General features: G+C 58.3%; 45 protein-coding genes, 1 tRNA gene and 1 pseudogene. 25 read left to right on the top strand and 22 right to left on the bottom strand.

Annotated features, from left to right (window positions below; translation table 11 throughout):
• Window positions 1–467: 467 nt before the first annotated feature.
• Entirely contained in the window at window positions 468–3,467 is a 3,000-nt protein-coding gene (locus tag ACQRAJ_RS01805; protein WP_427747556.1) for an AfsR/SARP family transcriptional regulator, read from the top strand.
• A gap of 61 nt (window positions 3,468–3,528) precedes the next feature.
• Here the strand turns inward: ACQRAJ_RS01805 and ACQRAJ_RS01800 are convergent, their stop codons facing one another.
• The 6 genes from ACQRAJ_RS01800 to ACQRAJ_RS01775 all read right to left on the bottom strand — a co-directional run bounded on the left by ACQRAJ_RS01800 (window position 3,529) and on the right by ACQRAJ_RS01775 (window position 10,490).
• Complete coding sequence (locus ACQRAJ_RS01800; RefSeq protein ID WP_117839974.1) at window positions 3,529–3,828, bottom strand: YhbY family RNA-binding protein; 300 nt, start codon at window positions 3,826–3,828, stop codon at window positions 3,529–3,531.
• Window positions 3,829–3,985: 157 nt separating this feature from the next.
• On the bottom strand, window positions 3,986–4,471 hold the full coding sequence (locus ACQRAJ_RS01795) for a hypothetical protein (protein WP_427747555.1): 486 nt from the start codon (window positions 4,469–4,471) through the stop codon (window positions 3,986–3,988).
• A 318-nt stretch (window positions 4,472–4,789) separates the two neighbouring features.
• Complete coding sequence (locus tag ACQRAJ_RS01790) at window positions 4,790–6,154, bottom strand: PFL family protein (RefSeq protein ID WP_427719427.1); 1,365 nt, start codon at window positions 6,152–6,154, stop codon at window positions 4,790–4,792.
• Window positions 6,155–6,261: 107 nt separating this feature from the next.
• A complete protein-coding gene (locus ACQRAJ_RS01785; RefSeq protein WP_427747554.1) occupies window positions 6,262–8,820 on the bottom strand; it encodes a homocysteine S-methyltransferase family protein in 2,559 nt (852 codons plus the stop codon).
• 9 nt (window positions 8,821–8,829) lie between these two features.
• Window positions 8,830–9,618 carry a hypothetical protein gene (locus ACQRAJ_RS01780; RefSeq protein WP_427747553.1) on the bottom strand — a complete coding sequence of 263 codons (789 nt, stop codon included), beginning with the start codon at window positions 9,616–9,618 and terminating at the stop codon, window positions 8,830–8,832.
• Window positions 9,618–10,490 (bottom strand): methylenetetrahydrofolate reductase, encoded by an 873-nt coding sequence (locus ACQRAJ_RS01775; protein WP_427747552.1) that lies wholly within the window; start codon window positions 10,488–10,490, stop codon window positions 9,618–9,620. The genes ACQRAJ_RS01780 and ACQRAJ_RS01775 overlap by 1 nt, the downstream gene beginning before the upstream one ends.
• 494 nt (window positions 10,491–10,984) lie before the next feature.
• On the opposite strand from ACQRAJ_RS01775, the gene ACQRAJ_RS01770 reads away from it, so the two are divergent.
• Window positions 10,985–13,072: a glutamine synthetase III gene (locus ACQRAJ_RS01770; RefSeq protein WP_427747551.1), complete on the top strand. Its 2,088-nt coding sequence runs from the start codon at window positions 10,985–10,987 to the stop codon at window positions 13,070–13,072.
• Between the two features lie 569 nt (window positions 13,073–13,641).
• On the opposite strand, the gene ACQRAJ_RS01765 is transcribed toward ACQRAJ_RS01770, so the two are convergent.
• The 4 genes from ACQRAJ_RS01765 to ACQRAJ_RS01750 form a co-directional block, all read right to left on the bottom strand.
• Window positions 13,642–13,718, bottom strand: a tRNA-Glu gene (locus ACQRAJ_RS01765).
• Between the two features lie 299 nt (window positions 13,719–14,017).
• Entirely contained in the window at window positions 14,018–16,195 is a 2,178-nt protein-coding gene (locus tag ACQRAJ_RS01760; protein ID WP_427747550.1) for a MurT ligase domain-containing protein, read from the bottom strand.
• 45 nt (window positions 16,196–16,240) lie between these two features.
• Entirely contained in the window at window positions 16,241–17,284 is a 1,044-nt protein-coding gene (locus ACQRAJ_RS01755) for a hypothetical protein (RefSeq protein WP_427747549.1), read from the bottom strand.
• Entirely contained in the window at window positions 17,284–18,360 is a 1,077-nt protein-coding gene (locus ACQRAJ_RS01750) for a hypothetical protein (protein ID WP_427747548.1), read from the bottom strand. The genes ACQRAJ_RS01755 and ACQRAJ_RS01750 overlap by 1 nt, the downstream gene beginning before the upstream one ends.
• A gap of 500 nt (window positions 18,361–18,860) precedes the next feature.
• On the opposite strand from ACQRAJ_RS01750, the gene ACQRAJ_RS01745 reads away from it, so the two are divergent.
• The 5 genes from ACQRAJ_RS01745 to ACQRAJ_RS01725 all read left to right on the top strand — a co-directional run bounded on the left by ACQRAJ_RS01745 (window position 18,861) and on the right by ACQRAJ_RS01725 (window position 24,285).
• A complete protein-coding gene (locus ACQRAJ_RS01745; protein ID WP_117794788.1) occupies window positions 18,861–20,075 on the top strand; it encodes an iron-containing alcohol dehydrogenase in 1,215 nt (404 codons plus the stop codon).
• A 151-nt stretch (window positions 20,076–20,226) separates the two neighbouring features.
• Entirely contained in the window at window positions 20,227–21,294 is a 1,068-nt protein-coding gene (locus ACQRAJ_RS01740) for a glycerol dehydrogenase (protein ID WP_427747547.1), read from the top strand.
• Between the two features lie 151 nt (window positions 21,295–21,445).
• The gene (locus tag ACQRAJ_RS01735) at window positions 21,446–22,699 is read left to right on the top strand and encodes a 4Fe-4S binding protein (RefSeq protein WP_427729133.1); all 1,254 of its coding nucleotides are present in this window, start codon (window positions 21,446–21,448) and stop codon (window positions 22,697–22,699) included.
• 114 nt (window positions 22,700–22,813) lie between these two features.
• Complete coding sequence (ychF, locus tag ACQRAJ_RS01730) at window positions 22,814–23,890, top strand: redox-regulated ATPase YchF (protein WP_370450661.1); 1,077 nt, start codon at window positions 22,814–22,816, stop codon at window positions 23,888–23,890.
• Window positions 23,891–23,901: 11 nt separating this feature from the next.
• Window positions 23,902–24,285, top strand: coding sequence for a DUF1648 domain-containing protein (locus ACQRAJ_RS01725; protein ID WP_154517947.1), 384 nt, complete (start codon window positions 23,902–23,904; stop codon window positions 24,283–24,285).
• Between the two features lie 9 nt (window positions 24,286–24,294).
• Here the strand turns inward: ACQRAJ_RS01725 and ACQRAJ_RS01720 are convergent, their stop codons facing one another.
• Window positions 24,295–24,684, bottom strand: a complete 390-nt coding sequence (locus ACQRAJ_RS01720; RefSeq protein WP_195838610.1) for a hypothetical protein — start codon at window positions 24,682–24,684, stop codon at window positions 24,295–24,297.
• A 76-nt stretch (window positions 24,685–24,760) separates the two neighbouring features.
• Here ACQRAJ_RS01720 and ACQRAJ_RS01715 point away from each other — a divergent pair, with 76 nt between their 5' ends.
• The gene (locus ACQRAJ_RS01715; RefSeq protein WP_427719445.1) at window positions 24,761–24,979 is read left to right on the top strand and encodes a helix-turn-helix domain-containing protein; all 219 of its coding nucleotides are present in this window, start codon (window positions 24,761–24,763) and stop codon (window positions 24,977–24,979) included.
• Between the two features lie 317 nt (window positions 24,980–25,296).
• Here ACQRAJ_RS01715 and ACQRAJ_RS01710 read toward each other — a convergent pair whose 3' ends face one another.
• Window positions 25,297–26,310 carry an asparaginase gene (locus tag ACQRAJ_RS01710; RefSeq protein WP_154517941.1) on the bottom strand — a complete coding sequence of 338 codons (1,014 nt, stop codon included), beginning with the start codon at window positions 26,308–26,310 and terminating at the stop codon, window positions 25,297–25,299.
• A 268-nt stretch (window positions 26,311–26,578) separates the two neighbouring features.
• Between ACQRAJ_RS01710 and guaA the strand changes: the two genes are divergently transcribed.
• A complete protein-coding gene (gene guaA, locus ACQRAJ_RS01705; RefSeq protein ID WP_427747546.1) occupies window positions 26,579–28,177 on the top strand; it encodes a glutamine-hydrolyzing GMP synthase in 1,599 nt (532 codons plus the stop codon).
• Between the two features lie 505 nt (window positions 28,178–28,682).
• On the opposite strand, the gene ACQRAJ_RS01700 is transcribed toward guaA, so the two are convergent.
• On the bottom strand, window positions 28,683–29,096 hold the full coding sequence (locus ACQRAJ_RS01700; protein WP_427729137.1) for a helix-turn-helix domain-containing protein: 414 nt from the start codon (window positions 29,094–29,096) through the stop codon (window positions 28,683–28,685).
• A 135-nt stretch (window positions 29,097–29,231) separates the two neighbouring features.
• On the opposite strand from ACQRAJ_RS01700, the gene ACQRAJ_RS01695 reads away from it, so the two are divergent.
• From ACQRAJ_RS01695 to ACQRAJ_RS01680, 4 genes are all read left to right on the top strand, one after another.
• Entirely contained in the window at window positions 29,232–29,438 is a 207-nt protein-coding gene (locus ACQRAJ_RS01695; protein WP_024963414.1) for a hypothetical protein, read from the top strand.
• Window positions 29,419–30,498, top strand: coding sequence for a site-specific integrase (locus ACQRAJ_RS01690; RefSeq protein ID WP_241688558.1), 1,080 nt, complete (start codon window positions 29,419–29,421; stop codon window positions 30,496–30,498). Before ACQRAJ_RS01695 ends, ACQRAJ_RS01690 begins: the two co-directional genes overlap by 20 nt.
• Before the next feature lie 2 nt (window positions 30,499–30,500).
• Entirely contained in the window at window positions 30,501–30,872 is a 372-nt protein-coding gene (locus tag ACQRAJ_RS01685; RefSeq protein WP_058985406.1) for a plasmid mobilization protein, read from the top strand.
• 84 nt (window positions 30,873–30,956) lie between these two features.
• Entirely contained in the window at window positions 30,957–31,466 is a 510-nt protein-coding gene (locus tag ACQRAJ_RS01680) for a hypothetical protein (protein ID WP_427729139.1), read from the top strand.
• Here the strand turns inward: ACQRAJ_RS01680 and ACQRAJ_RS01675 are convergent.
• Window positions 31,448–32,152, bottom strand: coding sequence for a hypothetical protein (locus ACQRAJ_RS01675; protein WP_427729141.1), 705 nt, complete (start codon window positions 32,150–32,152; stop codon window positions 31,448–31,450). The genes ACQRAJ_RS01680 and ACQRAJ_RS01675 overlap by 19 nt on opposite strands.
• Window positions 32,153–32,303: 151 nt before the next feature.
• Between ACQRAJ_RS01675 and ACQRAJ_RS01670 the strand changes: the two genes are divergently transcribed.
• Window positions 32,304–33,275, top strand: a complete 972-nt coding sequence (locus ACQRAJ_RS01670; protein ID WP_373205034.1) for an IS30 family transposase — start codon at window positions 32,304–32,306, stop codon at window positions 33,273–33,275.
• Window positions 33,276–33,331: 56 nt separating this feature from the next.
• Entirely contained in the window at window positions 33,332–33,826 is a 495-nt protein-coding gene (locus ACQRAJ_RS01665; RefSeq protein WP_427747545.1) for a nucleotidyltransferase domain-containing protein, read from the top strand.
• 71 nt (window positions 33,827–33,897) lie between these two features.
• Here ACQRAJ_RS01665 and ACQRAJ_RS01660 read toward each other — a convergent pair whose 3' ends face one another.
• Window positions 33,898–34,980, bottom strand: a complete 1,083-nt coding sequence (locus tag ACQRAJ_RS01660) for an IS1595 family transposase (protein WP_052241584.1) — start codon at window positions 34,978–34,980, stop codon at window positions 33,898–33,900.
• Between the two features lie 314 nt (window positions 34,981–35,294).
• On the opposite strand from ACQRAJ_RS01660, the gene ACQRAJ_RS01655 reads away from it, so the two are divergent.
• Window positions 35,295–37,634, top strand: a complete 2,340-nt coding sequence (locus tag ACQRAJ_RS01655) for a hypothetical protein (protein ID WP_427747544.1) — start codon at window positions 35,295–35,297, stop codon at window positions 37,632–37,634.
• 565 nt (window positions 37,635–38,199) lie between these two features.
• Here the strand turns inward: ACQRAJ_RS01655 and ACQRAJ_RS01650 are convergent.
• From ACQRAJ_RS01650 to ACQRAJ_RS01635, 4 genes are read right to left on the bottom strand one after another with little or no spacing between them, the layout of a single operon-like run.
• Window positions 38,200–38,820: a lipoate--protein ligase family protein gene (locus tag ACQRAJ_RS01650; RefSeq protein ID WP_108726747.1), complete on the bottom strand. Its 621-nt coding sequence runs from the start codon at window positions 38,818–38,820 to the stop codon at window positions 38,200–38,202.
• A complete protein-coding gene (locus ACQRAJ_RS01645; protein ID WP_108726748.1) occupies window positions 38,820–39,023 on the bottom strand; it encodes an acetyl-CoA carboxylase biotin carboxyl carrier protein subunit in 204 nt (67 codons plus the stop codon). Before ACQRAJ_RS01645 ends, ACQRAJ_RS01650 begins: the two co-directional genes overlap by 1 nt.
• A gap of 8 nt (window positions 39,024–39,031) precedes the next feature.
• Window positions 39,032–39,367 carry a thioredoxin family protein gene (locus tag ACQRAJ_RS01640; protein WP_427747543.1) on the bottom strand — a complete coding sequence of 112 codons (336 nt, stop codon included), beginning with the start codon at window positions 39,365–39,367 and terminating at the stop codon, window positions 39,032–39,034.
• 48 nt (window positions 39,368–39,415) lie between these two features.
• Window positions 39,416–40,432 carry a permease gene (locus ACQRAJ_RS01635; protein ID WP_427747542.1) on the bottom strand — a complete coding sequence of 339 codons (1,017 nt, stop codon included), beginning with the start codon at window positions 40,430–40,432 and terminating at the stop codon, window positions 39,416–39,418.
• Window positions 40,433–40,547: 115 nt separating this feature from the next.
• Here ACQRAJ_RS01635 and ACQRAJ_RS01630 point away from each other — a divergent pair, with 115 nt between their 5' ends.
• Both ACQRAJ_RS01630 and tet(W) read left to right on the top strand, forming a co-directional pair.
• Window positions 40,548–40,811 (top strand): ArsR/SmtB family transcription factor, encoded by a 264-nt coding sequence (locus ACQRAJ_RS01630; protein ID WP_167801316.1) that lies wholly within the window; start codon window positions 40,548–40,550, stop codon window positions 40,809–40,811.
• A 974-nt stretch (window positions 40,812–41,785) separates the two neighbouring features.
• Entirely contained in the window at window positions 41,786–43,705 is a 1,920-nt protein-coding gene (gene tet(W), locus ACQRAJ_RS01625; protein ID WP_427747541.1) for a tetracycline resistance ribosomal protection protein Tet(W), read from the top strand.
• A 175-nt stretch (window positions 43,706–43,880) separates the two neighbouring features.
• On the opposite strand, the gene ACQRAJ_RS01620 is transcribed toward tet(W), so the two are convergent.
• Window positions 43,881–45,095 carry an InlB B-repeat-containing protein gene (locus tag ACQRAJ_RS01620; RefSeq protein WP_427747540.1) on the bottom strand — a complete coding sequence of 405 codons (1,215 nt, stop codon included), beginning with the start codon at window positions 45,093–45,095 and terminating at the stop codon, window positions 43,881–43,883.
• Window positions 45,096–45,432: 337 nt separating this feature from the next.
• On the opposite strand from ACQRAJ_RS01620, the gene ACQRAJ_RS01615 reads away from it, so the two are divergent.
• From ACQRAJ_RS01615 to ACQRAJ_RS01605, 3 genes are all read left to right on the top strand, one after another.
• A complete protein-coding gene (locus ACQRAJ_RS01615) occupies window positions 45,433–46,755 on the top strand; it encodes an LPXTG cell wall anchor domain-containing protein (RefSeq protein WP_427747539.1) in 1,323 nt (440 codons plus the stop codon).
• A 104-nt stretch (window positions 46,756–46,859) separates the two neighbouring features.
• Window positions 46,860–47,933, top strand: a complete 1,074-nt coding sequence (locus ACQRAJ_RS01610) for an SDR family NAD(P)-dependent oxidoreductase (RefSeq protein ID WP_427747538.1) — start codon at window positions 46,860–46,862, stop codon at window positions 47,931–47,933.
• A gap of 407 nt (window positions 47,934–48,340) precedes the next feature.
• Window positions 48,341–48,511 (top strand): hypothetical protein, encoded by a 171-nt coding sequence (locus ACQRAJ_RS01605; RefSeq protein WP_427747580.1) that lies wholly within the window; start codon window positions 48,341–48,343, stop codon window positions 48,509–48,511.
• A 306-nt stretch (window positions 48,512–48,817) separates the two neighbouring features.
• Here the strand turns inward: ACQRAJ_RS01605 and ACQRAJ_RS01600 are convergent.
• A pseudogene (locus ACQRAJ_RS01600) lies at window positions 48,818–49,024 on the bottom strand (helix-turn-helix transcriptional regulator); the annotation flags it as partial.
• A 106-nt stretch (window positions 49,025–49,130) separates the two neighbouring features.
• Complete coding sequence (locus tag ACQRAJ_RS01595; RefSeq protein WP_427729220.1) at window positions 49,131–50,936, bottom strand: amidohydrolase; 1,806 nt, start codon at window positions 50,934–50,936, stop codon at window positions 49,131–49,133.
• Window positions 50,937–51,177: 241 nt separating this feature from the next.
• Between ACQRAJ_RS01595 and ACQRAJ_RS01590 the strand changes: the two genes are divergently transcribed.
• The 4 genes from ACQRAJ_RS01590 to ACQRAJ_RS01575 all read left to right on the top strand — a co-directional run bounded on the left by ACQRAJ_RS01590 (window position 51,178) and on the right by ACQRAJ_RS01575 (window position 56,750).
• Window positions 51,178–52,089, top strand: coding sequence for a response regulator transcription factor (locus tag ACQRAJ_RS01590; protein WP_427729222.1), 912 nt, complete (start codon window positions 51,178–51,180; stop codon window positions 52,087–52,089).
• A 382-nt stretch (window positions 52,090–52,471) separates the two neighbouring features.
• Window positions 52,472–53,542 carry a putrescine carbamoyltransferase gene (gene ptcA, locus ACQRAJ_RS01585; RefSeq protein ID WP_427729224.1) on the top strand — a complete coding sequence of 357 codons (1,071 nt, stop codon included), beginning with the start codon at window positions 52,472–52,474 and terminating at the stop codon, window positions 53,540–53,542.
• A gap of 266 nt (window positions 53,543–53,808) precedes the next feature.
• Window positions 53,809–55,239 carry an APC family permease gene (locus tag ACQRAJ_RS01580; RefSeq protein WP_427747537.1) on the top strand — a complete coding sequence of 477 codons (1,431 nt, stop codon included), beginning with the start codon at window positions 53,809–53,811 and terminating at the stop codon, window positions 55,237–55,239.
• A 305-nt stretch (window positions 55,240–55,544) separates the two neighbouring features.
• Window positions 55,545–56,750 (top strand): agmatine deiminase family protein, encoded by a 1,206-nt coding sequence (locus ACQRAJ_RS01575; RefSeq protein WP_427747536.1) that lies wholly within the window; start codon window positions 55,545–55,547, stop codon window positions 56,748–56,750.
• Window positions 56,751–57,485 lie beyond the last annotated feature (735 nt).

Raw genomic sequence — 57,485 nt, 5'->3', positions numbered from 1 at the left:
TATGCGGGATGGCGGCTAGCTTATAGACTCATGGGCCCCTATGCTGCGTCCGTCCGCAATATCTGCCAGCGGAATCAGAATGAGCGCGGGCTTTATGGTGTGCATAACATTAGCTTGCCAAAAGCTTGACGGTGGTGCCTCGTATAGTGTGATGCATTCTCTAGCATATTCTATTCAAATATGCTACTAATGAGTCGCAAACGGTAGCAGTGCGTAGGCGAGTTGCGCAACAAAATATTACAAGCCCCATTGCGTTACACTGCCAAATGAGTGGGACATGCTGGCAAGCGCATTGACCTGCGCAAAGACCGGTTGGTTGGGGGAAAAGTTTCAATCGGCGCTCGCTGAACAAAAACTTGCCAAATGCGAACCGAAAGACAACCTAAAACTCTGCGTCGTTCGATTTACAGGATGGCTTGGGCTGTCTTGCGATTACGGTGTCCATGTGGCCGAGGTAAGGAGCGAGCATGATGAACGGGCTGAACGATACGGACGATCTCGAATTGGCGCCATTGGGCACAGGTTATATGGTCCGACGTGATCGCCTGATGAGCGAGTTGATTGTCAAGGGCCGCAAGGCGGGCATTGTGTTGCTCTATGCACCAGATGGGTTTGGGAAAACATCGATATTGCTTCAGTACACTCAGGAAGTCAAAAGCGACCCGACGCGCGGTCTGGTACGAATCATCGAGGCTGACCGCGCGATTGCCCGCGAGGTGTTTATGCAGCTCGAAGTGGTCACAGATGAACTTGAGGACAAACCGCGATCGTTGATTGCGATTGATAACGTCCCCAACCTCGATCAGCAAGATACCGAGGAGCTTATCGATCGAATACGAGGCCTGCGCACTATGGGGATCGGGGTCTTTGTCACCTGCCGCCCCTCAAATCGCCAGTTGATTCGCGGGTTGGGTGACTCGGTCAAGATCAATGCGCAGATGCTCAAGGTGCATGCCTATGAGTATTCGGCTTGGGCATCGGCGTTCTCGATTAGCACGTCGCTCGATTTTTACCAGCTCACACAGGGTGTTCCCGAGTTGGTTTCGGCTATGCAGACGGGGCTGTACGGAGAGGGCGACGTTGCCAGCTTGCTCGAAAACGAGATTGTCAACGTATACGGTTCGGCACTTGCCGATATGGCATCAATCGATAACGGCGCCCTATTTAACGTGGCATGTGTGATGGCCCTGATGGGCGAGGGCAAGATTGCGGAACTTGAGGCATGCGGTGTCAGGCTCTCCATGATCGATCAGTCCTATCTTGTTCGTGATTATCCGATTTTTGGTGTCGATCCGGTCGACCGAAGCTTTACGTGTATGGGCACCGAGGATAACGCGCGCCTGAGATTACGAAAAATGGTTGCGGAAATACGTCCAGAGCTCGTTATGCGCGCGGCACGCATTCTGCTCAAGGCGGGCCGATGCGATGCTGCGATGGATTTGGCAGATGCCTTTTTGGATCGCGACGCCGTCCTTGAGCTTGCTGGACAGTATGGTGTCGATTTGGCTCTGACTGGGCATGGAGGGGATGTCTGTCGCGCGGTACTGAGGACGACGGATGCCGACAAGCCCGCGTTGGAGCCGACGCCCACCGAGGCACTTGGTGTCTATTTGGCGGCGGTAAGCGTTTCGAATACTAAACTGGCCCGGTATATGGCCTCGATTGTCGAACATGCGAGCGCACAGTCGGTCCGCGAGATTGATTTGGTTTCTTGGAAAGTCGCCCAGGTGCTTACGGTCGTCTGTTATGGAGATTGCGAGCTTGGGCTTCCAGCCAATCCTGCTCTACCAAAAAATGAGGCATCTTGTGCTGCGCTCGATATGCTGTCGGCGCATATCGAGGTTAAGAGCCGGCTGACCGAACAGGCGAAAGACGGCGCAGCGCTTTCGGGACTCAAGGCGAACAAGGTATATGATTGCGAACTCGATATTGCAGAGATTCTCATACGGGCAGATCGGATGTTGGTGGAGCTCTTCGATGGGTCCTTTATGGGAATCGATGAGCGTGACGACGAGATGTCTCGAACACGGGAGGCACTCGATGCTCGTGGGCTTAAGGCACCGGCTGTCTGGGTGCGTATGGTGCTGGCGGCACGGCGTCTGCTTGCAGGCCTGCCAATGACTGACGATACGGCGTTTAATGAGCTCGATCGCTTTGCCGTGCGCGTGCGTGATAATCAAATCCAGCTGTTTGGCCTGCTACTTGAAGGCTGGCAGGCGCTCGCCGAGGGGCGCCCGGTCAACGCGAAGTTCCGCGCGGTCCAGGTACTCAAGCTTGCTGACGAGTCGATCGCATACATGCGCGACAACGCGTTGCTGTTGGAGCGTGCATCAAGCCTTCGCAATACGTCGATGGTGTCGGTACGAGAAGAGGCAGAGCTGCTCGACCTAAGTCGGACACAAGTCGGCGGCGCGGAGGCTTGGGTCGTAGCGCTGCATTTGGCGTCTGCGGGCCGTGACAGCGATCTTGCCGCCTGGATGTCTATGAATCGTTCTGGGATTCTGGAGCCAGCGTATCGGCTGTTTGCACGCCTTGCGATGCATTGCCTGGGCGAGCCTGCTGCCAAGATTCGAAAGAAGCTCCCGGTGCGTGAGCTATCGCGATATTCGCTGCGCGACGATTTGGAGGGAGAGAGCGAGCGGCTGTTCCAGGTCGGCGAGGTCGAACCCGTCGACGCTATCGATCATATCGAGATTCGCATGTTTGGCACGTTTCGTGCCGAGCGCGACGGATTTCCCATCACAGACAAGATGTGGCGTCGTAAGAAAGCGGCAACGCTTGCCGAGCGGCTTGCGTTGGGTATCGATTCGTTTGTCGATCGCGAGACCTTGGCTATGGAACTGTGGCCACATGCCGAGTACAGTAGCGCCCGTAACAACTTGTATTCGACTGTGTCACGCTTACGATCCGCTTTGGGACCCACGCCAGATGGCAAGTCGTGCGTCCTGATTCAAAACGACTGCCTTGGCCTCAACAGGGATTACGTTAAGACCGATGTGAAGCTATTTGAGCAGATAAGCCGCGAGATTTTGGGTAATCGCACAAGAGTGCGTGGGCCTCACCTGGTCGAGCTGTGTCTTAAGATCGAACAGCTCTATACCGGACCGCTGTATATCCCCAACGGTTGCAATCCGACGTACTTTTTGCGCATGCGCCGCATCATGCAGTCGAAGTTTATCGACTGCATGATTGTGGGAGCAAGCGCTGCCTTGGAAGAAAACGACCTGCAGTCGGCAATCTGGCTGGCAGAAGCGGGGCTACGTCAGGAGACCGCACGCGAGGACATGGTGCGATGCGCCATGCGCGTGTACGGAGCGGCGGGGAGACGCCGCGATATCGTCGAGCTCTATAGCGGGCATATCCATCATCTTAAGGAACAGGTCGCAGGCGTTCCCGAGCCCGAGACCAAGCGTCTCTACGAGCGTCTGGTCGAAAGCAGGGTCAACCGACCGTTCATTGAGCGATAAAAAACGGGCGCCCGTATTGTTCGGACGCCCGCAGGCTTGCTCTGTGTGAACCGATTGGCTCTTAGACGAGCTTGATCTTCTCGATATCCTTGCGCGAGGACTCTCGATACAGCGAGAACTTGCGACCGATAACCTGAACGACGTCGGCGTGGCAGCGCTCGGCGAGTTCCTCGGCGGCCTCGCGGGCAGAAAGGCTGGAGCCGTCCAGCACGGAGCACTTAACGAGCTCGTGCTTCTCCAGGTAGGCGACCGTCTGCTCGACGGTACCCTCGTTGACATCGGACTTACCGATGATGATGGCGGGGTTGAGGTGATGGGCCATGCTGCGAAGCTGCTTGACCTGGGCTCCTGTCAGTGCCATGGGATCTCGCTTTCTATGTATGGGGCGCCCCGCGATGGGGCCTTAATCTACGTGAGCTGTCCCACGATAGCGCAGGAACGGCGCGGTGTGGAGCGCGTTTGCCAGTTCGCAAAGAATGCGGATGCCGGGCGGGTAGACGATGCATACTTTAGATGGGCTACGGTCGGGGCGCAGAGACCGGCTCCCAGGCGATAAACGCCCATCGGACCTTGCGGATGTGGTCGAGCATGTAACGTCCCTGCGGCACGCCCTTGGATCCCGGCTCGCCGGCATGGGGGTTCTCGATCATATGTTGGGCGATATAGTCGCGCAGACGATCGATCTTATCCTCGTTGCCATGCTCGAGCATACGGGAGAGGTCTGCCACGGCGGCCTCGAGGCTATCGAAGGTGTCACGACGGGGCGATTCAAAATACGTGACCTGCGGTAGTGCATCCATCTGAATAAGGATGTTAAAGGCGTACACAAAGCCATTGCTACGGGTAACCGAGGCGCCGATGACATTCATCACGTGCAGGTCATAGCGCGGGCTGGAGTTGGCGACCATCGTGACAGCACAACGCCGCCGAGCAGCCTGTAGACGCATCCATTCGCCATTCCAATCCGCAGAAAGAAGCTCAGATTGAATTACACCATCAACCACGGGCCATCCCTCCTCACAACAAAAAAGCGACTCCTCCCAAAAGAAGAGCCGCAACCAGCATATATCAGAAAAAGAACCGTTCCAACGCCAAACCGCCGCACCAGCCAAGTGGTGCAGGAGCGAAGCAACTGCAACCGGGATAGAACCCAACTGAGGTCCCGTTGTGCGGGAGCCCCGGTGAGGGCAAATATATAAGGTCGATCGCGAGTTCCGCACGAGCCGGAGAGCACTTAATGTGCTCTCCGTGCGAGTCAGGACTGTCCGAGCAGGCGACCTTATATATTTGCCCTCACCGGGACTCCCGCCCGAACCCTTCAGCTAGTTCTTGAGCGAGTTCAGCGGCGCCGGGAAGCGTCCACCGCGGTGGGCAAGCACGGTGCCGGCGTTGGGGTTCACTGGCATGATGGGCGCACGGCCAAACAGGCCGCCATACTCGACGCAGTCGCCCACGCCCTTGCCGATGGCGGGGATCACGCGCACGGCCGTGGTCTTATTGTTGATGACGCCGATGGCCATCTCGTCGGCGATAATGCCGGCGATAGTCTCGACCGGGGTGTCGCCGGGAATGGCGATCATGTCCAGGCCAACGGAGCACACACAGGTCATGGCCTCGAGCTTCTCGAGCGAAAGCGCGCCGGCCTCGACGGCGGCAATCATGCCGGCGTCCTCGGACACGGGGATAAAGGCGCCCGAGAGGCCGCCCACGCTGGAGCTGGCCATGACGCCGCCTTTCTTGACGGCATCGTTGAGCATGGCGAGCGCGCAGGTCGTGCCGGGGCCACCGCAGGTGCCCACGCCGATGATCTCGAGGATGCGCGCGACGGAGTCGCCGACGGCAGGCGTAGGCGCCAGCGACAGGTCGACAATGCCTTTCTCGACACCTAGGCGACGGGCGGCCTCGCGACTCATGAGCTCGCCGGCACGGGTGATCTTAAAGGCGGTCTGCTTAATCTTTTCGGCGACTTCCATCATCGATGCGGAATCGGGCAGCTTCTCCAGGGCTGCGGCCATAACGCCGGGGCCCGAGACGCCTACGTTGATGACGGCGTCGGCCTCGCCACCGCCGTGAACGGCGCCCGCCATAAACGGGGAGTCCTCGACCATGTTGGCAAAGCAGACAAACTTGGAAGCACCGACGGAATCCTCATCTGCCGTAAGCTTGGCGGCATCGATGATGGTCTGAGCCGCCATGAGCACGGCGTCCATGTTGATGCCGGCGCGCAGGCTGGCGACGTTGACGCTGGAGCAGACGCGGCTGGTGGTAGCGAGCGCCTGGGGGATGGACTGAATGACGCGGCGGTCGGCGTCGCCGATGCCCTTCTGGACGAGTGCGGAGAAGCCGCCCAGGTAATCGATGCCGAGCGTCTCGGCCGCGCGGTCGAGGGCATGCGCGATGGGGGTGAGGTCCTCATCCTTGCAGCACGCGGCAATCTGCGCCACCGGGGTGACGGAAACGCGCTTGTTGACAATGGGGATACCGTACTCGCGCTCGAGGTTCTCGGCGGTCTCGACCAGATGCTCAGCCGTGTGCGTCACGTGGTCGTAGATCTTCGTGCACATGCGGTCGAGGTTCTCGTCGCCGCAACCCATGAGCGAAACACCCATGGTGATGGTCCTGATGTCGAGGTTCTGCTCCTCAACCATGCCGCGGGTTTCCGCGATTTCTGCGGGCGTGATCGCCATCCTTGCACTCCTATCTGCAAAACGAGCATAGTCTTGTCTATTCTAACGTGCCGCACGTGCCAAGTGGCGCATGCGGCACGTTTTGGTGCTCGGTTGTTTCCGTTGTGTTACTGCCCAAAGACCTCTTCGGCGATACGAGCGCTTTCGGCGGCGTCCTTGGCGTAGTAGTCCGCGCCGATCTGCTTGGCGTATTCGGGGGTGAGTACGGCGCCGCCTACGATGATCTTGACGCCCGGCACCTCGGCATGAAGCAGTTTGATGGTCTCCTCCATAGCGACGACCGTGGTGGTCATAAGCGCCGAGAGGCCGACGAGCTTGATGTCGCGCTCCCGTACGATCTTGAGCACCTCCTGCGGGTCGACGTCGCGGCCTAGGTCAAAGACGGTATAGCCGTAGTTATCGAGCAGCATCTTGACGATGTTCTTACCGATGTCGTGGATGTCGCCTTTGACGGTGGCCACGCAGATTTTGCCCTTGTCGGCAATCTCGCCGGCGGGCATCAGGCGCTTGATGGTGTCAAAACCCACGCGCGCGGCCTCGGCCGAGGCCATGAGCTGCGGCAAGAAGAACTTTCCCTGGTCAAAGAGGACGCCAACCTCGTCGAGGGCGGGGATAAAGTGGTTGTTGATGAGGTCCATGGCGTCGTGGTCAGCCAGCAGACGCTCGGTCTCGGCCGCAATCTCGCCTTTGCGGCCCGAGACGACCATGCGACGAATCGGGTCGTCGTTGCCGTCGCTGCCGTCGGTGCCAGCGGCGGGCACAGTGTCGGTCGATACTGTCTGAGCCGCCGCCGGGTTCGCGGTGATCTTGTACGGATCGGTCCAGCCGGCGTAGCGCTCGATGTATCCGGTCGAGCCCTCGTCCTCAACGCTCAAGACGCGATAGCTGTAGACGGTATCCATAAAGCGCTTGGAGCCCGGGTTCATGATGGGGGCGTCCAGGCCCGCGCCAAAAGCGGCAGCCAAAAAGACCGAGCCCAGCAGCGGGCGGGCGGGCAGACCAAAGCTGATGTTCGACACGCCGAGCGCACATTTGACGCCCAGACGCTCCTTACACAGGGACATGGCGCGCAGGATCTGTTCGGCTTGGCGTTGATTGGTCGAGGCGGTCATGACCAGGCAGTCGATGAGGATGCGGTCCGGTCCGATGCCGTAGCGGGCGGCCTCGGCCACGATGCGCTCGGCGATGGCGAAGCGAGCCTCGGCGGTATCGGGAATGCCGCCTTCGTCGAGCGTGAGGCCGACGACGTTGGTGCCGTAATGGGCGACCAGCGGAAAGATCTCATCCATGATCTGCTGCTTGCCATTGACCGAGTTGATGATGGGCTTGCCGGCGTAGCGGCGCACGGCGGCCTCGACGGCTGCGGGGTCGGTGGAGTCGATCTGCAACGGCAGCAGCGTGGAACCCTGGAGCTGCTCGGTGGCCTGTTGGATGATCTTGACCTCGTCGATCTCGGGCAGGCCCACGTTGACGTCCAGGATGTCGGCGCCTTGCTCCTGCTGGCTGATGCCCTGGCTTACGACGTAGTCCAGGTCGCCGTCGCGCAGGGCCTGCTGCAGGCGCTTTTTTCCGGTGGGGTTGATGCGCTCGCCGATGACGGCGATCTTGTGGCCGTCACAGGGAAGGTCCACCACGGTCTGGGCGCTTGTGACCGACATGCTGGGCTTGCGGTGGCGCGGGCAGGGCGTGTGGTTGTCGATAAGCGTGCGCAGCGCTGCCATGTGCGCCGGCGTGGTTCCGCAGCAACCGCCCACGACGCTTACGCCGTCGGCGATCATGCCGGCGACGGCCTTGGCGTATTCGGGGGCCTGGATGTCAAAGACGGTGTTACCGTCGTCGTCCACGTGGGGGAGTCCCGCGTTGGCCTGCACCATAACGGGCTTGTCGGTAACGGTGAGCATGCGTGCGGCGAGTCCTCGGAGCTCGGCCGGTCCCTGGCTGCAGTTAATGCCCAGGACGTCGGCGCCGATGGCGTCGAGCGTGATGGCGGCAACCTCGGGACTCGTGCCCAGGAAGGTACGGCCGTCCTCCTCAAAGGTCATGGTGGCAAAGACGGGCAGCTCGGAGTTCTCGCGGCAGGCAAGGACCGCCGCCTTGATCTCGGCAAGATCGGTCATGGTCTCGATAATAAAGAGGTCCACACCCGCGTCGACGCCAGCGCGCACTTCCTCGGCAAAGAGGTCATAGGCCTCGTCGAAGCTGAGGGTACCCAAGGGGCGAAGCAGCGCACCGATGGGGCCGATATCGCCGGCGACGTAGCGGGCACCGGACGCGCGGGCGCAGGCGACGGCGGCGGCAAAGACATCTGCCACGGTGGCGGCACCGTCGAGCTTGTGGGCGTTGGCGCCAAAGGTGTTGGCGGTGATCACATCGCAGCCGGCCTCGACATACTGACGCTGAATATCGGTAATGACCCGGGGCTCCTCAAAGTTGAGCAGCTCGGGCAGGGCGCCGGCCTTCATGCCGGCCGCCTGCAGCATGGTGCCCATGCCGCCGTCGAACAGCAGGTGCCCCGTGCCCTCGATGGCGGCGCGCAGGCGATCGTCCTTAATGTAAAGGTCGTCGATCGTGCGCGTCTTGTACGTGGCGCCCTTGCGGCGGGCAGCATCAACGGGCGCCGCCAGCGCGGCGCCGTCCAGATCATGAGTGATAAGCGGGGTGAACATCGGGGGCTCCTAATGGCTGGAATAGCAGGTGGTGTGGGCGGCGCGGAAGCGGCAGTGCTCGCGCATGCGGCAGATATTGCAGGTGGGGCGACTCTGGGCGTCGTGGACCTCGCCGTCAAACAGGCCGATCACCGCGGTCACGCTCTTGGTGGGCATGAGCAGGCTGGTAGGTGTGACGGTAAGCCCAATGAGCCGCGTGGCGTTGAGTGCAGCCACGATTGAACGCTGAGCCGTAAGCGGGCAGTCGCCGTAGCCGGGACTGAAGCGCCAGTTACCGGCGAGTCCGTGTGCGGCGGCCGCAGCCTTGACCTGCTGGTCCATCTGCTCGACGGCAGCTTCCACATAGGCGGAGCACGCGGCATCGAGCACGGCTCCCTCTAGGGGCTGCTGGGTTCCCGTGGTGCGCAGACGACGCTCGGCGTCCATGCCGAGGGTGCATGCCATGAGCGCGGCAAAGCGGGCGTCTTTGAGATGTCGATAGATATCGCGACCGCGCAGCTCAACGTTGGTTCCAACCAGACGGATGTTGGGCTCTCCCTGCTCGTCCACGCCCATGGCATCGACGGCAAATACGCGGCGCACGCCACGGGGCTCAATGTCCAGTTCCAAACGTTCAACGACAAGCTCAATACGCTGCGACAGCTCGGGCTCAATCTGCTGGCCGCCGTAACCCAGATACCGCAGCATCTCGGCACGATCGACGCGGGGATGGTGGGCATCATCGATACGGTAGAGCGCCGGCGACGCAAGGTCGGCCGGCACTTCACCAAAAGCTGTATCGATGTGCGGTTTTTCCATTACCCCAGGCGCTCCATAATGGTTGCGGCGATCGCAGGACGATTCATAGTGTACAGGTGCAGGCCGTCGGCGCCGTGCTCCTTAAGGTCGCAAAGCTGGCGGGCTGCATAATCTACACCGGCTGCCTGCAGGCTCTCGGGGTCATTCTCGTACTTGGCGAGAATCTTGATGACGGGGGAGGGCAGCGACGCGCCGCACATAAAGACCATGCGGCTGATCTGCGACTTGCCCATAAACGGCATGATGCCCGCGGTAATGGGCACAGTGATACCGGCCTTGTCGGCAAGCTCGCGAAAACGGTAGAAGCACTCGTTATCAAAAAAGAGCTGGGTCACAAAGAAGCTCGCGCCGGCGTCCTGCTTTTGCTTGAGATATTCGACCGAGAGGTTGAGATTCTCACAGGCAATGTGGCCTTCGGGGTAGGCTGCGGCGCCCACGCAAAAGCCGGCGTCGACGAGCTCGGGGATGAGGTCGCGGGCGTAGGCGTAGTCCGAGGCGGGCTTGTCATCCTCGCTCGCGCCGGCGGGAAGATCGCCACGCAGGGCCAGCACATTTTCTACGCCGGCGGAGCGGTATTCGTCGATCTTGGCGGCGATATCGGCATGCGTGCGGCCAACGCAGGTGAGGTGCGCCACCGAGGGCGTATCGAATTCGCTCGTAATCATATGCGCGATGGGGGCGGTGGCGGAGCCGTTGCCCGAGCCGCCGGCCGAGCAGGTGACCGAGACAAAGCTCGGCGAAAGCTTGCACAGATTGCCAGCCACCTCGCGAGCCGTGTCGAGGGTAAGCTCGCCCTTGGGCGGGAACATCTCAAACGAAACGGGCGTGGTGCCCTGGGATGCTGCCTGCTTAAAAACCTCGTCGACGCGCATGTCGTGCTCCTTTAGATACATTAGCGTGATGTGTTGTAAGGATTCTACAGCACCGCTGCGCTACGGTGGAGTTTTACTCGCTATTTGGAAATATCAATCGAAGATGTTTCGCTATCGGCATTCCCTATAACAGCGTAGCTAATTTGGAGCTTTTTTACCCCATCACCAGGTACGCAGGGTAGTCTTTTTGGGACGGGGCTTTTTTAGCTACCCAATCCGGCGCCTCCAAAGCTTGAGACCATATTTAAATAGGGCAGCTAAAAAAGCCCCGTCCCAAAAAGACTACCCTTAAACCATGCGGAGAGGTCTGCAATTTATACAGTTGATTGACTGTTGAGGGTGGCAACATCGCCGCGATGCGGTAACCTCATTGATTAGTTTCGCGACGGCAACATAACGGTAATGTCGCGGAAACACGGCGAGTCTAAGCTATGACTCGTTCGTTAGTAATCAACACCGCTTCTCACGCGGTGCCGATACGAAGGGAGTTCCGTATGGCCGAACTTACTGACCGCTTCGGGACCATGGTGTTCTCTGAGGAAGTCATGAAGGACTACCTCCCCAAGGACATTTGGAAACGCCTTGCTGCAACCCTCGAGGACGGTGAGCCGCTCGACCTGGATGTGGCCAACGCCGTTGCCCATGCCATGAAGGTTTGGGCCATCTCCAAGGGCGCGACGCACTACGCGCACTGGTTCCAGCCGCTTTCGGGCATTACTTCCGAGAAGCACGACAGCTTCCTCGAACCCAACCACGACGGCACCGCTATTACCAAGTTTACGGGAAAGAACCTCATCCAGGGCGAGCCGGACGCCTCCAGCTTCCCCAACGGCGGCCTGCGTGCCACCTTCGAGGCCCGCGGCTATACCGCTTGGGATCCCACCAGCCCCGCCTTTATCAAGGACGATGTCCTGTGCATCCCCACGGCTTTCTGCTCCTACACGGGCGAGGCCCTGGACAAGAAGACCCCGCTGCTGCGCTCCATGACCGCGCTCTCGCGTGAGTCCAAGCGCGTTTTGGCGCTGTTTGGTAAGACCCCCAAGAAGGTCGTTCCTTCCGTGGGCGATGAGCAGGAGTACTTCCTGATCAAGAAGGACGCTTACCGCAAGCGCAGGGACCTGGTCATCACCGGCCGCACCCTCTTTGGTGCTGCTCCCTGCAAGGGCCAGGAGCTCGAGGAGCACTACTTTGGCGCTATCCGCCCCACCGTCTCGGCCTATATGAAGGACCTGGACGATGAGCTGTGGGCGCTTGGCATTCCCGCCAAGACCAAACACAACGAGGTCGCTCCCTGCCAGCATGAGCTCGCCCCCGTCTATGGCGAGGTCAACGAGGCCATCGACCAGAATCTGGTCATGATGGAGAAGATGAAGCTCATCGCCTCCCGCCACGATTTGGTCTGCCTGCTGCACGAGAAGCCCTTCGAGGGCATCAACGGTTCGGGCAAGCACAATAACTGGTCGCTTGGCACCGAGTCCGAGAATCTGCTCGATCCGGGCGACACCCCGCTCGACAACCTGCAGTTCATCGTCTTCCTCACCGCGGTGATCGAGGCCGTCGATAACTACCAGGAGCTCCTGCGTGCCTCCGTTGCCTCGGCCGGCAACGACCATCGTCTGGGCGCCAACGAGGCTCCTCCGGCGATTATGTCCATCTTCCTGGGCGACCAGCTTACCGAGGTCGTCGAGAAGATCATCGATGGCAAGGCTTCCGTCCATGCCACGCGCGGCGTGCTCGACCTGGGCGCCGATACCCTGCCCAAGCTGATGCAGGACAACACCGACCGCAACCGCACCTCTCCGTTCGCCTTCACCGGCAACAAGTTCGAGTTCCGTGCCTGCGGCTCCGAGCAGAACGTCTCCGACTCCAACCTGGTGCTCGATGCCGCCGTGGCCAAGTCGCTCAAGTCCTTCGCCGATGCACTCGAGGGTACGCCCGAGGATAAGTTCCAGGACGCCGCGCTCGAGTACTGTAAGAAGGTGCTGACCGATCACCAGCGCATCCTGTTCTCCGGCGACGGTTACTCCGACGAGTGGCCCATCGAGGCCGAGAAGCGCGGCCTTGCCAACAACAAGACCACGGCCGACGCTCTTCCCGCTTTTGTTTCCGATAAGGCTATCGCGCTCTTTGAGGAGACGGGCGTTCTGACCAAGGCCGAGGCACAGTGCCGCTACGACTGCAAGCTCGAGAAGTACAACAAGCTCATGAACATCGAGGCTACCACGATGATTCGCGAGGCACGTCGTACCTATCGTCCGGTCATCACCGCCTATGCCACCAAGGTCGCTAAGGGCCTTGAGACAATTCGTGCCGCCGGTGCTGAGGCCGCCATGCAGTGCGAGCAGAACACGCTCAACAAGCTCTGCAACGGTATCACCGCCATCAACGACTCCATCAAGGCGCTCGACGCCGTGCATCAGAAGGCCGAGGCTCTCAATGGCCAGGAGCAGGCCAATGTGTATGCACACGAGGTCGTTCCCGCTATGGATACGCTGCGTGCCTCCGTGGATGCCATGGAGGAGATCGTGGCCGCCGACTACTGGCCGGTCCCGACCTACGATGACATCCTGTTCTACGTGTAGGGCATAGCCAACATATCGTCACGGTATTAAGCCGGGGTCCGCATCGCGCGGGCCCCGGCTTTTTGATGCGAAGGACGCTTTGGAGTCCGTTTTGCCGCCGATTTGCCGGGGTCCGCACCCTGTCGGGTTCGAATCCCGGCGCTGGGGTAGAAAAAAGCCCGCCACCGCGAGGGTAACGGGCTTCTCGTTTCAAATGGTGCCCCCAGCGGGATATCCGCGTGCGGCTGGCGCCGCCCGCCTTCGCTGCGTCGCTTCGCTCCTTGCGTGCTGCGCTGGAAAACGCTTCGCGTTTCCTCAGCTCCGCACCCTGTCGGGTTCGAATCCCGGCGTTAGGTAGAAAAAAGCCCGTCACCGCGGGGGTAACGGGCTTCTCGTTTCAAATGGTGCCCCCAGCGGGATGTCCGCGTGCGGCTGGCGCCGCCCGCCTTCGCTGCGTCGCTTCGCTCCTTGCGTGCTGCGCTGGAAAACGCTTCGCGTTTCCTCAGCTCCGCACCCTGTCGGGTTCGAATCCCGGCACATGGGTAGAAAAAAGCCCGTCACCGCGGGGGTAACGGGCTTCTCGTTTCAAATGGTGCCCCCAGCGGGATTCGAACCCGCGATATCCACCTTGAAAGGGTGGCGTCCTTGGCCGCTAGACGATGGGGACAGCGGGAAAGAGTATAGCAGACTTTTTTATCCGTTCACATATCGTTGGCAAACTGGAAAACCACCACACAGGAGCTGGCCCTCTCCCCCCGATCTTCAAAAATCTCAATCTATAACATCTGGGCGGGTAAATCGGCCTTATCTGTTACAGATTGAGACAAAATGCAGGCGTCGGGACGAACGTCTCAATCTGTAACAGTAAGACGACCTTTGGTGGTCTAGATGTTACAGATTGAGACAAACCGCTGGGACGGGTCAAAACCACCACAAAGATGCCTGTCCCTTTGTGGTGGCGGGGCGTTAGGGGAGGAGCTTCATGGCGGCGTCGTGGGCGGCGTGCTCGTAGGTGTCGTCGAGGGGCTTGAGCGGCAGCAGGGCGGCGGCCTGTGCATCGCCACGGCGCTCAAGGGCATGGGCGATGAGCCAGTCGGCGAGCTCGGGGTTCTTGGGCAGTGCCGGTCCGTGTAGGTACGTGCCGATGACGCCCTTGTAGATGAGGCCCTCAAAGCCGTCGTCGCCGTTGTTGCCGGTGCCCGTGACGACAGATGTTCCGAGCGGCGTGGCCTCTGCATCGAGCAGGGTGCGGCCGCCGTGGTTCTCGAACCCCACAAAGGGCTCGGGTGCCAGGTCGGTCTTGACAGCGACGTTGCCTATCAGGCGGTCGGAGCCGCGCACGGTCTCGGCGGCGATGACACCTAGGCCCTCGATGCGATTCTCGCCCATATAGTACGAACGACCGAGCAGCTGATAGCTGCCGCAGATAGCGAGCAACGAGCCGCCGTCCTCAACATATGTCGCAACCTTGTCCTTTTGAGCGAGCAGCTCGTGTGCCACAGCCAACTGATCGCGGTCGGCACCGCCGCCCATCATGACGATGTCGGCGTCGGTAAGATCGAGCGTCTCGCCCATGCGGACCTCGTCCACGCGCGCGGGAATGCCGCGCCAGGCGCAGCGGCGCTCGAGGGCGATGACGTTGCCGCCGTCGCCATAGAGGTTGAGGGCATCGGGATACAGATAGACGATACGCAGCGGGCGCGGAAGCTCGACCGGCGCAATATCGGTGGGGACGGCGCTGCCATCGGTGCGTGTTACGGCGCAGGAGGCAACCGAGCTCGCATCGGCGTCTTTAAGTCCGTCGAGCTCTTTGACCAGCGGCGGGAATGCCGTGTAATTGGCGACGGCGTAGAAGGTGTCATCGGCGGCCTCATCTGCCACGGCGCCGATCGCCTGCTCGATATTCGAGATGATGGCGGCGTCGATGCCGGCGTACTTCAGGCGCACCTGCATGTCGTGCGCGCGTGTACCCCCGGCAAAGGCGACAAGCCCTGGGGTATCGGCGATGCGCTCGAAGTCGACGTCGTAGATCCACGAGACATCGTGGCCGTCGGCGTCGTTGTCATTCAGGAAGAAGGCGCAGAGTCTGCCGCCTGCCGTTTTAATGGACTGGATCTGGCGATCGAAGCCCACGGGATTTTTGGCCAGGTTTGCCTCGACGGTACGGCCGGCAATCTCCCAGCGGCCCATGCGTCCGCCGGCGGGGACGTAGGCATCGAGCGTGGGCTGCAGATGCGCTGCGTCCACGCCCAACTCGCGCGCCGCAAAGAAGGCGGCGGCAACGTTGTAGACCATGTACAGGCCGTTGTAGCGTGTGGCGATGTGCGTGGCGGGCGCTTTTGCCTCGGGTCCAAAGGTCAGGTCAAAGCCGTAGCCGTCGCAGCCGAGCTCAACGCCTGTCACGCGACGGACCAGCGCGGGGCGACTCCAACCGCACGAAGGACAATGATAGGCGCCGAGCTGGCCGTACTGCACATAGTCGTACTCCAGCGGCGCGTTGCATTGCGAGCAAAAACGCGAGTCGCTAATGCGATCGGACTCGGTGCCCGTGGCGCCGTCGATGCCAAAGGCGATGCTCATATTGGGGACGCGTGCGGCGATCGAGGCGCAGAGCGGGTCGTCGGCGTTATAGATGAGCGTCGTTGCCGGCGAAAGCTCCAACGCGTGGGCTATGACGTCCTGGGTGTGGTCGATCTCGCCGTAGCGGTCCAGCTGGTCGCGGAACAGGTTGAGCAGCACAAAGTAGGTCGGCTTGAGCTTGGGCAAGACGCGCACCGTGTAGAGCTCGTCGCACTCAAAGACGCCTACGCGCTTGCCGCTGCCGGCACGCTTAAGATCGCTGCGGCCCTCGAGCAGGGCACCCACCACGCCCGGCTCCATGTTGTTGCCGGCGCGGTTGCATACCACGGTGGCGCCGCTGGCGGCAACGGCGTCGGCGATGAGGTTGGAGGTGGTGGTCTTACCGTTGGTGCCGGTGACCACCACGCTGCGGTCGACAAGGCTCGCGAGGTCGCTTAGCAGCTCGGGGTCGATCTTCATGGCGATGCGGCCGGGGAGTACGCCGCCCTGGCGCTTAAGGATGGAGCGCAGCCCCCAGCGGGCGATATCGCTCGAAGTGCAGGCGAGAGATGAGCGGAAGTTCATGAAGCCGTTCCTAACGTGAATGACATGGTCGTGGCGATCGTGCCGTTAAAAGCCATAACGGCGCGCAAATTCCTGGGCAAGCTGCGATACGTCTTCGCAAGCGTTGGCCCAGGGGGCAAAGTCGGGGGTATCCGAGATGATACCGTCGGCCTCCCAAACTGCCTGGTGCGAAAGGTCCCAGGGGTCGTGCGGCTCGGGCCGGCAGGGAAGGTATGGCGTCTGATACATGGGGTTCAGCAAAAAGAACGCGCCGCCCTCGCAGCGGTTGGCAAACTCACGCAGGGCGCGTGTCGCCGGGCGCATCTTGTTTGTTTTGAACAGCAGGATCGTGCGGGCGAGTAGGTACCAGGGGGAGTTCTCGAGGGCATCGGCCCCCATCTGCTCCTCGAGCTGGTGGGCCAGGGCAAAAAAGCCGTCCTCGTCTTCCAGACGAGCGAGGGCGAGTAGCACGGTGCCGGCAGCTCGGGTGGGATAGCCTTCCGCCTTAAGAACACGGCGAGAATAGTTGACGGCAGCACGGTAGCGAGCGCTCGCCATGCACAGCTGCGAGATGGCCTCGAGCGTGTGGAGCCACCCGATAAGCGCCGGCTCGCTCACGGTGAGATCGGCCGCCGTCACGCCGTCTGCCAGCACCTTGTTGGTCCAGTAGTGCGGGGCCTCCATATCGAATCCGGGCACGCTTTGCCGTAAGTAATCGGCTGTGGTCGCCTCGAGCTTCATCAGGTCGCCCAGGCAGGCGTCGACGGGCGTGTCCGCCAAAATGATGGCAAGCAGATGGGCATCGAAGACATACGCATCGACGCGGACGATCTTGAGCAGCTCATCGCGCATATCGTCGAACAGGCGGTTGCGCGTCTGCTCAAACTCCTCATCGCTGCCCATATCCTCGATACGATGGAGCTCGTCGAGCAGGTGGCGGTGAACACCGGCATAGGAAAGCAGTGCCTGGGCATGCTCGGTCTGCGCATACTTATGGGGGTTGACGCCTACGTCGTTATGGACAAGATCGCGTGCTGCATCGGTGAGTTCGGGGTGCGACGCAACGTAGGCGCGCTCCAGGTAGGCGGGGATGTAGACGCTCGGATCCATTAGAGGTCTCCTCCCTTAAACGGCAAGCCCTGCTCGGCCGCCCGCAGGATGCGCTCGTCAATCTGGGAACGCACGATATCGTTGGTGGCGACCCAGGCGGCAAAGCTGGCGTTGTCGGGGGCGCCCAAGCCCTCCTGCAGTACCGGCGTCGCTTCGGACAGCGCAAGGACAAGCTCGTCGGTGGAGCCCACGCCCACGTTGACGCGGGCATAGACGCCATCGGGAAACTCGGTTTGAAAGTAAAGCGCCTCGGCTGCGTGCGGGCACGAGCGCGCAAGGATGCGCAAGTAGTGTTCGGCGCCCTCGTAGTCCAGCTCGCGCCAGGCAGCGCTCATCAGCGCGATGAGCGTCCACGGGTCTAAGTCGCGCTCCGCGTCCTTGGGACGACGGCGCAGCGGCGTGTTGGCAAGATAGGGGACGGAGTGGGCAGAGCGAAAGCGTTTGAGCTCCTCGGCGGGGTATTCGAGTTTTGCCATGGCGAGCATCGCAGTGTGGCGGACACCGGCCGGATCGTTGGGGGCAAAGTCCAGGCTGCGGTTTGCGGTTTCGAGCGACAGGCGGTAACGGCCGCTAATGAGGGCGCGCGACGCAAGGGCGGCAAGCCAGCGCAGGTAGGGGCGGCGTGTAAGGTCGCCTGCGGCCTCGCGCTCGTAGGGGTCCTGCGCCGAGGCGATCTTGAGTGCCAGGTCGTGCTCGACTTCATCGCACTTGGATACCAAGTACTGTACGTACTCCTCGTTGGAGTTAGCGTTGAGGGCGGTCAACATGCGCTGAGCGTCCCAGTTGGTCGGGTCGAGTGCGGCTGCCTCGCGAAGCATGTTTTCGGCAGCGGCCTCTTCTTGCTCTGCCTGGGTATCGTCAGGGATAAAGGGAATGCGGTAGTCGACAGCCTCGACTACCTTGGCAATCAGATGTCCGGCGCGGTCGCGGTCGTGCACGATGAGCGGCGCGGGGTTGCGGGTAAATTGTTCCATCAGACGCTCTACGGCAGGGCCGTCGGTGAGCGGGATATTATCGCGGCGCAAGGCCTCAAGAACGAGGCGATGGCAATCTTCTTGAATGGGATCGAATGCCATGGGGCCTCCTTTGCTGCGGTTAGGGTTCAAATGTCTCTATATAAGGTTCTAGTTTACCCGCATGAGGCACATTGGGAGTGCCGCACTTGGACATGCACCTTTGCACCACGAAGACGGATGTCGCACAAATGTCGGCACCTTGGACGACCGAGTGGTATCACGGTGCCGCAAACGGTCGATTTTTGGCGGCGAACGGTGTGTCTTTTGGAGGGGCACAGTCCTGCCCTGGATATGTGGTCAACCTTGATAAAACGTTTGCCCAGCTTGGGAGTATGAATGCCGCATAAGGGTCTTCAGGGATAGAAAAAACGTTTCATCATTGTCGACTTTCGGTAAATAACTGACCAACCAGAACGGTAAAATACTATTTGTCTGAGCGTTGAGACGTTTAGACATCGCGCATTGTCATCGCCGGCAACGCGCAAAACGGTCCTAACGGAGCCAATCGGGTGCTCCGTTATATACGCAAGTCTAAGAGGGGCTTGTTTAGGAGGCACAGTATGGGACGTTTTACCAATCCTCGCGATCTGTACTTTGGTGAGGGCGCTCGCCACGAGGTGAAGAACCTCAAGGGCAGCAAGGCCATCATCGTGACCGGCGGCGGCTCCATGCGCCGCGGCGGTTTTTTGCAGGACGTCGAGGCCGACCTCAAGGAGGCCGGTTTCGAGGTCAAGCTGTTCGAGGGCGTCGAGTCCGATCCGTCCGTCGAGACGGTCATGAAGGGCGCCGAGGCCATGACCGAGTTCCAGCCCGACTGGATTATCGCCATTGGCGGTGGCTCGCCCATCGATGCCGCTAAGGCTATGTGGCTGTTCTACGAGTATCCCGAGGAGACCTTCGAGGAGGCAGTCGTCCCGTTCTCCTTCCCGGAGCTCCGTCAGAAGGCTCACTTCTGCGCCATCTCCTCTACCTCCGGCACCGCTACCGAGGTCACCGCGTTCTCCGTCATCACCGACTACGCCAAGGGCATCAAGTACCCGCTGGCCGACTTCAACATCACCCCTGATGTCGCCATCGTCGACCCCGAGCTCACCTACACCATGCCCGCCAAGCTGTGCGCTCACACCGGTATGGACGCTCTGACTCACGCCATCGAGGCCTACGTCTCCACCGCTGGTTCCATGTACACCGACGCCAACGCCCTGCATGCTATCCGCGAGATCGTCGAGTGGCTGCCCAAGTCCTATCAGGGCGATCATGAGGCCCGCCAGCACATGCACGACGCCCAGTGCATCGCCGGCATCGCCTTCTCCTCGGGTCTGCTGGGCATTGTCCACTCCATGGCTCACAAGACCGGTGCCGCCTTTGAGGGCGACCACATCATCCACGGTTGCGCCAACGCCATGTACCTGGGCAAGGTCATCCAGTTCAACGCCAAGGACGCTCGCGCCAAGAGCCGCTACGCCTTCATCGCCAAGGAGATCCTGCACCTCGCCGGCGAGACCGAGGACGAGCTGGTCGAGGCTCTGGTCCAGGAGATTCGCGACCTCAACGACAAGCTCGACATCCCGCAGGGCATCAAGAACTACGGTGCCAAGGGCGTGAAGGCCGACGAGTCCATCATCGATTACGATGAGTTCGAGGCTAAGAAGCACGACGTTGCCGCCAACGCCATCCTCGACGCCTGCACGGGCTCCAACCCGCGCCAGCCGTCTCAGGAGGAGATGGAGCAGCTGCTCGAGTGCGTCTACACCGACACCCCGGTCACGTTCTAATCGGCACACATTGTTCTGATAAGGGTCTCGCGCTCTGTGCGCGGGACCCTTTTTCTATGGTGCAATCTAACCTGTCCTCAATGCGCCAAGTTGCCACAAGGGGACAGGTGGCTTTGCACCAATCGTTGTTTGATGAAGGGCGGATTCTCGTATGGCGCTTCCTATGGTTTATGGCGGTCCCGGCCGGTATGTTCAGGGGCCGGGCGAACTTTCGCGTCAGGGCAGATATTTGTCATGGTTGGGCTGCGCTGCCTATGTCTTGTTTGACCAGGGCACCGAGGATCGGCTGTGCAGGCAGATCGTCGATGGATTTCTGGACGAAGATCTAAGCGAGCCGTTCTTTAAGATTTACAACGGCCCGTGTACGGAAGAGGCCGTTGTCGAAATGGCTAAGGAGGCCCAGTCTGAGTATTGCGACATGGTGGTGGGTATTGGCGGCGGCAAGATGCTCGATATCGCCAAGGCCGTTGCGTTTTATGCCGAGTTGCCGTTGTGCGTATGCCCCACGGCGGCTTCGATGGACGGTCCGTGCAGCGCGATTTCGGTGCTGTATCACGAGGATGGGTCGTTCGACCGCTATCTGATGCTCGAAAAGAATCCAGATTTGGTTGTGGTCGATACCGGCGTGGTCGCGGCAGCCCCGCTGCGTATGACGGTCGCTGGCATGGGCGACGCACTGGCAACGTATTTCGAGGCGCGTTCGTGCGCCGCGGCGCACGGCGCCAACGAGCACGGTGGCGCGCCGGGACACTTGGCCTTGGTTGCGGCTCGTGCCTGCTATGACACACTCATGGAGTGCGGCGTCGCTGCCAAGCGCGATCTTAAAAAGAGTCGTATATCGCCGGCGGTTGAGCGCCTGATCGAGTGCAATATTCTGCTCTCGGGTGTTGGCTTTGAGAGCGGTGGCCTAGCGCTTGCCCATGCCATCGCCAACGGCCTGACGATTCTGCCCGAGTGCAAGGCCATGCATGGTGAGGCCGTGGCATTTGGTCTGGTGGTGCAGCTTCGTTTGGAGCGCGCGCCCGAGCTTGATCAGGTGCTCGAGTTTTGCCAGCGCGTGGGTCTGCCGACGACACTCGAGGAGCTGGGCCTTGGTGAGATTTCCGATGATGACCTGCTGAGCGTTGCGGACGCAACTTTTAAGAACGAGCGCAATATGGCTAACGAACAGGCCAAGGTGACCAAACAAAAGCTCGTGCAGCTCATGTGCGAGGCATAGCTTGGCGCTTGATTGACCTTGTGCAATCGAGGCGGCGATAGGCCATAGGCTATTTGTCTCAAAGATGCGCCGCATGTAATTTGCCCGAGGCGTGGGCCGATGGCGTATCATTATCTCTTGCTTGTTTGCACTGCTCAGGGAGGGGCCGCGCATGGCGCAGGAACACGATCTGTTTGATGACATTATCGAGATCAGCAAGGGTTTCGACTTTCTTAAAAACCCACTTGGCGGCGTGACCGATGCGCTCGATCCGTCGGCGCCGCAGTGGAATCCTGCCGACTATAAGGAGCGTCCGCGCGGCAACACCATTCCGTGCCTGACCTGCAAAAACGAAAAGAGTGGCTGCTCCGCGTGCATGGATGTGTGCCCGGTCAACGCCATCGAGGTCGAGGAAGACTCCATCGAGATTCTCGACTCCTGCCGCAAGTGCGGCCTGTGTGCCGCTGCCTGCCCGACCGAGGCGATCATCTCGCCGCGCCTGGCGCCCAAAAACCTGTATGACGACATTGTCTCGGCGGCAACGAGCCACGAGACCGCCTACGTTACCTGCACGCGCGCCCTCAAGCGTATGCCGCGCGAGAACGAGGTCGTCGTTGCCTGCGTGGGCGATATTACGGCCGAGACCTGGTTCTCGGTACTGGCGGACTATCCCAACGTGAGTGTGTACCTGCCCCTGGGCGTGTGCGATAAATGCCGCAACACCGGCGGCGAGGATATCCTGGGCGAGGCGATTGCGAAGGCTGAGGAGTGGTCTGGCACGGGTATGGGCCTGGAGGTCGACCCCAAGAACCTCAAGTGCCATAAGCTCCGCGAGTACGAGCGCAAGGAGTACATGGAAAAGATTGCCCGCACGACGGGTCTGACGGTGACCAAGCTCAACCCGGCGACGGCGGCGCTGGCCTCGGTGACGCAGAAGTTGAAGGCCCATCGCCATCAGATCACCCAGCTGGAGCGCACGCTCAACACCATGTGCGGCACCACGACGGCAAAGCGTCGCCGTTCGCTCACGCATGGGCGGCAGCTGGTGCTTTCGACACTGCAGAACCATCCCGAGCTTGCCCAGAACATGCAGGTGAGTACGCCTGAGTGCGATTTTGACAAGTGCACGTCGTGTGGCGAGTGTGTCAATGTATGCCCCACGTTCGCCTGCGATTTGGTGGGAAGCGGCCGCTTCGCGTTGGAGTCCACGTATTGCTTGGGCTGCGGCGCCTGTGTCAAGGTTTGTCCCGAACATGCGCTCAAGCTGGTCGAACACGATGCGTCCAACTTGGTTGTCGTCGACCCCGAAGCCGAGGAAAAGGCCGCTCAGAAGGCCAAAGCCCACGAAGAGGCCCAAAAGGTAAAAGCCGAGGCGAAGGCCAAGCTCGACAAGATGCTCGACCAGGTGGAGAAGCTCGCGGACTAGCCAGCTACCCCAATCTCTGCTTCATTTGCGCCGCCGCGGTGTCCGGATTCGCCCGGATGCTGCGGCGGCGCTATACTTATGCAGTTTGAAGTACCTGTACCAAAAGGAGCTGTCGTGTCCCTTTCCATCGGTATCGTGGGCCTGCCCAACGTGGGCAAGTCGACGCTGTTCACCGCGCTTACCAAAAAGACCGGCCTTGCCGCCAACTACCCGTTCGCCACGATCGACCCCAACGTGGGTATCGTCGATGTGCCCGATAGCCGCCTGCAAAAGCTTGCTGACATTGTCAACCCTGGCCGCATTGTGCCGGCTACGGTCGAGTTTGTCGACATCGCGGGCCTGGTGAAGGGTGCCAACGAGGGCGAGGGCCTGGGCAACCAGTTCTTGGCAAACATTCGCGAGACCGACGCTATCTGCGAGGTCGTGCGCTACTTTAAGGATCCCAACGTCATGCGTGAGGTGGGTCGCACGGGCGAGTTCGTCGATCCCGCCGGCGATGCCGACACCATCATGACCGAGCTTATCCTGGCCGACATGGGCACGCTCGAGAAGCAGCTGCCTAAGCTCGAGAAGGAGGCCAAGCGCGACAAGGAGCTCATGCCCAAGTTTGAGGTCGCCAAGCGCCTGCTTGCCTGGCTCAACGAGGGCAAGCGCGCCGCGTCCATGGAGATGACCGACGAGGAGCGCGCCGCTGCCAAGGGCCTGTTCCTACTCACCATGAAGCCCATCTTGTATGTGGCCAACGTGGACGAGGACATGCTCAACGAGGAGCTGGCGCCCATCGATGGCGTCAAGCCGCTGCCGATCTGCGCCAAGATCGAGGCCGAGCTTTCCGAGCTCGATCCCGAGGATGCGGCCGACTACCTGGAGAGCCTGGGCCTGGAGCAGCCCGGCCTGGACGTGCTCGCGCAGGCAGCCTACAAGCTGCTCGGTCTGCAGTCGTTCTTTACGGCTGGCGAGATGGAGGTCAAGGCCTGGACGGTGCGTCAGGGCGCGACCGCCCCGCAGGCCGCCGGTGTCATTCATACCGACTTTGAGCGCGGCTTTATTAAGGCCGAGGTCATTGGCTATGACGACTACATCGAGCTCGGTGGCGAGCAAGGTGCCAAGGCTGCAGGCAAGCTGCGCATCGAGGGCAAAGAGTATGTCATGGCCGATGGCGACGTCGTGCACTTCCGCTTTAACGTGTAAGGACGGCGAGCATGTTTAAATATGGAAAAAAAGCTGGCTACATGGGCATCGCGCTGCTGGTGCTTGCAGTGCTTCCGCTGGTGGTCGCAGCGTTTGTAATCCCCAACATTGGTCCCGAGGTGGCAACAAAGTTTAATGCCGCCGGTGAGGTGACGCGCTGGGGCAAGAGCTACGAGCTGCTGGCGCTGCCGGTACTCAACCTGCTGCTGAGCGTGGCGACGTACTTTACGGCGGGACGCCAGGCAAAGAACAATGAGGACTCCGCCGCCATGGCGCGCATCGTGTGCGAGCGCTACCTGCGAAACGGCTGCATCACGGGCGCATTCCTCAACGTAATTAACGTCTACTTTATGTATTCGGCGATTACCGGCACAGGCTTTGGCCTGGGCTTTTAGCTTGCGCCTTTAGGCAACGAGCCTGCAAGCATATTCGATGGCTGCTGCGAGGCCGCCGCTCGATCGTGGTTGAAAGACCACATCGGCGGCGGCCTCGTTTTCGTATCCGGCACCGCGAAGGCAGAGCGCGATACCGGCTTCCAAGAGAAGGGGCAGGCCACACTGGCTGGTTGCGATTACGGCAGCCTGATTGAGTGAGCAGCCGTGCGCTTGGCATTGGATGGCAAGTTCACCTTGCGCCGGGCAAGGGACCAAAACGGCGGCGACGCGACTTGATAGCAATGCAAATGCTGTGCGCTCATCGGGCGAAAGGCATTCTGCTTCAACGACGACGAGCTTGGGCGGTGCGCTGTTTGTGCGAAGCGTGGCTCGGTACATGCGGACCGAAGAACCCGACATAGAAAACTCCTGTATATTGGGCAAAACGTAAACTATAGTTTACGTTTTTGTTTTGCTCCATTTCAAACTCGTCTGCATGAACGAACATGCGAAACAGATTCTTGGCGAGCGAGTCGAGCGGACGCGCAAGGCCCTTGGTATCTCCAAGGTCGATTTTTGCGTGGCGGTTGGAATCAGCCGACCTTATCTCGATCAAATCGAAAGCGGAACGGCAAACAGCACGCTCGAGATTTTATTTAAACTTGCGCCCGCGCTTGGCATGACGGTGTCAGAGCTTCTCGAGGGCATTGAGTAGGCGTTTTTGCCAGATTTGTCGTTTGCTGAACGGGTCCCCCCGACGGCGGCGTGCAAAAACCCGAGTATTCAGCATCCCTCAATAAATTGACAGCAACCGAAGGCGCAAATACGATGCTTGCTGTTTTGGATTATCCACAAAATTCATTATTATGAGGAATAATAGACGCATGGGACGAGCCTATCGAACCGAAAAGCGATTTACAGCTAGCGGTTTTAACGTTTCTGGAAGGGGCGGGTGCTGAAAACTCCGCTTTTTGCACGTTCCGAGAGGTACCACGTGCCCCATAAGGCCCAAAGAGGCGGATTTTGTTTTAGCTACACCATCGGGATGCGGTCATGGTTGACCTGGCTGTAGAACAGGCGCTGAATCTCGGCCGCATCACGTGACTGGCCGAGCGCCCACATGGTCTTGGCCACGAGCGTTTCGGTGGTCATATCGTCGCCGCGCAAAATACCCGGATGGTCGGCGTAGGCACGGCCGACCTCATAAACACCCAGATCGAGGCCCTCTTCGGGGACCTGTGTGGTCATAACGACGGTGCGACCCGAATCGACCCAGCGGAAAATCGCCTCCTGGAATGACTCGCCGGACTCGCCAAACTCGGGAATACCGCCAATGCCAAAGGTCTCCAGAATTACGGCGTCGTAGCTATCGGTCAGGGCGTCCAATATGCCTGGATTCACGCCGGGCGTGAGCTTAAGGACAAACACGCGCGGGTCGATACTGTCGTAGAAACGAACCGGGCTCTCATTCTGGTGAGTGCCGTGGAGCCCGTTGCGCACGATGCGGTCGTTGCGGATGTAGGCAATGGGCGGATAGTTGACGCTGATGAACGCGTTAAAGCTCATGGTGCGCTGCTTGCGGGCGCGCGTGCCGGCGATGGCCACACCGCCAAACACGATTGAGACGTCGTGCGAATGCTCGTCGAGCGCATAGAGCAGGCTCTGGTACAGATTGAGCTTGGCATCGGTAAAGGGGTTGCCCATGGGCTTTTGCGAGCCGGTGAGCACGATGGGCTTGGGGCTGTCCTGAATCAGGTAAGAAAGCGCCGCCGCGGTGTAGCTCATGGTGTCGGTGCCGTGCAGAATCACGAAGCCGTCGTGGTCAGCATAACCCTCGACGATGACGTCGCGGATACGCATCCAGTCACTCGGACGCATATTGGTGCTGTCGATGTTCATGGGCTGCACGACGTCGAGCTCGCAGAGGCCCGAGATCTCGGGGACGCTCTGGGCGAGTTCCTCACCGGTTAGGGCGGGGGAGAGGCCGTTACCGTCCTCGGTCGATGCGATGGTGCCGCCCGTGGCGATGAGAAGGATGCGCTTCATGTTGGTGTTCCTATCGTATTTGCCGCCCCAGAGGCGGAGTCGTTCGGCAGTATTGTGGCACAGGGTGTCCAATGTTCAAACGTATTACATCATCTGTAACGTTTGATAACACTTCAATTGCCGTCAAATAGGGGCCCTGGTCGTGCGTTTGCCGTGCGCTGACGGCTGCGAGGGGCGAGAAACCCCATATAACGTGTACACTATGGAGGTTATTTTCGTTCATTCACGCGGGTGGGCACCGGCTCCCCGCCAAAAAGAGGGGGAAACCATGGATCAAAAGGCTTCCGCAAAGGTCCTCGTACTCGACTTTGGTGCGCAGTACGGTCAGCTCATTGCCCGTCGCGTCCGCGACCTCAACGTGTATTCCGAGATTGTTCCCTGCGACATCTCGGCCGATGAGATTCGCGAGATGAACGCCTCTGCGCTCATCCTTTCCGGCGGCCCGGCCTCCGTGTATGCCGAGGACGCTCCGTCCATCGATCCTGCCATCTTTGACCTGGGCCTTCCCGTCCTGGGCTTCTGCTACGGCCATCAGATCACGGCCGTGACGCTCGGCGGCAAGGTCGGTCACTCCGAGGTGGGCGAGTACGGCCGCGCCACTATTACGCGCACTGCCGGCGCCAAGCTCTTTAACTCCACGCCCATGAAGCAAACCGTGTGGATGAGCCACCGCGACGCCGTGTCCGAGGTGCCCGAGGGCTTTACCGTTACCGCCAGCACCGACGTGTGCCCGGTTGCCGCCATGGAGTGCCCCGAGCGCAAGATTTTCACCACGCAGTTCCACCCCGAGGTCAAGCACTCCGAGTACGGTCAGCAGCTGCTGAGCAACTTCCTGTTTGAGATCTGCGGTCTGGAGCCCAACTGGAGCATGGACAACCTGGTCGAGACCATGACGGCCGAGTTCCGCGAGAAGGTCGGTAACGACCGCGTGATTCTGGCCCTGTCCGGTGGCGTCGACTCCTCCGTCGTGGCTGCGCTGGGCGCTCGCGCCGTGGGCAAGCAGATGACCTGTGTGTTCATCAACCACGGCCTGCTGCGCAAGGGCGAGCCCGAGCAGGTGGAGGAGGTCTTCACCAAGCAGTTCGATGTCGACTTTATCCACGTTCACGCCGAGGACCGTTATGCCGAGCTTCTGGCCGGCGTGACCGAGCCCGAGGAGAAGCGCCGCATCATCGGTACTCAGTTCTGGAAAGAGTTCTTCGCCGTGGCGCAGCAGCTCGAGACCGATGGCAAGCCGGTCAAGTATCTGGCTCAGGGCACCATCTACCCCGACATCATCGAGTCCGGCGCTCGCAAGACGGGCGGCAAGACGGCCACCATCAAGAGCCATCACAACCTGATCCCGTTCCCCGAGGGCGTACACTTCGACCTCATTGAGCCGCTTGATCACTTCTTTAAGGACGAGGTCCGCGCGCTTGGTCTGGCACTGGGCCTGCCGGGTCATATCGTGTTCCGTCAGCCTTTCCCGGGCCCGGGTCTGGCCATCCGCATCATCGGTGCGGTCGACAAGGAGAAGCTCGAGATCCTCAAGAACGCCGACGCTATCGTGCGCGAGGAGCTGGATGCCTACAACCAGCGCCTGTTTGAGCAGACCGGCGAGCGCAACTCCGAGCACAGCTGCTGGCAGTATTTCGCGGTCCTGCCCGACATCAAGTCCGTTGGCGTTATGGGCGACGAGCGCACCTATCAGCGCCCGATCATCCTGCGTGCCGTCGAATCCAGTGATGCCATGACCGCCGACTGGGCCAAGCTGCCCTACGAGGTGCTGGCCCGCATTTCCGGCCGCATCGTGGCCGAGGTTCCCGGCGCCAACCGCGTGTGCTATGACATCACGTCCAAGCCGCCCGCGACCATTGAGTGGGAGTAGTCGAAAGGCTATTTCGAGGCGTCGAATTTCCGTCCGCTGAGTACCGCAGAGTGTCGCAGCGTACGGAAGAAACGCAAAGCCCCCAGCAACTTGGGGGAATAAATTGAGCGAGATACCCCCGATTTCCACTTGAAATCGGGGGTATTTTTTATGCTTTGACCTGCTGTTTTAGGAAGTTTTACTCCTAATTGCCGTACAGGGCGGACATGGCGGCACCCCACGGACGGGGAGTAAAAGGTTTGTTGGGGGAGTAAATTGTCCCAGTCGCCTGTCCCAGTGGGGCAAAACGGACCCCAAAACTCAACTGAAACTCAACGGGGCGAAATATGGTGGCTTTTCAGCAAAACCGCAGGTCAACAATGGGGAGTAAAAAATTACTCCCCCAAGCGATTTTATCGGCTTTAACCCACTTCGAATGGTGGGTTTCGGGCATAAGAAAAGCAGGTGTTTCACTCCCAATTGCGGGGGTAAAGCCACCTGCTCGCGTTTCAGTAAATATTTACTCCTAGAATTTGGCCTTCCAGTCGGCGTATTCCTCCGGCGTGATCTCTCCGGATTCCAGCTCGTTTCGCTTTGCGGCCCAGGCCTTGAGCATCTGGGCCGTCTTGGGCGCCTTCTCGGCAGACGCGTCGATAGAAAGACCAGAGCCATCCTCAGCGGGCACGATGCCGAACTCGTCCTCCAGCTGCAGAAGGAGGCCCAGGAGGTCTCGGGCGTTCTCTACCCCGAAGTCCTTCAGGGCAAGCGGGGAGATGTCGAGGGCTTCGGCAATGGCCTCCACCTGAGGCTGCTTGGGGGTCCTGAAATCCGTCTCGTAGTGGCGGATCGCACCCTCCGAGACGCCGATCCTCTCGCCCAGTTCTCCCTGGTAGAGCCCGCGCAGCTTGCGGTAGTACCTGATCTTCTCGCCAGTCGTCATCTTCCCTCCTGAAAATCTAAACCTCGTAATTCTAGCACCGTACGCAAACGTACGCAATTTCTTGACAGTACGAAAGCGTACGATTATGATTCGCTCATATCAAACGTACGTAATCGTACGATATTAGGAGGACAAATGAACCAGGAAGAAAACAGGCCCACCATGCTCAACGCCGAGCAGGTCGCACAGAGGCTGAACATGTCGAAAGGGTTCGCCTACAAGATCATCCAGGAGATGAACGAGGAGCAGATCAAGAAGGGTCGCGCGGTGGTCAAGGGCCGCGTCCGCTCCGACCACTTCGAGGCAAGATTCTTTGCCGGTGATGAAGATGCCCGTATATAGAAGCGAGAACGGGACGTTCTACTCCCAGTGCTTCTACCGCGACGGCAGGGGCGCGAAGCGGCACAAGGTCAAGAGGGGCTTTGCCACCGAGCTCGAGGCGCTCATGTGGGAGAAGGACTTCCTTGCTGTCCACAACGGCACCATGGACATGCTCTTCGCGGACTTCGTCGACGTGTACGCCACCGAGATCAAGCCTCGAATCAGGGAGCACACCTGGCTGACCAAGGAGTACATGATCAAGGACAAGATCATCCCCTTCTTCGGGAAGATGAGGATGTCCGAGATCAAGCCCATCGACGTCGTCCGCTGGCAGAACCAGCTTATCGACCACAAGGACGCCAACGGGAAGCCGTACTCGGCCACCTACCTCAGAACCATCAACAACCAGCTGAACGCCATCTTCAACCATGCCGAGCGCTACTACGACCTGACGGGCAACCCGTGCAGGAAGGTAACGAAGATGGGCTCGAAGAAAGGCGGAGAGATGAACTTCTGGACGAAGCAGGAGTATCTGAGGTTCTCGGAGGCCATCATGGACAAACCTCTTTCCTTTTACGCTTTCGAGGTCCTCTACTGGACAGGTATCCGCTGTGGAGAGCTCCTCGCCCTCACCCCATCCGATTTCATCTTCGAGACCTCGGAGCTCAGCATCACGAAGTCGTATCAGCGTTTGAAGGGCATCGACACCATCACCGACCCGAAGACTCCGAACTCCGTGCGAAGGATCGCCATGCCCAAGTTCCTCGCCGAGGAGATGAAGGAGTACCTGGAAGACTTCAGAGACGACCTTGGTCCCCATGATCGCATCTTCGACGTGACGAAGTACTACCTGACGCACGAGATGGAGCGCGGATGCAAGGAGTCCGGAGTCAAGAGGATCAGGGTCCATGACCTGAGGCACAGCCATGTCTCCCTGCTCATCGAGATGGGCTTCTCCGCGTTGGCGATCGCTGATCGCGTTGGCCACGAGAGCACCGATATCACCTACCGTTACGCCCACCTCTTCCCGAACAAACAGACCGAGATCGCCAACGCTCTTGAGTGCACCAAGGAGGGCTAGCCATGCCCTGCCCCAACTCTGCACGCAAGAGGTCGAAGACCATGGCTTTCAGGGTGAGCCCGGAGGAATACGAGCGGATCACCAATTTGGCCAAGTTGAGCGGGATGGACAAGCAAGATTTCATCATGGCCAAACTGATGGATCACGAGATAGTCGTAAGACCCTCTACGAGGGTCTACAAGGCCTTGAAAGACGCAATGGCGGAAATATACCAGCAACTGCTCAGAATCCGCGCAGGAGGCGAGCTGGACGCCTCAATGGAGGAAACTATCGGACTGCTGGCGAAGTTCTTTGACGGCCTTGCGCCAGCTGCAGACACCACCAGCAATATCGACCGAGAATACGAAAGTGTTTGGGATCTTGAGAGATACTAGGGTGTCCGTTGGTAGGGACAAGGTGCCATCGTACTCATCGTAAAATTCTTCTGGCATTGATACACAACGACAGGGGTTTGGCATATGAATTTCAATGCGTGCGTAAGGCCCGAAACCATCAGCAGCCCAACTAGCTTGGCGCATCCTTTTGGACGCGCCAAGCTAGTTATCCCCAATCAAAAGAACGATTATGGGAAGAATGAATCCGCCACGCTCGAAGACCTGTATGGGATGGAATTTGTAGCGGCCTACGTCCTTTGTAACGCTTACGCAAACGGTGAAGCGAAACCTCAGGCCGTTTTATTTCGATTTGAGAACTGCGATGTTCTGCTTAAAGTTAATCGGTGTTCAGGTTGTTTAGAGATGCAATTGGAAGCTCTTGATCTTCGAGCAATCCGTTATTCAGTCCCACTCAATCAAGATTGCTATTACTGGCAACTCGACTATAGTTCCTTGCATTTAACTGGGAATACCCTGATTTCTTTCAAGCTCAAACTGGACTCATCAAGCAACGATGCACAACGAGCTGAGTTTAACCTTGGAAATGGGAGGATAATCTTTGAAGCAAATCGCCTTTACATCATCGATACGTAGTAGTAAAGGACTTCGCTTGCCGGCAGTCTTTCCTCGTAAATCTCCAGGCCATTTTGAAGGTTAACCTGACTTGAATCAATTTTAAAATGCAGCCTGCTTGATCGCGTTTCCGACGGAAGGATCAATGCGGAACAAGTATCTAAGCAATACTCCTCACCGGTTTTTGGGTTGATTAAATGAGAAAGCAGCATCGTATACACAAGTTGCTTGTAATCAACATCGTCAACAGAAGAGTAGTACTTGGCATCAAAGATGCACTGCAACCCATCGTCTAAAAGATAGTAATCTGGCTCCATGGTTTGGCCGGGGCTTGCAATATTTAACGCATAGTATGCTTTATTAAAATCGGAAGGTCCCGTTGGCGAGTCCGACAAACAAAGTTGTCCATTACAAACTCCCTGAAAACGAGAACGTAAATACGATAAGGCAGCGCTCTCCCAGATTTTTTCAAACGAGTAATGCTTCAAGTAATATGGGCCGCCTATATTGGTCCCACTAAAAAAGGAAATGAGAGCATCAATCAGATCAATTTTTGTGTCAAGAAACGAGCGATTGCGTTCCTCCAATAACTTCCCGATAACATAGTCCTTATTCTCGAGAAGATTACGATTCGGATAATGAGAAAAGCTTTCACCCTCAAACAAAAAACCAAACCGAGAAAGCGTATACCCAATAACGAAAGACATACACTCCGTAATCAAGGTCTCAACGTTTTTTGTGGCCCTGTATCTTAAAGGCTTGAATCTTCACTCTAAATGCAACGCATCGCAGCGAACAGCGGCCCACGGCCCTCGGTAGAATGGTGTTTGCCTAGAACATCATACGAAAGAGGGGACCATGGGCCACCACATCCATCTTACACTACACGAGCGCGAGGACATCATGATCATGCGCCGGGACGGGAAGGGCGTCTCCGAGATCGCCCGCGCCATAAGGCGCGACAAGTCGACCGTCTCCCGCGAGCTGAGCCGTAACTCGTGCGCCCGGTCCTACCGCGCCTCGACCGCCCAAAGGCGCTACGACGAGCGCAGGAAGGCGTGCCGCCGACGGGCCATCCTCGACGACGGGCATGTGTTCGACCTGGTCAGGGAAAAGTTCCTGGAGCAGCAGTGGTCCCCCGAGCAGATAGAGGGGCGCCTCGCCTTGGAGATGGGCAGGAGCCCCGTGAGCGACACCACGATCTACCGCGGCATACACGCGGGCAGGTTCGACGGCTGCATCGGCGGCCGCAAGGCCAAAAGGAGGCTCAGGCATAGGGGCAAGCGCCGCCGGGGGCCCGATGAGCGCCGCGGCAGGATCCCGATCACGCACGAGATCTCCGAGCGGCCGCAGGCGGCCGAGCTCCGCAGCGAGCCCGGGCATTGGGAGGGGGACACGGTCGCCGGCAAGGCGGGCGGCGCATGCCTGCTGACGCTCGTGGACCGCAGCGACGGCTTCCTCGTGGGCGGCAAATGCCGGCGCAAGACGGCGGAGTGCGTGCGGGCGAGGATGCCGTCGTCGCTCGCGGGCCAGCCCCTGGCGTCGGTGACGCTGGACCGGGGCAAGGAATTCGCCGCCCATGCCCAGGTCACCGACGAGATCGGGGTGGAGTTCTACTTCGCCCTGCCCCACCATCCATGGCAGCGGGGCACCAACGAAAACACCAACGGGCTCCTGCGGGAGTACTTCCCGAAAGGCGAGTCCTTAGACGATGTCAGCGAAAGGCGGGTGCTGGAGGTGTACGATAAGCTCAACCGCAGGCCGCGCAAACGCCTGGGCTACCGAACACCGTACGAGATTCACTACTCCGAGGTGTTGCATTTGATTTGAAGATTCAAGCTATAATCTTTCTTGCTTAAATAGCAGGCGAAAGCGAAGGAGCTCCTATGGTCACCAAGGATGATGCGTGTTGGATAATCGGCCTTTCCGCAGGTGCGGGCATTGGCGTATATCTTGATGGCGGCTGGGGCGTCGATGCGCTTGTCGGGCGTGAGACCAAGGCTCATAACGACATCGACCTGTTCGTTCAGCGCGGGGATTACCAAAGGTTCGTGGATCTAATTGCTGATGAGGGGTTTTCCGAGGTGGCTGCATCTTTCACCACCGAAGATCACACGGTGTGGCAAGACGAGGCGGGGCGCATCGTCGACCTGCATTGCTTCGATTTCGCCGAGAATGGCGATATTCTGTATCAGGGAGATCGTTTTCCCGGGGAGGTCTTTTCGGGGAGGGGGCGCATCGGCGAGGTGGAGGTGTCGTGCATCGACCCCGAAAGCCAGCTGTTGTTTCACTTGGGCTATCAGCATGACGAGCACGACGTCCACGATGTCATGCTCCTATGCCGTGAGTACGGTTTCGACGTTCCCGAAGAATATCGCTAGCTGTTGCTTTTTGCATCGGGTCACGACTTCAGCGCTTGCCGCAGATGCGCTGCGCCAGACCGCCCTGGACATCACGCCACGCCGTATATGGCCCTCCGCGCACGCGAGTCCCATTTCGCCTGCTTGATCCAGTACTCGTAGAACGGATAGGGGGTCACCTTGTACTGGCGCCAGGTCTTCTCGTACGTGCCGCGGGCCGCCTGCCTCACTATGAGCTCGGCGAGCTCGTCCGCGCTCCTGCGGACCTTGAAGCACCACGTCCACTTGAACCAGGCGAGGTAGTTCTCGAGGCGTCTCGTGGAGACGCCCCGGAACCTGCCGATGAAGTGCCTCATCTGGGAGTGGAGGCTGTTCACCCTGTTGATGGCGTGCTCCTCCCTCTTGCTGGCGATGTGCTCGCCGACGCCGAGGGCGGGCAGGACGCGGCGGTACACGTGCGCACGGTCCGTCGAGATTATCGCGCCGACCGCGAGCTTGTCGGCGAGCAGCTCCCTGGCTGCCGCCTCGTCGAGGCCGCCCCTCCCCGCGATCTCGTAGAAGATGTCGCCGGCGTCGTTGATGCCGGTGAGCACGCATATCTTCTCGTGCCCGTCGGTTCCCTGCGACCTTGCGCGGGGCTTCCTGGGCACGCCGGACTCCGACCTGGAGCGGTTTCCCTTGAAGCTCTCCCTGAAGAAGCACTCGTCGAGCTCGGCCCCGCCGCCGGCCTCCACGCGGAAGGCGGGCATGCGCTTGGCCATGGCCTCGAGCAGCCTGTGGCGCATGAAGAACGCCGTCTTGAGGCACACGCCGCACTTTTCCGCCGACTCGCGCAGCGGGAGCATGTCCACGTGGCACTCCGCGAACCTCATCCAGGCCGACCTGTCGAGCTTGGTGGTGGAGAAGATGCGCATGGTGGCGTCGGTGAAGGTCCTGGCGCACCCTCGGCAGAGGAACCGCTGACGGCCGCGCCCGTCTCGCCCCCTCTTCACGTAATGCGGGGAGCCGCACCAGGGGCAGGCTCTGTCGGGATCGTCTTCCGCCCCCTCGCTTGCCGCGAGGTCGAACAACTCCGCGTCTATCAGCGCCTTGAGCGATCTCAGGGCCCTGCTCTTCTCGGCAGCCGTCATCTGCGGGAGGAACTGCCTCGTCAGCTGGGTGAGCACGTCTTCCATTGCAACCTCCATCTTTCCTGATGATGGAATTGTCGCAATTGGGGGTCCTGCTGCGTGTACTGTGCATAGGACACTTATCCAAAGCGGTCTAACACAACGGTCCTAATGGACATGGTGCTTGCAAACGTAAATTTAGAATGTCATCTGTAAGATTCCGTTTAGCAACCAAGCAGCAGTGGGAGGGATTCTAAGGAGATCAGCTGGGACAAATTGTCCCAGAGTTCCTCCATATAGCTGAATGTTCCTAAGGCGGTTATTAAAGGTGGGATAATTGATGAGATGTGTAAAGCGCATCGCTAAGAGAAAGACCGCACATGAGCAATTTTGAAATCATCCCGGTATCGAGTGCCGGCACACTCGACATAAGCCCAGCCTCCAATGAACTTTCGATTCTCGATTCCTTCGAAGCCCTGGAATTCGAATTCGACGACGCGGTAGACAAGGCGAGTAGGCTGGACTATGGGATCGCCGCAGGAAGCGGCTTGTTGACCGGGCTGCTCAGCGTGTTTCTCGGCAAGCCTCTATCTATCGAAGAGGCAGCGAAGATCGGTGGTAAGGAAGCCGACAAGATTGTCATAGACGCAGCGAGGGCCTTCGGCTGCGACCTTCCAAACGATAAGGCCATATTCGACAAGGACGGCAGATGCAGCACCGAAGTCCTGGCCAAGGCAATCAAGTTCTTGGAAGACAAATTCCCAATTCCTCAGGACAAGCTTACCCCTGAGTTCGGAGGAGGGCTTCAGCACCACCTTCGAGATTTCTCACACCATCCTACCGTTCTCGGCCTCTTCTTCTCCATCCTCGGCCAATTTACGGGCACGGGCTACGGCACCGACACGGACGGCAACTTCATCAAGCTGTTGTTCCCCGAAAACGCCCTTGTAGGGAAGAACGTCCCCGAGAAGATCGCCATCGGTACGTTCAATTGGCTGTTCCACCTTGTCAGCGACATAGACGGGTCGAACCAAAAGGCCGGCAAGGGAACCGGCATCCCGGGGCCCATTCTGTCCATGCTAAAAGAGCTTTCTTCCACGCCGCTGTTCAAGAACGTTAAGGTCAACTACAAGGAAAGCGAGATCTCGTTCTCGAAATGGGTCTCCAAGCTGTTCAATGGCACCTACTTCAAGGATTCGGAAGGAAAGCCTGTCCGCTTCGACTTCAGGACGGAGATGGGCTTGGCCACGCAATTGCTGGAGCAGTCCCTTTTCGTTCTTGCAAACGAAGTCGTCGTCCGCGTTTTCTACACCGTCTCGAGACTTGCTTCGGAGATAAAAACGAAGCGCATAGCTTCGTTTGCGGAGCTCGACCGATTGGATCCGAAGGGCTTTCTGCCGATCAACAACAGGGCCCTTACGAGGATGTGCACCGTTTCCAGCGGCACGTTCCTAGCAGTCAATTCCGCTGGCAGCGCTATTAAGGCAGGGATAGCTTCTAAGGGAAACAAGGCCGCATTCGCCAAAGCGTTCTTCTTGAACATCAACTATCCCGGCATCGGAAGGTTCGCCGTCGCTTGCTTCTTTGACGCCAAATACATCAAGGAAGACGTCGCAACTGTGTACAAGAAAGCGATGGCCGAACATGAGAGGCAGAAGCAACTAAGGGAACAGGAGCTTCAGAGGCTTTCCGCGAAATATCGATTCTTGACGCTCAACTCTGACCAAACCAGGCTCCTGTACTCCTTCCAGTCGATGATGGTGGCCTTTGACATCCTGAGCACGAAGAAGGCGGATCTGGCGCTAGTGAAAACAAGATGGAAGGACGAATGGGAGGCCACCGTCTGCGAATCCCTGGATGTGGCCAGAGATGAATTCTTCATCCGCAGCGGCAGGCAAGCATTCGATTTAATGGAAGAGATCTCCAACGATGTCGAAGACCGCTCCTGGATTGACCTGCTGGTTCTCGAGCTATCTAGATTTACGCCTTACTACCAGCTAGGTCTCGAAGAGAACAAGCCTTATAAGAAACTCAAGGTCAAGACCGACTACCTTGGCGACGTTTTCTGCAAGGGGCAGAACTACATTGACAGCACCGATGTGAAGGCAATTCAAAAGGCATACACGCATGCGATCGGAACGATAACCGGCAATCGAAAAAGGGTGGTTGCTGCAGCGGTAGCGACGCTTGCGGTCACCGCGGCGACTGCAGGAGGCGCATTATTCTTCGCTCCTGAAATTGCAGTGCTCATCGCGGGCGATGCGGTTGTCGGGCTCTCAGGTGCAGCATTGACTAGCGCCAGCCTGGCTTTCGTCGGAGGAGGCTCGCTTGCAGTTGGCGGCATGGGCATGGCTGGCGGAACTGCGATTCTAACAGGCGGAGGCGCGTTGCTTGGCCTCGCGGGATCAGGTGTAACCACGGCGGCGAGCGTTGCCGTGCAATCGTCCGAGTCTTTCGTGCAAAGCGAATGTTCCAAGCTTCTAGCGTTCTGCTCTGAAATCGCCGTCAAGAAATACGGACGCTACGACATCGCCTCTCTAGCGCAACAAGGAATGCAGAACTGCGCAGAGGAGCTACGCGCCGAAATCGAGAAGCTGTCGAATAAGGAAAACGGTCAAGACAAAAAGCTTATCTCCCAAATGAAGAAAAGCTTGAAGTGCATGGAGCGTTGCGAAAAGGCTCTCGAGAAACTGCAAGATTCAAGGAAATTGCTGGATTAGCTCGACCGGGACAAATTGTCCCAATGGGGACATTTGAAACTCATAACCGATTAGCACCAAGCCACTTGCGATTATTCCAAACGAACAATGTCCAAATCATTTTGCAAACGTGCAGGTTGGTGACATCATATGTAAGCCACTTGCGCTAATTGTCCTCCGATGATTGACTGGGGAGATTCTATCAAATGTGTAGCCGCACGGTGCAATGTCGCCTGAAGTCTGCTTAAACGAACATAAGACTGGACCCAAGAACTAGGTGCTATTCGCGACCTCACGTGACCCACGAAAAAGCCTCGGGCACTCCGAAAAACCGTGACCTAAATTTGACCGCATGCCCAAACGTCGATTTTTGAGACTGGGTGTAAATAGGATTCACTAGAACAAACTGCGACAAACTGGGACAAACTGGAGAAAGTTTTCAACTATAGAGTGAAAGTAGCCCGTATAGGCTTTGTGCAATAAGAAAACCCCAGTTTAACTGGGGTTTTCTTATTACGATCGCACCCCCTAGGCTTCTCACGGTCAGGGAGCTGACGGAGGCGCACGTGAAAGAGACCGGCGGAAATCACATCGCACCCAAGGAAACGGAGGCGAGGAGCGCTCTCTCGAGTGCTCCCTGGAACTCGTCAGCTGTCATCTGCGGAACCAAATCCTTGATGTTCCTCACGCGGGCGAAAACAGACCTCATGGCGGTGCCGCAGTACTTCCTCTTGCCGGGGGCAAGCAGGCGATCCATCGCGTCCAGGTCAACATCGAACAACACGCTGCCGTGGAACACGACCAGGTCGCCAGCGTCTTGCCATGCGCATCCGCATACCTTGCGACCGGCGACGTAGACGTCGTTGCGGTCGTTTCGGACGGCCGGCACGCCCAGGGCCATCAGGGCCCGCTCGGGAACCTCCATGGCGCGCGGAAGGAAATCACGCGGCACCGCCATCGAGAATGCCACGCACCCCTCGTCGCGGTAGACCGCCCCGCCGCCGCTTTGCCTCCGGACGATGTCGACACCCAGCTCCTTGGCAAGTGCGGCGTCGACTTCCGCTTCAATGTCTTGGTTGAAGCCCACTGAGACGCAGGGGGCGTCCCGGTGGGTGAAAAGGAAGGGCGTGCCCGTGCGAAGAAGCTCCTGCTCGAAGGCGAGGTTCTCGTAAGCGGTGCGGTAGGGGCTCTTCACGACGTTCAGCATCAGCCCACCGTCGCCAGGAGCTGGCCCTCGGACACCATGCCGCCCTTGCAGGCAATGCCAATCTTTCCAGCGCACGGTGCCACGACCTCCATCGTGCCCTTGCCCTGCTCGAGGGAAGCAACTACTTGCCCGGCCTCCACGGTATCGCCGTCTGCGACCTTCCAGAAAAGTATCGCGTTGCCTCGGGTCGATCTGATCTCCATGGTTCCTCCTACCTCAAGTACGCTGCGACTTCCGCCGGGGTGAGTACCATGCCAGCGGACACGACCTTGCCGTCAACGACCAGCGCAGGCAGGCTCATGGCGCCGTAGCCCATGATGCGGTCCATGTCGGTGACGTACTCAAGCTCCGCCTCGAGCCCCAGCTCGGCGATGGCCGCTTGGGCGTTCTCGTACAGCTCGTGGCAGCAGCCGGCCCCCAGCACCTTCACCTGGCGGGCGCCTCCGCAGCCGCAGGGCTCTGCCTTCATCTGCGGAGCGCCATCATTGCACGCGCAGGGAACGGCGGCCTTCTCTTCCTTCTTCTTTCCGAATCCGAACAATCCCATGACAATTTCTCCTTTCGACGCGCCCGCACCGTGCGGGCTCCTAACCGGTTAGAACAGCGGCTGCAGGAAGTTGAACACGTAGCCGCTTATGCACATGCCGACGATGCACAGCCCCAGGAACGTCACCATTAGCTTCGGCTTGATGACGCGGGAGAGCATGGTCAGGCTGGGGATGGACAGCGTGGTGACGCTCATCATGAAGGCCAGCACCGTGCCCAGGCCCGTGCCCTTGTAGTACAGGGCCTCGGCGATGGGGATGGCGCCGAATGTGTCGGCGTAGATAGGCGCGCCGACGAGGGTGGCCAGCACCACGGCGAAGGGGTTGCCGTCGCCCAGGACCAGCTCGATCCACTCGGCGGGGATCCAGTTGTGGATGAAGGCGCCGATTCCCACGCCCAGCAGGATGTACGGGAACACCTTCTTGAACGTGCCCCAGGTCTCCTTGCGGGCATAGGCCAGGCGCTCGGCCACGGTCATGGACAGGAGCTCGGCGTCCGCCGGCGCGTCGCCGCGGACGAAGTCGGCCAGGTGCTCCTCCATGCCCATGCGCTGGATGATGGTGCCGCCGGCGATGGCGATGAGCAGGCCAACCACCGTGTAGGCAACGGCAACGCCCGGGCCGAAGATGCTCATGATCAGCACCAGGCTGCCCAGGTCCACCATGGGCGAGCTGATGAGGAAGCTGAAGGTGACGCCCAGGGGCAGGCCCGCGCGGGTGAACCCGATGAACAGCGGGATCGAGCTGCAGCTGCAGAACGGCGTCACCGTTCCCAGCAGTGCTCCCACCACATTTCCCCAGATGCCCTTGAAGCGGCCCATGATCTTGCGGCTGCGCTCGGGCGGGAAGTGGCTCTGGATGTAGCTGATGGCGAAGACGAGCACGCACAGCAGGGTGACGATCTTCACCGTGTCATAGATGAAGAAGTGGAGCGTGCCGCCCCACTGGCCCGCTGCGTCAATGCCTAGCGCGCCCAGCAAGGCGGCGATCAGTTCGCTCAGCCACTGCATCTTCAGCACCTGGTCCAAGATGAACGTTCCGATGGACTCCATTGGGACTCCTTTCATATTGATGTATCGATATATATCTATGTTAAGACGACAATATAGGAGTCACATAGATATATGTCAATATATGAATTTGCGTGATATACTGAAGCTGCCAGACAGACAGGAGGAAACCATGGACAACGAGAGCCTCGCGGCGGCGTTCAAGGCGCTGGGCGACCCCACGCGCCTGCGCATCTACCAGGCCATCAAGGACAAGGACGATATCTGCGCGTGCAAGATTCTTGAGCAGATGGACATCACCCAGCCCACCCTTTCCCACCATGTGAAGCAACTCTGCGCCGCCGGGCTGGTCAGCTGCCGCAAGGACGGCCGCTGGATGCACTACTCCGCCAATCGCGAGACGGCAGCCGTCCTTTCCGATTGGATATCCGGTTAGGCCGTGACCCAGCGTGACCCCAGAGAATGACCAAAATTGTATGGATATCCGTGACTCAAATTTGACCCCATGGATTTTCGGCAATTTTTGAGACTGGGTATAAATTGGGCGAACTAGAACAAACTGCGACAAACTGGAGCAAACTGGAGAGAGTTTTTAACTATAGGTTTGCAATTGTCGCTGGTGGCTTGCATGTGATGCCGCTTCAGATCACCTGAAAAGGGGAGGATTTGGCCGCTCTACCCTGCCCTTTTTGCTACTGGGACAAAAATGAAACTCAACACCCTTGAGTTTCATTTGAGTTTCTATTATCAGAGCAGTTTTGTCTCACTTTTGTGCCGTTGAGTATCGCCGTGTATCGCCACGTTCGTTTTCCGTATAAAATACGAGACGACATGGAAATGCCCGCACTTTCGATTCATAGAGTGGGAATAACTGACAAAACCCGCAAAGCCTTGAAAACACTGGGTTTTTGAAGCGGAAACGGGGCATTTGATAGCAAATTGATAGCAGATACCAAAACCGGATTTACTTTGCTCACTCCTGTATAGCGGGTGGTTTGCGGGTAAATCCTCCATATCCTAAGATTAGGCGCACGATAATCACCAAAACCGGAGGGTGTTCCAGTGAATGCCCTCCTGATTTATTTGGGGAATCGGGTAAAATAATTTCTTGTTTTTTAGAGCGTACTATGATATACTGCTATTAACCTGATTTGAGGAGTCTACCAAATATGCGGCAAGGTATTCTTAAATAAAATTTGATAATGGGCACAAAAATGATTGCCCCTTGCAGGGGCTTGGTTTTTGCACCCAATTTAAGAATACTTTTGCCTTTTTAGTAAATATCGTGACGGACAGCGGCTTATGTAAGCCGTGTATACTTCTGTGTGTCCGAAGTCATGATCCCCAGCGGTAAAAGTATTAGCCGCTGGGGATTTTTGCGCCCATTTGGGCCTTGTACGGAGGATAGACATGAACATTATCAATATTGGGATTCTTGCCCATGTAGACGCTGGAAAGACAACCTTGACGGAGAGCCTGCTATATGCCAGCGGAGCCATTTCAGAACCGGGGAGCGTCGAAAAAGGGACAACGAGGACGGACACCATGCTTTTGGAGCGGCAGCGTGGGATTACCATTCAAGCGGCAGTCACTTCCTTCCAGTGGCACAGATGTAAAGTCAACATTGTGGATACGCCCGGCCACATGGATTTTTTGGCGGAGGTGTACCGCTCTTTGGCTGTTTTAGATGGGGCCATCTTGGTGATCTCCGCTAAAGATGGCGTGCAGGCCCAGACCCGTATTCTGTTCCATGCCCTGCGGAAAATGAACATTCCCACCGTTATCTTTATCAACAAGATCGACCAGGTTGGCGTTGATTTGCAGGGCGTGTATCAGTCTGTTCGGGATAAGCTCTCCGCCGATATTATCATCAAGCAGACGGTGTCGCTGTCCCCGGAAATAGTCCTGGAGGAAAATACCGGCATAGAAGCATGGGATGCGGTCATCGAAAATAACGATAAATTATTGGAAAAGTATATCGCAGGAGAACCAATCAGCCGGGAAGAACTTGCGCGGGAGGAACAGCGGCGGGTTCAAGACGCCTCCCTGTTCCCGGTCTATCATGGCAGCGCCAAAAAGGGCCTTGGCATTCAACCGTTGATGGATGCGGTGACAGGGCTGTTCCAACCGATTGGGGAACAGGGGAGCGCCGCCCTATGCGGCAGCGTTTTCAAGGTGGAGTATACAGATTGTGGCCAGCGGCTCATCTATCTGCGGCTATACAGCGGAACGCTGCGCCTGCGGGATACGGTGGCCCTGGCCGGGAGAGAAAAGCTGAAAATCACAGAGATGCGTATTCCATCCAAAGGGGAAATTGTTCGGACAGACACCGCTTATCCGGGCGAAATTGTTATCCTTCCCAGCGACAGCGTGAGGTTAAACGATGTATTAGGGGATCAAACCCGGCTCCCTCGTAAAAGGTGGCGCGAGGCCCCCCTCCCCATGCTGCGGACGACGATTGCGCCGAAAACGGCAGCGCAAAGAGAACGGCTGCTGGACGCTCTTACGCAACTTGCGGATACTGACCCGCTTTTGCGCTGCGAAGTGGATTCCATCACCCATGAGATCATTCTTTCTTTTTTGGGCCGGGTGCAGTTGGAGGTCGTTTCCGCTTTGCTGTCGGAAAAATACAAGATTGAAACAGTGGTAAAGGAACCCACCCTCATTTATATGGAGCGGCCGCTCAAAGCAGCCAGCCACACCATCCATATCGAGGTGCCGCCCAACCCGTTTTGGGCATCTATCGGACTGTCTGTTACACCACTCCCGCTTGGCTCCGGCGTACAATACGAGAGCCGGGTTTCGCTGGGATACTTGAACCAGAGTTTTCAAAACGCTGTCAGGGATGGTATCCGTTACGGGCTGGAGCAGGGCTTGTTCGGCTGGAACGTAACGGACTGTAAGATTTGCTTTGAATACGGGCTTTATTACAGTCCAGTCAGCACGCCGGCGGACTTCCGCTCATTGGCCCCGATTGTATTGGAACAGGCATTGAAGGAATCGGGGACGCAGCTGCTGGAACCTTATCTCTCCTTCACCCTCTATGCGCCCCAGGAATACCTTTCCAGGGCTTATCATGATGCACCGAAATACTGTGCCACCATCGAAACGGCCCAGGTAAAAAAGGATGAAGTTGTCTTTACTGGCGAGATTCCCGCCCGCTGTATACAGGCATACCGTACTGATCTGGCCTTTTACACCAACGGGCAGAGCGTATGCCTTACAGAGCTAAAAGGGTATCAGGCCGCTGTCGGCCAGCCGGTCATCCAGCCCCGCCGTCCAAACAACCGCCTGGACAAGGTGCGCCATATGTTTCAGAAGGTAATGTAACGTCTTGCGCAATATTCATATACTTGAATTTGTCGAGTGGGAATAGGAGAAAATTGGGAATAGAATTCCCAATTTTAGTAGGAACAGCGTAATTAGGTACGCGAATGGGAAGGGGAGTCCCGCGGGACTCCCCTCTGTTTAGATCGAGAATTAGAACGGTAACGTCACGTATGCTTTATGCGTGCTTGCATTTGCGATACGAGGTTAACGCGATGCCGACTGCGATCAGGGCTGCTGCACTGAAGCAGAGGGATGCCAGGAGTGCCATCTGGTTGTCACCGGTCCGGGGGATTGTTGAGCTGGTGGGAGCGGAGTCGGCATTCTTCTTCCACTGGGCGTACAGGGTGGTGTCCTGGTCTGCGTTCTTCTTGGCGTCGAAGGCCTGCTTGCCTTCCTTGTCGTAGGTCCAGCCCTTGAAGGTGTAGCCTTCGGCGGTGGGATTATCGATAAGGGTGATGGGCTTGCCCTTCTCGGTCTGCTTGGTCACACTGTCGCCGTGGCCGTTCATGTCGAAGGTGACATCGACCATTTCGATGATGGGAGTGGAGGGAGCTTCCCAGACAGCCGTGAAGGTGATGTTTTCTTTAGCGGTGTATTCGCCGATAAAGGGATCGGTGCCTTCGGAGCCCTTCATGATCCAGCCAACGAATGTGTAGTCGCCGTCAGTGCCTAGATTGGGGAGTTCGACGACTTGGCCCTTGTTCACGGTCACGGCTTCAGGTGCGGTCCCGAATTCGGATTCGAAGGAAACGGTGACCTTTTCCTTTTCGGTCCATTTGGCGTAGACGGTCATGTTCGTAGCGGCGGTGCCGTTGAACGAGGTGGTGAGGCTCTCATCGGTGAACCAGCCGCCAAAGTCATAATCTGGGTCGGTGGGCTCGGGCAGGGTGACGGACGTCCCCTTCTTGACCGTAATGGGGTCAATCTTGGTTCCGTGGCCTTTCATATCGAAGGTCACGGTGACGGTTTCGTAAAGCTCTGCTTTAGTGAATCGGGTAGTGGGTTTCGAGCCTTCAATGGAAGATGCTGCGTTTTCGCCAAGAGAAATAGGTGTATCAAAACGGGCGGTTAATACTGATCCATCTTCCGTTGTCAACTCAAGGACAGATGGGTGAATTGTATCTCCGTCGTTATTCGTGAAATGGGCCTCCAGGTGATCGTTCGAGCTATCTATTTTTATTTCAAGCGAAAGGTTCTTTTCATTTGCTTTAACGACGCCATATCCCGGCGCTTTGACTTCATTCCAAGTGGCAATGGGTCCCTCGCCTTCAGCCCAGGCGTAATTCTGGGTGCCGGAGAAGGTGAAAGCGCAAACGCCGACGATGGCTGCGAGCGTGAGGACGAAAACCGTCCGGCGCCTGGCCAAGGTCTCTTTAACCTGTATCTTCATCGTATCCTCCAATTCAAGCGTGCGTTCCCTATTGCAACATTGCATTTCATGTTAACAGAGAATTATTTTCGAGCATGTCCCTTGCTCGGCTCGGGCTTGCTCTGGACGGGGATGCTTCGCGGTCTTGATGGGGTGGGTGCCTAATTCGAAGGAGGCAGAATCTGGTTTGGTGGTGCAGAAAAGTAACAAATATGATTTATTAGAGAGGTAATTACATTCAAACGACGCATAGCCAACAAAGATTCGGTTATTCTTTACCAAATCGAAAAAACGCAGCAACACACTGTACGTCGTGTTGCGTTTTACGTTGGTTCAATTCGATGCGATTGGAGCAGACATGAGCTTCATGGATTCCAAATTCTCCAAATGGGGAGAGGTCGAAACTGCAGTTCTCTCCCAATCGCTTGCGAAAAGATTTGCGAGGGTGATGCTGGCGGCAGTGCTGGTAGCATCTTTTCTGCCCGTCGCAGCTTTCGCTGATGCCCCTGCAATCAGTGGCCCAAATCATATTAAGTACTACATGACTGCGCAATATACCAATGGAACATCAAGGTCTGAATATAATTGGGATTGGTCCTCTAAGGACGGTGGAAAAATCGAAATCTCGTATCTTGATGGTCTTTATCCTGATCGCAAGACCGTTTCTGTAACGGGAATTGAAGTCGGCAGCGTGATTTTGAAGGTTTCGGGAGGTAATAAGGATCCAGAACAATTCGTAATCAATATTGGAAAGCGTACCGTAAATTTGTCTTCCGGAAGCGCCTTTAAGACCTATGACGGCAGGCCTCTTACCGGAGGAATTAGTGTCGATGGGGACGGTTGGGCTCCTATTGACGAAGACAGAGTTCAATACAATCAGGCCTCTCGGACAGATGCTGGCGAATCGGAAAATACGTTTGAAGTAGTGTTGCCTTCAGGTAGTGAGGAATACTTCAAGAAACACTATGATCTTATTATCACGAGGTATGGTGTCTTGAGGGTCGAAAAGCGTCCGGTCACCCTGACCTCCGCGAGTGGTTCGAAGGAGTACGACGGCAAGCCCCTGACCAATCACAAGGTCACCGTTGGGGAGGCTGCCCGGGATACTGGTTGGGTCGATGGCCAAGGTGCCACCTATTCTTTCACCGGCTCGCAGAAGATCGTCGGCTCCTCCGAGAATGCATTCGAATGCATCCCCAACGAGGGAACCAATCTGGACAACTATCAGATCAACAAGACGTACGGAACCCTGACCGTTGCCGACCGTAGCGAGAAGTACCAGATCACCCTCACTCCCAATTCCAAGTCCGTGACCTACGACGGCACCGAGAAGTCCGTATCCGGTTTCGAGACCCTGGAGTTCCAGATCAATGGTCAGACCTTCTACGTTTCCGGCGTTGAGGCTTCTTCAACGGGCACCGATGCGGGCGAGTACCCTGTCAAGGTTTCCGGCCAAGCCGTCGTCATCGATTCCGACGGCAACGATGTGACCGACCAGTTCACCGTGAACATCGACGATGCCAAGCTGACCATCGTCGGGGTCGACTCCGATAAGTCTGCATCCAATCTCCCTCACACCGGCGATAGTGCCGCCCTCTATGCAATGGGCATCTGCGGCGTGGCGATCGCTGCCGGTGCTGGGGCGCTCTTCACGTTCAGAAAGCGCAACAGCTATAAATAAGCACGGATACCATTGGTGTAGCTCCATTGAAATGAAGCGCTAAGATAATCAGCAAAGGGGCCTTCCCGTCTGGGAAGGCCCCAACTTTGTGCGCCGAGCATGGCATGTCAGAGAGCAAGCGTTTTGTTGAGGGAGTAAATTGTTTGCCTGCAGCCTCTGACCATGCTAAATCTGTCTACTATTCAAACAGAAAAACGAGCAGCTCAACATATTTTCCTGCAGAAAAGAATACGGCAGTGCACGCTACGCGGCCGGCCCCTTCCCTTCCTGCCGAAATCCCCACGCCTGCCATCCGCTTTTTCTATGCAAATATTCACAAACACGCAAAAAAGGAATACAAATACCTTATCGATTATTTGAACGAGAAAGGGGACACAATGGGTAGACTCGAAGGCAAAGTTGCTATCGTAACGGGTTCCACCAGCGGCATTGGCATCGGTATCGCAAAGGTATACGCAGCCGAGGGCGCAACGGTTGTTATTAGTGGTCGTCGTGCCGAAAAAGGCCAAGTTGTAGTTGATCAAATTGTTGAAGCAGGCGGCAAGGCAAGCTTCCACTATTTCGACATTACCGAACCAGCAAGCATCGAAGCGCTTATTGCAGACACTGTAGAGCAATACGGCAAGCTCGATATTTTGGTAAACAATGCAGCAAACGTTGCCCTCAAGGACGGTCGTGTTGACGAGCTCACCCTTGAAATGTGGGACGCTATTTTGGAAAGCGACCTGCGTGGCACCTTCTATGCAACGAAGTGCGCTATCCCCTACATGAAAGAAATTGGTGGCGGCGCAATCGTCAACATTGGCTCTATGGCATCATGTGCAGGCGACTTAGGTTCTACCGCTTATGCATGCGCCAAGGCGGGCGTAGACATCTTCACGCAATACGTTGCCTTGCAATACGGCAAAGACAACATCCGCTGCAATTGCATCCGTCCAGGCTTGATTGTCACGCCAGAAAACGAGGCGAAGGTTCCTCAGATGCTCAAAGATATCTTCTTGGGTAGCATCATGGTTAACCGCTACGGTTGCCCAGAAGACATTGCTCATGCAGCCGTGTATTTTGGCTCCGATGAAAGTACCTACACCACGGGACAGATCATCAACGTTGACGGCGGCATGAATTCGCACGCTCCAACCGTTGCTCAGTTCCGCCAGATGAATTCCCGCACGTGGTAATTCGTACAGGCGAATAGACCAGTACGAAAGCGCGAACGCGAGAATGCGGAAAGCGTGAACGCATGAACGCATGAACGTGCTAGAGTGTGAAAGCGCGAAGGTGCGCATGACTGAATGCGCGAAAGCACACCACGCACGCAAAAGATTTCTTGCAGATAGAATCTACATGGCCACCCTTTGCGGGTGGCCATGTTTTTTGTGCAGGCAATCTGTTGGCTAAGGCTTATAGGACAAAATGTGTGTCCACGTTGGGGGCATCGGCACAGGTCGATGCCCCTTTTTCAGCCGTATAAATTCCGTGCCCGCTTTTAACCGCTCGGACAGAATGTGTGTCCGGTTGCCTATCGTTCCCGCAGGTAGATAACCTTTTTCCGGAACCGTCAAAAACCCTTTCGGAAGAGGTGTCCATGAAGGCCGTCTATTGCCCCTGCTGCGGCGGGCGGGCCTTCAGGAGCAGGACGGCCGAGTTCCGGGAGGTCTGGCCCACGCTCGCCCCCGACGGCGGGTTCGCCAAGGCCGTGCGCGAGACCTGGCCGCAAACCATGGTCCAGCGCTGCCTTTGGCATGATTTCTCCTAGGTGAACAGGCACACGACTAGCAGGCCGAGGCTGAGGGCGGCGATCGAGCTGAGGGGGCTGGCCGTCGACCTTATGTACGTTGAGACCCTGAGGGAGGCCGGGCAGCGGCGGGCGCCTTCTCGGCAGATACATCGATTGAAAGGCCTGATCCATTCTCGACAGGCACGATGCCGAACTCGTCCTCCAGCTGCAGAAGGAGGCCCAGGAGGTCTCGGGCGTTCTCTGCCCTGAAGTCCAACAGGCAAGCGGAGAGTTGTCGAGAGCTTCGGCGATGGCTTCCACCTGAGGCTGCTTGGGAGTCCTGAAATCCGTCTCATAGTGACGGATCGCGCCCTTGGAGACGCCGATTTTCTCGCCCAGCTCTCCCTGATAGAGCCCGCGAAGCTTACGGTAGTACCTGATTTTCTCGCCGGTCGTAAAGTGCGCTAAAACAAATTGGAGAGCGAGAAGCCCTTTCGGGATACTGCGTGTTTGCGTATTGCCGCAGTGCCGGTAAGGACTGCGAAGTCGCATAGATTGGCCCCCGCGGCTCTGCGGGACTAATGACCGCAGAGCCGCGGGGGCTTGTGTTCGAGGGTTTGTGAGCCGTTCTGTATTGCTGGCACCTTCTGGCGTGGTTCTATCCCTTGTAGACGATGCGGCCGTCGGAGATGGTGTAGATCACGCGCGTGTCAGAGATGGCCTTGGCATCGGCTTCGAGAATGTTGGTGTCCAGCACGACGAGATCGGCGAACTTGCCTACTTCAACGGTGCCGATAATATCGTCCATGAAGTTCTGGTAGGCGTCGTTCTTGGTGTAGGCCTCGAGCAGCTGGTAGGCAGTGAGCCCCTGTTCGGGCCAGCGGGTCATGTCGGTGTCCTCTTCCTCGGGATAGGGCGAGTTGCGGGTAACGCCAACCTCGATCGCATCGAGCGGGGCAAATGGAATGACGGGGGCGTCTGAGGAGCCGCTGATGCAGATGCCTGCCTCGGCCAAGTGCTTTGTTGGGTACAACGCCATGGCACGCTCGTCGCCGATATAGGCGCGCTCCAGGTCCATGAGATCATCGTGGTACATCATCAGGAATTGGAGATTCGCCACTACATCCAAATCGGCCATGCGCTGGATATCCTCATCGGTAATGGCGCATACGTGGGTGATCGTGTGCCGCGCGTCGCGCTTCCCATTGGTCGCCCGAGCCTCCTCGAAGGCATCAAGGGTGCCGTGAACGGCGCCGTCGCCCATGGCGTGCACGTGCACCTGAACGCCTTCTGCATCAAAGTCGTGTACAAGACGGGTAAAGTCTTCCTGAGACCAGATGGGTTCGCCGCACCAATGATCACCGAGTCCCGTTGATTCCTGGTAGGGTTCCAGGAAGACGGCGGTGCCTCTTTCGGTCACTCCGTCGTAGAAAATCTTCACGGTATTCGAAGAAATCATGTCTGTGGCGGAGTCGTTGTAGGACTTGATGGCGGAAAGCACCTCGTCATAGGTGCGGCCTTCTTTCATAGTGGGGACGACGTTCATGCGCAGGGTCAAATTGCCCTCGTCCTCCAACTCGTGATACATGTCGATAACATCAAGACCGCCTTGGGTGATATTTGTAATGCCGGTTATGCCATAGGAGTTTGCTTCCTTCATGAATTTGCGCATGGCCTTTTTCAGCTTATCGTTGGTCATGGTGTTGGGCATGATGGCGAACACAATTCCCTTGGCGGCATCGGAGACGCACCCCGAAGGCTCTCCCTTCTCATTGCGATAGAACAGGCCGCCTTCTGGGTCGGGGGTGTCGGCAGTTACGCCAGCCATTTCGAGGGCCTTGGAATTGACCCAAGCGGCGTGGTAGGAGACGTCGTGGATGAGAATGGGCTTATCGGGGCAGATGGCATCTAGATCTTCTTTCGAGGGCCCGGGATTCGAGCCGTCGGGAAGCTGGTAGGCATTGAGCATGAAAGGCGCTCCGATGTAGCCCTCCTCGTCGGGATGGGCCTCCACGAAGGCGCGGATTGCCTTGAGGTATTCCTCGTTGGTGGTAAGCCCCGTCAGGTCGATCTGGAAGAGGGCGTTGAACCAGTTGGCGGGGGCGTGGATGTGGCCGTCAATGAAGCCGGGGGAGACGAACTTGCCATCGAGGTCGATGACTTGAGTCTTGTCTCCTACGAAAGCATCGATGCCCGAATCGTCGCCCACGTACACGATCTTGTTGCCCGCGATAGCGACGGCTGATGCAACATCGCTTTCTGACACCATGGTCTGCACATGGCCGTTGCGGAGCACGATATCGGCAATGTTTTGATCGGCGGAACCGGGCGTGGCATTTGATCCAGGCTGCTCCCCGGATGCGCATCCCCAGAGTCCGCCCGAGAACGCGGCAGCCGCTAGGGCGCTCGATCCAATGACGAAACGACGGCGGCTGAGAGGTTGCTTCTGATGGGATGTGCTCATAAGACCCTCCTTAATTTGGTTGCAGCGCTGTCTCTTTTTTGCGCTGCAGTAATTCAACCTTAAGAGTCAGGGGGTCCTTTGTTAAGAAAAACAGAGAGGGATTTGAGATTAATCGGAGGATGATTTTCTATCCCCCTGTCCCTGAACAGCGAAAATGCAGAGAGACAAATCGGACGTTGGGGTAGTTTTAGCTTTGGGTGCTAAATCTTCTATAATGTTGCCGCTTGATGAAGGAGGAGTCGTGTCCCTCGCTTTTCTCTACAATGTGGCAAGTTGCATCGCCTATGCGTTTGTCAGTGCTGCCTATGGGACTCTGCATTATGTCGAGCGCAGGCGGGGCTATCTCTTCGTCGCGCTCACCTTCCTTGCGTATACGATAGATATTAATACTGTATTCATGTATGAGTTCGTTCCGGAATTCGCGATGCAATTCGAGGGCGCACGAAACGCCTATCCTATGTTCCGTGTTGCATTCAACATGGTGGTAATCCTCTTGTATCGGCTCGTTCTCGGCAGCTTGCTCTCGCGCAGCTTCTCTCTCGTAGAGGGATTTTTTTGGGCAGTTTGCATGATGGTGGCTTTGGCAAGTGGCGCTTCGTCAGTCGAATCGGTTGCACTATGGCGCGAGTTTCTCTTTACCAGGTTGTTGGCGATCTGGGTAATAGGGTACGGCATCTGCTGTTTGGCGGCAGAGTTTCGACACATGAGCCAATGGCGATGGGTTCTCTCGCTCTTACTTGTGCTCATATATGCCTTGGCGGAAGCGGCAACGTATTTGGCCTTTGGACAGGAGGGCGGCGCGCGCTCTGCCTCTCCTCGTAGGGTCCCCGTTGAGATTATGGCGCTTTGCTTCACCGTGGCTGCATATGTCTTTCTTGCACATCATCGGCGGATACGTAATGTGCGGTTGGCGGAATCCCTTGTGCCCTGGATCGCTCGCGAATACGGGCTGACCAAGCGCGAGGAAGTACTGTTGTCGCTCCTTGAAAAGGGCGCATCGAACAAGGAGATTGCTGAGCAAGAATGCATTTCCGTCAACACGGTGAAAACCCACATATCGAATATTTACGCCAAGCTTGGTGTGAGTAGCCGAGACGAGCTTGCGCAAAAACTTAGAAAGGAACTGAGCGGCCGCAAGAGGGCCGGGCTCTGAGAGGCTGGGGGTCGGTGCGGCTATGCGGCCGCCCCCTACGGGAGCAGCTCGTCTACGTATTCTTGGGTGTCGGGCGCGTCGGTTCCTTAGAACGGAGGCGCAAGGTGTTGACAGCGGCGCACAGGGCGAAGAAACCAGTTCAATATCAATCCGTCTAGGCGTTAGGACTAGTTAGGATTAGTTAGGATTAGCTAGGATTAGCCAGGGTAAGGTGTGCGGTGAGCTAATGTAATCTGAAAATAATCCTGGTTATTTCTTCTCAAAACTACGGGTGCGCCCCATGCTGTGTGGCGCAAGGGAGCGTCTCGCTCATTTCGGGGCGCTTCATGGGAGCGCGGTCCGCAAGGGGCGGTCCGGCCAACGAATTTTGAAGGAGATTTCAATGGTCAAAGATTACATCGACACCAACGACTTCACAAAAGAAGAGCTGCTCGGCATGGTAGATCTGGCCATCGCCATGAAGGGGCTCATCAAGGAGGGCGGCGAGTACCCGCACCTGCTGAAGGACAAGACCCTCGGCATGATTTTCCAGCAGGTGTCCACCCGTACCCGCATCTCCTTCGAGACGGCCATGACCGACCTCGGCGGTCACGCCGAGTTCTTCGGCCCCGGCTCCATCCAGCTGGGTGGCCATGAGTCCATCGAGGACTCCGGCCGCGTTATGGGAAGCCTCGTCGACATCCTCATGGCCCGCGTCGATCGTCATAAGGATGTAGTGAGCTTGGCGAAGTACTCCGCGGCCCCCGTCATCAACGGCATGAGCGAGTACAACCATCCCACCCAGGAGCTCGGCGACCTCATGACCATGATCGAGAACCTCCCCGAGGGCAAGAAGATCGAGGACTGCAAGTTTGCCTGGATCGGCGATGCCACCCAGACCTGCGCGTCGCTCATGTTCATCTGCACGAAGATGGGCATGGATTTCGTGCAGTTCGGACCGAAGGGGCATCAGATTCCCGACGGCTGCCTGCATATTGGCACCGATGAGGAGCGCGCCGAGTTCGGCAAGCATCTCATGGCTATCGGCGAGGAGAACTGCAAGGTCTCCGGCGGCACCATCACCATTTCCGACGACATTTCCTGCATCGAGGGCGCCGACTTCGTGTACACCGATGTGTGGTACGGCCTCTACGACAGTGAAGTCTCCAGCTCCAGCTACATGGATGTGTTCTATCCGAAGTACCAGGTGACCTGGGATATGATGAACGTTGCCGGTCCGAACAGCATGTTCATGCACTGCCTGCCCGCCAACCGTGGCGAGGAAGTCGTCGACGAGGTCATGGACGATCCCGAGCGCTCCCTGTGCTGGGTCGAGGCCGAGAACCGCAAGCACTCCATTCGCGCCATCCTGGCCACTCTGTGCCCCCAGAGCGAGCCCGACGAGGAGAAGGCTGCGGCATACCGCGCCACCATCAATGAGCGCATGGCGGCCCTCGGTAAGCACGGTCTGTAAGACGTACCAGGTCGGGCGAGCTACGGCTCGCCCGCCTTCGCAGGAGATGGGCGACCTCATGGCCATCGGAGAGGAGAACTGCAAAGTCTCCGACGACAACCGAGTGCATCAAGGGCGCCGACTTCATCTACACCGACGTGTGGTATGGCCTGTGCGATGCTTTCTGATGGGCGGCAGCAGATGCTTGTCTCTTGCCGCCCATCATCTGCGCCACTGCGCGTAAGCACTGGCGCCCTGTCTGAAAACGACTGAGCAAAGGATTAAATATGAGTGACGGAAAGAAAAAGCTTTCCTTCCTGACGGTCATTTCGACCATCATCTGCGTCGTCTTCGTTTGCGAGGCCGCCGCTCCTGCTGCTGCCATTGGCAACCAGCAGTTCTTCTGGTGGATCTTCCTGATCCTGACCTTCCTGCTCCCTTACGGCATGGTCGTCGCCGAGCTCGGCACCACCTATGACGGCGAGGGCGGCATTTACGACTGGGTACGCGATGGCCTGGGCGACAAGTGGGGCGCCCGCATTTCGTACTACTACTGGGTCAACTACCCGCTGTGGATCGCCTCGCTGGCGACCATGTTCCCCGACATCCTGGGCATGGTCTTTGGCGTCGAGTTCAACCTGATCGCCAAGATGGGCATCGAGCTCGCCTTCGTGTGGATCGTCTACCTCATGGGCCGCTCCAAGGCGGCCGACTCCGAGTGGGTCCTCAACGGCGGCGCCCTGATCAAGGTCGCCGTAGCCGTTATCGTCGGCGCCCTGGGCATCTGGTATGCCATGGAGAACGGTTTCGCGAACGACATGTCCGCCGCCACCTTCCTGCCCGAGCTCACCAACACCAACGCCCTGGGCTACCTGTCCATCATCATCTTCAACTTCACGGGCTTCGAGGTCATCTGCACCTTCGCTAAGGACATGGAGAACCCGACCCACGACATTCCGAAGGCCATCATCCTGGGCGGCCTGACCATTGGCGCCATCTACCTGTTCGCTGGCTTCGGCATCGGCGCCGCCATCCCGGCCGACTCCATCGACCCCGACTACGGCATGATCGTCGCAGTCCAGACCATGGTGGGCGATTCCGTGCTCTTCAAGGTCATCTGCATCGCCTTCCTGATCACCCTGTTCGCCAACATGGCCGCCTGGTCCTTCGGCGTCAACTCCGTCGCCCGCTACGCCGCCGAGCACGGCAACATGCCCAAGGTCTTCGCCTCGATGGTCTCCGAGGACGACATGCCCAACGGCGCCAACCTGGTCAACGCCGTCGTCGCCTCCCTGGTCCTCTGCCTGCAGCTCGTTCCCGTCGACGCCATCTCCAACGGCGTCTTCTGGATGCTCTTCGGCACCTCCGTCGTCTTCCTGCTGCTCACCTACATCCCGATGTTCCCGGCGTTCCTCAACCTCCGCAAGAACGACCCCAACCGCGAGCGCATCTTCACGTTCCCGTTCAAGGGCGCGATGATGAAGGTCATGCTGGCCATCCCCTGCATCGAGCTGATCCTGGCCATCGTCGCGACGCTGGCACCGTTCTCCGCCGCCGAGATCGGCGAGAAGGTCCCGATGATCGTCATCTTCATCGTGCTCATGCTCATCGGCGAGGTCGTCCGCGTCGTCAGCGCCAAGGGCCGCGAGACCGAGTACAAGGGCCTCACCCCCGAGCTGGCCGCCCAGCGCCTCGCCGAGGAGGCCGAGGAGAACTAGGGCCCCGGTTCCGGGCACCCCGGCCTCTCCGGAGGCGTGCCCGGGCGACAGGTCCGCCAACCATTCCCCGGGGCGGGTGCGGGCGATAGCTCCGGCAGCCGCCGACCGCCCCGACCCCTCTCCCGTATCCCTCGTGCGTCCCGTCTCCGCGCACCTGGCTACGTCGTCGCCCGCCGGTGCGACCCCGTGAAAACCGGCGCCGGGCGCCCCGACCTCTGCCGGGGGACGGGCGCCCGCCATCTCTTGGTCCTAGGCCGCGGGCAGCCCGCCCGCGGCAGACGATCGTTCGGTTTGGAGGAAATCTTATGCGTACGATCACCGAGTCCGAGTCCACCCCGAGGGCCGACGGCTTCTTCATGCCCGCCGAGTTCGCCCCCCAGGACCGCGTGTGGATAGGCTGGCCCCACCGCACCGACACCTGGGCCCACGGCGCCAAGCCCGCCCAGAAGCAGTATGCCGCCATCGCCCGCGCCATCTCCGAGTTCACCCCGGTCTACATGTGCGCCAACCAGGTCGACTACGCCAACTGCAAGGCCGTCTTCGAGAACGACGAGAACGTCACCGTCGTCGAGATGACCACCGACGACGCCTGGTTCCGCGACACCGGCGCCACCTACGTCATCAACGGCAAGGGCGATAAGCGCGCCAACCACTGGCACTTCAACGGCTACGGCGGCCTCATCGACGGCCTCTACTTCCCGTGGGACAAGGACGAGCAGATCGCCCTCAAGATGGCCGAGCTCTCCGGCTGCCGCCGCTACCGTCCCGACGACATGATCCTCGAGGGCGGCTCCATCACCGTCGACGGCGAGGGCACCCTCGTCGTCACCGACCAGTGCCTCCTGTCCCCCGGCCGCACCTGCTCCGCGGTGCTCGAGGAGGAGGAGGACCCCGAGTCCCTCTGGCCCAAGTACCGCAAGAAGTTCGAGCCCTGGAGCGAGGAGCTTCGCGGGTACATGACCGAGCACCTCAAGGACTACCTCGGCGTCGAGAAGGTCATCTGGGTCAAGGAGGGCATCGACCCCGAGGAGACCAACGGCCACATCGACGACGTCGCCACCTTCATCGCCCCGGGCGTCATGGTCTGCATCTGGACCGACGACCCCGAGTACCCGTTCTACGAGCAGTGCCACGCCGCCTACGAGACCCTCTCCAACGCGGTTGACGCCAAGGGCCGCAAGCTGAAGGTCTACAAGCTCTGCATGCCCGTGAAGCCGCTGTACATGGACCAGGCCTCCTGCGACACCATCGACGCCGACGAGAACGCCGAGCCGCGCGTCCCCGACGAGCCGCTGATCGCCTCCTACATGAACTACCTCGTGACCAACCACGGCGTCATCGTCCCGCAGTACGGCGACGAGAACGACCAGCTGGCCGTCGACACGCTCCAGGAGATCTACGACGAGGTCTGGGGCGAGGGCGTCTACAAGTGCGTGGGCGTCAAGTCCGACCAGGTCGTCTACGGCGGCGGCAACATCCACTGCATCACGCAGCAGGAGCCGTCCGCCTAATAGCCCGGCTTCCCGGGGCGCGGCGCCCCTCCTTCACGGGAGTCCGCCGCACCCCGGAGGCCCGGCCGGCCAGGCGAACGGGGCCGCCTGGCCGGCCGGCCGGGCTTTCCCCGGGCGCTCCGCTGCCTCCACACCGGAGCGCCCTTCCCCTTCGATTGGATACCCGCCTGGCCTGGGACCTGTTGCGGGTTAGGCCTATTGTTCGCTTGGATATCCCAGGTCAGACGCGTATCCAATTGCCGAAAGTTCCCGGTCGTATACGCGGCCGTCTTGATCGGAGTATCCATGTACCAGCGTATTTAATTACTGCGCTGGAATAGAACACATGTTTGATAAATTAATTTAGCATCAGACAGCGGGCACGGTTTCAATCGAATCCGTGCCCGCTGCTGTATGTGTGAGCAGTGTGAACAGGGGACGTAGCCCCGTTCACACCTGGACCCATGTCGGCACCGGTCAATGTCCACGATGCTTCTGCTTACGCTTCAGCTTCCGCTGCTCGAAGCGCGCCGCTTGGGGCTCGGGTCGCTTCTGTCCATCAGGGATGCATTCACGAAGGTCCTCATCGCCCGCGCGGGAGTTCGAACGCGCGCAAATCGATCCGGACGCAAGCGAAGCCCCAGTCAGCTCCATGACTTATGGGAAAGCCACCCTTTGCAGGCTTCTTACCCTTGTTGTGGCGGTTGTTGTTTACGGTGTTGTTTGCGTTCGCATTGGCAGAGGAGCTGTCGCCGT

The sequence above is a fragment of the Collinsella sp. SGI.184 genome (assembly GCF_050313415.1).
In the GTDB taxonomy this organism is placed as follows: Bacteria; Actinomycetota; Coriobacteriia; order Coriobacteriales; family Coriobacteriaceae; genus Collinsella.
Note: the sequence above shows the minus strand (reverse complement) of the source record. Positions and strands in the feature narration are given on the sequence as shown.

Excerpts from the sequence above, each read along its gene's own strand:
- ACQRAJ_RS01680 (WP_427729139.1), top strand. The coding sequence starts at position 30,957 with ATGAATTTCAATGCGTGCGTAAGGCCCGAAACCATCAGCAGCCCAACT.
- ACQRAJ_RS01755 (WP_427747549.1), bottom strand. The coding sequence starts at position 17,284 with ATGGATCCGAGCGTCTACATCCCCGCCTACCTGGAGCGCGCCTACGTT.
- ACQRAJ_RS01605 (WP_427747580.1), top strand. The coding sequence starts at position 48,341 with ATGAAGGCCGTCTATTGCCCCTGCTGCGGCGGGCGGGCCTTCAGGAGC.
- ACQRAJ_RS01630 (WP_167801316.1), top strand. The coding sequence starts at position 40,548 with ATGGACAACGAGAGCCTCGCGGCGGCGTTCAAGGCGCTGGGCGACCCC.
- ACQRAJ_RS01620 (WP_427747540.1), bottom strand. The coding sequence starts at position 45,095 with ATGAAGATACAGGTTAAAGAGACCTTGGCCAGGCGCCGGACGGTTTTC.
- ACQRAJ_RS01740 (WP_427747547.1), top strand. The coding sequence starts at position 20,227 with ATGGCGCTTCCTATGGTTTATGGCGGTCCCGGCCGGTATGTTCAGGGG.
- guaA (WP_427747546.1), top strand. The coding sequence starts at position 26,579 with ATGGATCAAAAGGCTTCCGCAAAGGTCCTCGTACTCGACTTTGGTGCG.
- ACQRAJ_RS01720 (WP_195838610.1), bottom strand. The coding sequence starts at position 24,684 with ATGTCGGGTTCTTCGGTCCGCATGTACCGAGCCACGCTTCGCACAAAC.
- ACQRAJ_RS01575 (WP_427747536.1), top strand. The coding sequence starts at position 55,545 with ATGCGTACGATCACCGAGTCCGAGTCCACCCCGAGGGCCGACGGCTTC.
- ACQRAJ_RS01635 (WP_427747542.1), bottom strand. The coding sequence starts at position 40,432 with ATGAAAGGAGTCCCAATGGAGTCCATCGGAACGTTCATCTTGGACCAG.
- ACQRAJ_RS01670 (WP_373205034.1), top strand. The coding sequence starts at position 32,304 with ATGGGCCACCACATCCATCTTACACTACACGAGCGCGAGGACATCATG.
- ACQRAJ_RS01770 (WP_427747551.1), top strand. The coding sequence starts at position 10,985 with ATGGCCGAACTTACTGACCGCTTCGGGACCATGGTGTTCTCTGAGGAA.
- ACQRAJ_RS01650 (WP_108726747.1), bottom strand. The coding sequence starts at position 38,820 with ATGCTGAACGTCGTGAAGAGCCCCTACCGCACCGCTTACGAGAACCTC.
- ACQRAJ_RS01580 (WP_427747537.1), top strand. The coding sequence starts at position 53,809 with ATGAGTGACGGAAAGAAAAAGCTTTCCTTCCTGACGGTCATTTCGACC.
- ACQRAJ_RS01725 (WP_154517947.1), top strand. The coding sequence starts at position 23,902 with ATGTTTAAATATGGAAAAAAAGCTGGCTACATGGGCATCGCGCTGCTG.
- ACQRAJ_RS01805 (WP_427747556.1), top strand. The coding sequence starts at position 468 with ATGATGAACGGGCTGAACGATACGGACGATCTCGAATTGGCGCCATTG.
- ACQRAJ_RS01675 (WP_427729141.1), bottom strand. The coding sequence starts at position 32,152 with ATGTCTTTCGTTATTGGGTATACGCTTTCTCGGTTTGGTTTTTTGTTT.
- ACQRAJ_RS01710 (WP_154517941.1), bottom strand. The coding sequence starts at position 26,310 with ATGAAGCGCATCCTTCTCATCGCCACGGGCGGCACCATCGCATCGACC.
- ACQRAJ_RS01610 (WP_427747538.1), top strand. The coding sequence starts at position 46,860 with ATGTCAGAGAGCAAGCGTTTTGTTGAGGGAGTAAATTGTTTGCCTGCA.
- ptcA (WP_427729224.1), top strand. The coding sequence starts at position 52,472 with ATGGTCAAAGATTACATCGACACCAACGACTTCACAAAAGAAGAGCTG.
- ACQRAJ_RS01790 (WP_427719427.1), bottom strand. The coding sequence starts at position 6,154 with ATGGCGATCACGCCCGCAGAAATCGCGGAAACCCGCGGCATGGTTGAG.
- ACQRAJ_RS01760 (WP_427747550.1), bottom strand. The coding sequence starts at position 16,195 with ATGAACTTCCGCTCATCTCTCGCCTGCACTTCGAGCGATATCGCCCGC.
- ACQRAJ_RS01595 (WP_427729220.1), bottom strand. The coding sequence starts at position 50,936 with ATGAGCACATCCCATCAGAAGCAACCTCTCAGCCGCCGTCGTTTCGTC.
- ACQRAJ_RS01640 (WP_427747543.1), bottom strand. The coding sequence starts at position 39,367 with ATGGGATTGTTCGGATTCGGAAAGAAGAAGGAAGAGAAGGCCGCCGTT.
- ACQRAJ_RS01715 (WP_427719445.1), top strand. The coding sequence starts at position 24,761 with ATGAACGAACATGCGAAACAGATTCTTGGCGAGCGAGTCGAGCGGACG.
- ACQRAJ_RS01785 (WP_427747554.1), bottom strand. The coding sequence starts at position 8,820 with ATGTTCACCCCGCTTATCACTCATGATCTGGACGGCGCCGCGCTGGCG.
- ACQRAJ_RS01660 (WP_052241584.1), bottom strand. The coding sequence starts at position 34,980 with ATGGAAGACGTGCTCACCCAGCTGACGAGGCAGTTCCTCCCGCAGATG.
- ACQRAJ_RS01690 (WP_241688558.1), top strand. The coding sequence starts at position 29,419 with ATGAAGATGCCCGTATATAGAAGCGAGAACGGGACGTTCTACTCCCAG.
- ACQRAJ_RS01775 (WP_427747552.1), bottom strand. The coding sequence starts at position 10,490 with ATGCGCGTCGACGAGGTTTTTAAGCAGGCAGCATCCCAGGGCACCACG.
- ACQRAJ_RS01735 (WP_427729133.1), top strand. The coding sequence starts at position 21,446 with ATGGCGCAGGAACACGATCTGTTTGATGACATTATCGAGATCAGCAAG.
- ACQRAJ_RS01655 (WP_427747544.1), top strand. The coding sequence starts at position 35,295 with ATGAGCAATTTTGAAATCATCCCGGTATCGAGTGCCGGCACACTCGAC.
- ACQRAJ_RS01780 (WP_427747553.1), bottom strand. The coding sequence starts at position 9,618 with ATGGAAAAACCGCACATCGATACAGCTTTTGGTGAAGTGCCGGCCGAC.
- ACQRAJ_RS01685 (WP_058985406.1), top strand. The coding sequence starts at position 30,501 with ATGCCCTGCCCCAACTCTGCACGCAAGAGGTCGAAGACCATGGCTTTC.
- ACQRAJ_RS01750 (WP_427747548.1), bottom strand. The coding sequence starts at position 18,360 with ATGGCATTCGATCCCATTCAAGAAGATTGCCATCGCCTCGTTCTTGAG.
- ACQRAJ_RS01695 (WP_024963414.1), top strand. The coding sequence starts at position 29,232 with ATGAACCAGGAAGAAAACAGGCCCACCATGCTCAACGCCGAGCAGGTC.
- ACQRAJ_RS01745 (WP_117794788.1), top strand. The coding sequence starts at position 18,861 with ATGGGACGTTTTACCAATCCTCGCGATCTGTACTTTGGTGAGGGCGCT.
- ACQRAJ_RS01665 (WP_427747545.1), top strand. The coding sequence starts at position 33,332 with ATGGTCACCAAGGATGATGCGTGTTGGATAATCGGCCTTTCCGCAGGT.
- ACQRAJ_RS01800 (WP_117839974.1), bottom strand. The coding sequence starts at position 3,828 with ATGGCACTGACAGGAGCCCAGGTCAAGCAGCTTCGCAGCATGGCCCAT.
- ACQRAJ_RS01615 (WP_427747539.1), top strand. The coding sequence starts at position 45,433 with ATGAGCTTCATGGATTCCAAATTCTCCAAATGGGGAGAGGTCGAAACT.
- ACQRAJ_RS01700 (WP_427729137.1), bottom strand. The coding sequence starts at position 29,096 with ATGACGACTGGCGAGAAGATCAGGTACTACCGCAAGCTGCGCGGGCTC.
- ACQRAJ_RS01645 (WP_108726748.1), bottom strand. The coding sequence starts at position 39,023 with ATGGAGATCAGATCGACCCGAGGCAACGCGATACTTTTCTGGAAGGTC.